The following is a 57,671-nucleotide window of genomic DNA, read 5'->3' as shown; positions in this document are numbered from 1 at the left end:
CAGTCGATCGTAGCGCTTCCGGCTTCTTCTGAACTACTTAACTCATTGAATTTCAAGGAGTTTGTCGTTCCGATGTCGCTGGAAGTGGGGCGCATTATAAGGGGATTCGAAAGGCCGTCAACCGTTAATTTCAAGAAAGTGAAATATAAGGGCAAAAGACCGCATCAGGGCCACCAGGTGCTCGTCAGAAGAGCAAAGGCAGGCACCTTCCACAGCCAACACCATCTCAAGACAGGCCCATAGCCGGCCTGACGCATCCAACAACCAAAAGCCAAAAACAAAACCCCAAAAACAAAGCGGGGAGGCCTACCGGCCTCCCCGCTTCTGCTTCATCCCTTACAAGCTAGGGAAGGCAAACTGCGAAGCCTCATGGCTGGCCCGCTGCGGCCAACGCTGGGTGATCGCCTTGCGACGGGTATAGAAGCGCACCCCATCCGGGCCATAGGCATGCAGGTCACCGAACAGCGAGCGCTTCCAGCCACCAAAGCTGTGGTAGGCCACCGGCACCGGCAGCGGTACGTTCACACCGACCATGCCCACTTCGATCTCGTCGCAGAACAGGCGCGCCGCTTCACCGTCACGGGTGAAGATGCAGGTGCCGTTGCCATACTCGTGATCGTTGATCAGTTGCATGGCTTGCTCCAGGCTGTTCACACGCACTACACACAGCACCGGGCCGAAGATCTCTTCCTTATAGATACGCATCTCCGGGGTCACCTTGTCGAACAGAGTACCACCCACGAAGTAGCCATCCTCGTTACCAGCCACACGGAAGCCACGGCCATCCACCACCAGCCTGGCGCCAGCAGCAACACCGTCATCGATGTAACCCACTACCTTGTCTCGGGCAGCCGCAGTCACCAATGGGCCCATGTCCAGGCCACACGAGGTGCCGGCCCCAATCTTCAGTGCCTTGATCTGCGGTTCCAACTTGGCAATCAGGGCATCGGCCACCTGATCCCCCACGCACACTGCCACCGAAATGGCCATGCAACGCTCGCCGCACGAACCATAGGCCGCGCCCATCAGTGCGCTGACGGCGTTGTCCAGGTCGGCATCCGGCATCAGCACCGCGTGGTTCTTCGCCCCCCCCAGGGCCTGTACGCGCTTGCCGCGCTTGGTGCCTTCAGCGTAGATGTACTCGGCGATCGGCGTCGAACCGACGAAGCTCAGGGCCTTCACTTCCGGTGCTTCGATCAACGCATCCACCGCTTCCTTGTCGCCGTGCACGACGTTGAGGATGCCCTTCGGCAGACCGGCTTCCAGCAGCAGCTGGGCGATGAACAGGGTCGAGCTCGGGTCGCGCTCGGAAGGCTTGAGGATGAAGGCGTTACCGCAGGCGATGGCCAGTGGGTACATCCACAGTGGCACCATGGCCGGGAAGTTGAACGGGGTGATACCGGCAACCACGCCCAGCGGCTGGAAGTCGGACCAGGCATCGATGTTCGGGCCGACATTGCGGCTGTACTCGCCCTTCAGCACTTCTGGCGCGGCGCAGGCGAACTCGACGTTCTCGATGCCACGCTTCAGCTCGCCGGCGGCATCTTCCAGGGTCTTGCCGTGCTCTTCGCTGATCATCTGCGAGATACGCGCTTCATTCTGCTCCAGCAGTTGCTTGAAGCGGAACATCACCTGGGCGCGCTTGGCCGGTGGGGTGTTGCGCCAGGCCGGGAAGGCTGCCTTGGCCGAGTCGATCGCTTCCTGCACGGTCGCGCGGCTGGCCAGCTCGACCTTGCGCACGGCCTGGCCGGTGGACGGGTTGAAAACATCGGCGGTGCGCTCACCCTTGGTAACCAGTTCGCCGTGGATCAGGTGCTGAACAATGCTCATGCAAAACTCCAGATAAAGAAGGTAGAGGCAGACGCGCGATGGGTTCACGCGCCTGGCATCAGAATCAGAACGATCAGTCGATCAGGTTCAGGGTTTCGCCCACAGCGTCGAACAGGCGGTCCAGTTCCTGCGGCGTGGTGTTGAAGGTTGGGCCGAACTGCAAGGTGTCGCCACCGAAGCGGACATAGAAGCCAGCCTTCCACAGTTTCATCGCCGCTTCGTATGGACGCACGATGGCATCACCATCGCGGGCAGCGATCTGGATCGCGCCGGCCAGGCCGTAGTTGCGGATGTCGACGATGTTCTTGGTGCCCTTCACGCCATGCAGCAGCTTCTCGAAGTGCGGCGCCAGCTCGGCGGCGGCCTGCACCAGGTTTTCCTTCTGCAGCAGGTCCAGCGCGGCGATACCGGCGGCACAGGCTACCGGGTGGGCCGAATAGGTGTAGCCGTGCGGGAATTCCACGGCGTACTCCGGGGTCGGCTGGTTCATGAAGGTCTGGTAGATCTCGCTGCTGGCGATCACCGCACCCATCGGGATGGCGCCGTTGGTCACCTGCTTGGCGATGCACATCAGGTCCGGGGTCACGCCGAAGGCTTCGGAGCCAGTCATCGCGCCCATACGGCCGAAGCCGGTGATTACTTCGTCGAAGATCAGCAGGATGTTGTGCTGGGTGCAGATTTCACGCAGGCGCTTCAGGTAACCCTTCGGCGGCGGCAGTACACCAGCCGAGCCCGCCAGCGGCTCAACGATCACGGCAGCGATGTTGGAGGCGTCGTGCAGCTCGATCAGCTTGAGCATTTCGTCGGCCAGGGCGATACCGCCCTCTTCCGGCATGCCCTTGGAGAAGGCATTCACCGGCAGCACGGTGTGAGGCAGGTGGTCGACATCCAGCAGTTGACCGAACAGCTTGCGGTTACCGTTGACGCCCCCCAGGCTGGTGCCGGCGATGTTCACACCGTGGTAGCCACGGGCACGGCCGATGATCTTGGTCTTGGTCGCCTGGCCTTTCAGGCGCCAGTACGCACGCACCATCTTCAGCGCGGTGTCGGCACACTCGGAACCGGAGTTGGTATAGAACACATGGTTCAGGTCGCCGGGGGTCAGCTCGGTGATTTTCTCGGCCAACTGGAACGACAGCGGGTGGCCGAACTGGAAGGCCGGAGAGTAGTCCAGGGTGCCGATCTGGCGGCTCACCGCCTCGGTGATTTCCTTGCGGGTGTGCCCGGCGCCGCAGGTCCACAAGCCGGACAGGGCATCGAAGATCTTGCGCCCCTGGTCGTCGAACAGGTAGCTGCCTTCGGCCGCCACGATCAAGCGTGGGTCGCGCTGGAAGTTGCGGTTGGCGGTGTAGGGCATCCAGTGGGCATCCAGCTTGAGCTGGCTGGCGATACCGGTGGAGGCGGTTTCGGGCATGTTCATCGGCGGTTCCTCGGAAGACGATTAGGCAACGATGGATGTTGTTGCAGCTAAATTGGCACGGCGATAAAGTCTGAAAAAGCCAACATTTCTAATCTTCAGACAGGCCCTGACTAAACTAATGAGCCGACGCCCCGATCCCCTCGCCCAAGTCAGCGATTTCGACATCCGCCTGCTGAAGATCTACCGCAGCGTAGTCGAGTGCGGCGGCTTCTCGGCCGCCGAAAACGTGCTGGGCATTGGCCGCTCGGCCATCAGCCAGCAGATGAACGACCTCGAGCAACGCCTCGGTCTGCGCCTGTGCCAACGCGGCCGCGCCGGGTTCTCACTGACAGAAGAAGGCCGTGAGGTCTACCACTCGGCCCTGCAACTGCTCAGTGCCCTGGAAAGCTTCCGCACCGAGGTCAACGGCCTGCACCAGCATTTGCGTGGCGAGCTGAACATTGGCTTGACCGACAACCTGGTGACCCTGCCGCACATGCGCATTACCCATGCCCTGGCCGAACTCAAGGACCGCGGCCCCGACGTGCGCATCCAGATCCGCATGATCTCACCCAGCCAGGTCGAGCATGGCGTGCTCGACGGCAGCCTGCACGTCGGTGTGGTGCCGCAGACAAGCCCGCTGTCGGGCCTCGAGTACCAGCCGCTGTACAGCGAGCGCTCACTGCTGTACTGCGCGGTCGGCCACCCGCTGTTCTATGCCGACGACCAGCAGATCGATGACCACCGCCTCAACAGCCAGGAAGCCATCACCCCCACCTTCCGCCTGCCGGCGGAAATCCAGGCGCATTACCAGGCGCTGAACTGCACTGCCAGTGCTTCGGACCGTGAAGGCATGGCGTTTCTCATCCTTACCGGGCGCTACATCGGCTACCTGCCAGACCACTACGCCACGTTCTGGGTGCAGCAAGGCCGCTTGCGTGCCCTCAAGCCCCGGCAACGCTTCTATGACCTGAGCCTCAGCTGGGTAACGCGCAAGGGCCGGCGGCCGAACCTGGTGCTGGAAAGCTTCCTCGAAAGCCTGGCTGCGACACGCTGATGCCAGTCTGTGCCGCAAACGCTTGTCACTTCGGCACAGGCAGGTAATCTTGTCCGACAGCCGCAGCCACTGACCCGTACGGAATCGTCCATGACCCTAGAAGTCCCTGCGCATCGCCTCTCCGCCTCGGGCAAGCCCGCGGGCCGCATCCGCCAAAAGAACGAACAGGCCATTATCCAGGCCGCCGAAGACGAGTTTGCCCGCCATGGTTTCAAGGGCACCAGCATGAACACCATCGCCCTCAAGGCAGGGTTGCCCAAAGCCAACCTGCATTACTACTTCACCAACAAGCTGGGCCTGTACATTGCCGTGCTCAGCAACATCATCGAGCTGTGGGACAGCACCTTCAACGCCTTGAGCGTCGAGGACGACCCGGGCGAAGCCCTGAGCCAGTACATTCGCACCAAGATGGAGTTCTCCCGGCGCAACCCGCAAGCCTCGCGGATTTTCGCCATGGAAGTGATCAGCGGCGGCACCTGCCTGACCGAATACTTCAGTGCCGACTACCGCGAATGGTTCCGGGGCCGGGCCGCGGTGTTCCAGGCCTGGATCGAAGCCGGCAAGATGGACCCGGTCGACCCGGTGCACCTGATCTTCCTGCTGTGGGGCAGCACCCAGCACTACGCCGACTTCGCCACCCAGATCTGCCAGGTCACCGGCCGCAGCCGCCTGACCAAGCAGGACATGGAAGACGCGAGCAACAACCTTATCCACATCATCCTGAAAGGCTGCGGCATCAAGCCGGCTGCCTGACCGTCATTTATGCCTTCTACCCTGCTCGACCTCTGCGAATATCGCGAGGAAATCCGCAAAAGCCGCTTCATCACCCTCGCCGGGCCAATCAGCAGTGCCGCCGAAGCGATGAGTTTCATCGAACGCCATAGCGACCTGGCCGCTACCCATAACTGCTGGGCCTGGAAGCTCGGTGCCCAGTACCGCAGCAGCGATGACGGCGAACCTGGCGGTACCGCGGGGCGGCCGATCCTGGCGGCCATCGAAGCGCAGGACTGCGACCAGGTGGTGGTGCTGGTGATTCGCTGGTACGGCGGCATCCAGCTGGGCACCGGTGGCCTGGCCAGGGCCTATGGCGGCGGCGCCAACAAGTGCCTGCAACAGGCACCCAAACGGCTGCTGGTACAGCGCAGCGAATTCTCCTGCAGTTGCAGTTTCAGCGAACTGGCGCTGGTGAAGTTGCGCCTGGCGGAGGCTGACGGCCTGGTCCTGGATGAGCAGTTCACCGCCAATGGCGTGGACCTGCTGATTGCACTCGGTGACGCCCACCTGGCGCCACTGCAGCAGCAGTTGGCCGACTTGAGCCGTGGGCGCATTCTGCTCGAAGCGCGCTGAACATTGCCCACAACAACTGTGGGCCGGCCTGTGGATAAGCTTGGGGCACTCGCTTGCAGGCTACTGTTTTCAAGGCCCGCAAGGCTTTGATCATATTTTGATCACTGTTTGATGACAGCCGCAAACTGCTGAATGCTCAGGAGTTATCCCCAGCACGAGGCCACAAGCGCCAGACTGCTGCCCCTCAGCTTGCACACAATAACTGTGGAACAGCCTGTGGATAACCCGTGCGCCAACAGGCCAGGCGCCAGGCCGCGCAAGGCCCTGGCGCGGCTGATCATTTTTTATCCAACCGCTTGGCAAGGCGGTCAGCGCCACTGTGCATTATCCTCAATACCTTTCTTTGCAAACCGATCACGGAGCGCGTCCTCATGGCTAACGCAAAAACCGCACTTATCATCGGCGCCTCGCGCGGGCTGGGCCTGGGCCTGGTGCACCGCCTGCACGAAGACGGCTGGAGCATCACCGCCACCGTGCGCAACCCGCAGCAGCCCGGCGCCCTGGCGGATGTGCCCGGCGTGCGCATCGAGCAGCTGGAAATGAACGACACGGCCCAACTCGATGGCCTGAAGCAACGCTTGCAAGCCCAAGTGTTCGACCTGGTGTTCATCAACGCCGGCGTCATGGGCCCCCTGCCGCAAGACCTGGAGACGGTGCAAAACAAGGACATCGGCGACCTGTTCATGACCAACGCCGTGGCACCCATCCGCGTGGCTCGCCGCCTGGTCGGCCAAGTACGCGAAGGCAGCGGCGTGCTGGCCTTCATGAGCTCGATCCTGGGCAGCGTGAGCATCCCCGATGGCGGCGAAATCTGCCTGTACAAGGCCAGCAAGGCGGCCCTGAACTCGATGATCAACAGCTTCGTCGTCGAGCAACAACGTCCCGACTTGTGCGTGCTGGCCATGCACCCGGGCTGGGTGAAAACCGACATGGGCGGCGAAAACGCCGAGATCGACGTGCTGACCAGCACCCGCGGCATGCTCGAACAGATCAAGGCGCAAAGCACCAACGGCGGCCTGCGCTTCATCAACTACAAGGGCGAACCCTTGGTCTGGTGATTCACCTGGTCGCAGCCTGGCCGGGCGCATTGCCCGGCCAGCCTCTGTAGAATGGCGGCAACCGTACCTGATCGAGATGACCCACTATGTATGACTGGTTGAACGCCCTGCCCAAGGCCGAGCTGCACCTGCATCTGGAAGGCTCGCTGGAACCCGAGCTGCTGTTCGCCCTGGCCGAGCGCAACAGGATCGCCCTGCCCTGGGCCGATGTGGAGACCTTGCGCGGGGCCTATGCCTTCAACAACCTGCAGGAGTTTCTCGACCTGTATTACCAGGGCGCCGACGTGTTGCGCACCGAGCAGGACTTCTACGACCTGACCTGGGCCTACCTGCAACGCTGCAAGGCGCAGAACGTGATCCACAGCGAACCGTTCTTCGACCCACAGACCCACACCGACCGCGGTATCCCCTTCGAAGTGGTGCTCAATGGCATCAACCAGGCGCTCAAGGACGGTCGCGAGCAACTGGGCATCAGCAGTGGCCTGATCCTCAGCTTCCTGCGCCACCTCAGCGAAGATGAAGCACAGAAAACCCTCGACCAGGCCCTGCCGTTCCGCGATGCGTTCATCGCCGTTGGCCTGGACAGCTCGGAAATGGGCCACCCACCGAGCAAGTTCCAGCGTGTGTTCGACCGCGCCCGCAGCGAAGGCTTGGTCGCCGTTGCCCATGCCGGCGAGGAAGGCCCGCCCGAGTACATCTGGGAAGCCCTGGACCTGCTGAAGGTCAAGCGTATCGACCACGGTGTGCGCGCCATCGAGGACGAGCGCCTGATGCAGCGCCTCATCGACGAGCAGATCCCGCTCACGGTGTGCCCGCTGTCCAATACCAAGCTCTGCGTGTTCGACCACATGAGCCAGCACAACATCCTCGACATGCTCGAGCGTGGCGTGAAGGTCACGGTCAATTCGGACGATCCGGCCTACTTCGGTGGCTACGTCACCGAGAACTTCCACGCCCTGTACACCCACCTGGGCATGACCGAAGACCAGGCCCGTCGCCTGGCCCAGAACAGCCTGGATGCCCGGCTGGTCTGAATGACATGACGGCGACATGACGGTGTCGCGGTCAACCGACCTGCCACGTGGGCACGCGGGCAATGCGATTGATCTGCTGGATACCCAGCGCAGAGATATGCAATGCCCGCGAGTCCTCGGCCTCGCGCATCCAGCCAGACTGCAGGAACAGCCGGAACAAGGCCTGACCCAACACGCCGCCCAGGTGCGGCGCCTGATCGTTCCACTCGGTGCAGCGGCAGATCACACAGCCACGTTGCTGATGCGGCGCCAAGGCATCGATGTAGACCCCGACCAAAGCCAACTGCGCCCGCCCCTCCTCGCTCACCATCAACTGTCGACCACTACCCTCCAGCCAGCCGGCCACCACCAGACGGTGATACAGCTCACCGGCCAGTTCCCCGCCCAGGTGATCGCCACAGCGACGCGCCCGGCGTATCGACATGGGCAGCGGTGATACCGGGGCCTTGGTCCGCGCCTCCCTGGCGCTCCCCAGCTGGACACTGGCCAGGGCCTCTACCGCCGCCCCGACTTGCGGGGTGGCCAGGCGGAAATAGCGCTTGCGGCCCCGCGCTTCGTGCCGGAGCAAACCGGCCGACGACAACAACGAAAGGTGAGCGCAGGCCGACGACGCGGTCAGGCCGGTCATTACCGCGAGCTCGTTGGCCAGCCGCGGCGTGCCATCGATCAATGCCCACAACATGGCACTGCGCTTGGGGTCGGCCATCAGGCTGGCAATCTGGCTGATACTGCTGGCTGCGTTCATGTCCCTGTAACTCCCTGCAAGTTCACTGTGTGGATGCGATGGCCACCCCTGGCAGGGAAGCGCCTCTCGCTGGCACTGGCCTGGCTCGCCAGTATAAGCCGCAAAAAACGCCATTCAGGCAGCCCCGCGCAGTGGCACCGCAGGCAAAAAACCACTGGGTATGCCTACCCATGGCAAGCAGTGAAACAGTGCGTGAAACCTGCCCGGACCGCATGGGCAAGCAGCCGGGCACACCCTGGCAGGAGCACGGGAACGACAGGCGGAAAAAACACCGAATGCAACTTCGGACGCGGCCGACAACTAATGTCTACAAATAGCGCAAGCCAAAGCGAAGGTTCCATGTGCTTGCGAGCATTGCGGCCAAGCAGGAAAAAACGCGTAGAACATGCTCCCGCCGACCGTCAGTCAGGACACAGATGCAGGTCATGGCAGGCAGAAGGGGCAGCGCTACACTTCATCCGCTCCCCCTTCAGAGGTATGCCGCGATGAAAATTGTCGTCAGTGCGTCGAGCCGAAACCCCGCCTGCCCCTGGCAGGTTCAGCTCGATCAACACGTGGTCAGTTTCCGCAGTGAGGCCGAGGCGCGTGCCTTCGTCGCCACCCTGGAAACCCGCCTGCAGGCGCCTCACCCGCTTATGCGGCAACCTTCGCCGGCAGGCGTCGGGTCAGCAGCGCGACACTGACCACCAGTGCCCCGCACAGGCTGATCACCAGCGCCATCGGCACCGCACTGCCATCATGCAGCAGCCCGACCAGCGCCGCTGCGCCGGCGGCGACGCTGAACTGCAGGCAGCCCATCAGCGCCGAGGCACTGCCAGCCCGCGTACCCTGCCCGCTCATGGCACAGGCAGAGGCGTTGGGGATGATGCAGCCGAGGCTGGAGATGCAGACAAACAGCGGTACCAGCAATGGCCACAGTTGTGTTGGCCGCAGTGCCGCCATGCCCAGCAACGCCAGGCCCGCAGCCAGGTACAGCCACACCGCACGCGCCAGCAGGAACGCCGGCCCACGCCTGGCCAGCAGGCGCGCATTCACCTGTGCCACCAGGATAAAGCCGGCAGCATTGGTGCCGAACAACCAGCCGTAATGCTCGGCCGGCACGCCGTAGAGCTTGATGAACACGAAAGGTGAACCGGCGATGTAGGCAAACATGCCGGCAATGGCGATACCGCCAGTCAAGGCATGGCCGACGAACACCCGGTCAGCGAGCAGGCGCAAGTACTGGCGCAAGGCGCCAGACAGCGGTTGCCGCGGTATGTGCTCGGGCAGGCTTTCCGGCAGGCCCAGGCTGACCGCCAGCAGACAACCGGCACTGAACAGGCTCAGGGCGAGGAAGATCGATTGCCAGCCGGCCAGGTTCACCAGCACCCCGCCCAGCATCGGCGCCAGGATCGGCGCCAGGCCCATGACCAGCATCAGTTGCGAGAACACCTTGGCCGATGCCACCGGGTCGCACTTGTCACTGACAATGGCCCGCGACAGCACCATCCCGGCGCAACCGCCCAGCGCCTGAACGAAACGCGCCAGCACCAAGGTGTCGAGGTTGGGGGCATAGGCACAGGCCAGTGACGCCAGGGTGAACAGGGTCACCCCGAACATCAGCGGCTTGCGTCGGCCAAAGCGGTCAGCCACCGGCCCGTAGGCCAGTTGCCCGATGGACAGGCCAAGGAAGTAGGCGGCCAAGGTGGCCTGGACGTGTTTTTCATCGGTGGCGAACGCCTGCGCCATGGCCGGGAAGGCGGGCAGGTAGAAGTCGATCGCCAAGGGCCCGAACGCACTGAGTGCGCCCAGGATGAGCACCATTCGCAGGTTCATCAGGAATCCATAGCAGGCTAAGCAAATGCTTGATTCTACCTGCTACGGCCCCCTTCAGTACGAAAACATTTGCAACAAACTGCCCCCTGTGGGAGCGGCCTTGTGTCGCGAAAGGGGTGCGAAGCGCCCCCAGGATTTGTGCATCACAGCTGATATTGCTGGGGCCGCTTTGCGGCCCATCGCGACACAAGGCCGCTCCCACAGAGGTTAAGCACAGGCCCAGGTGTTCAGGCAAATTCGGCTTGATAACCTTCATCGCGAATGGCCGTGAGGATCTGCTCCTGCGCCAGCTCACTCTGCACCCGTACCTGCCGAGCCGCCAGGTCGACCTCCACCTTGGCCGCGGCGTCCTGCTCCTGCACCGCCCGGGTCACGGCTTTTACGCAATGGCCACAGGTCATACCTTGTACATTGAACACTTGCATGGGGTTACCTCCTTCAGCTTTTCCACGAGTCTCAAGCTTGCCATCGGGGCAAGGTCAAGACCTGCCAGCAACAGCCGGGGTGGAAATCCGCGCGCGCGTCGGCCAAGCTGCGCCTTTGATGATCAGGCAAGCAGGAGATTTTTCATGTTCAGGGCAGCATTGGCCGTCGTCGGGCTATTGAGCACGCTGGCTGCAGTGCCACCGGCCAGCGCCGAGGGCAACTCGGACTACAGCGTGCTGATCATTTCCCGGGAGCGCCTGGAAGTGGCCACCAATTGCGAAATCGGCATCTACCTCAACGACCAGCTCTCCGGGCGCGTGTTCCAGGAGCAGTCCACCTCGTTCAACCTGCCGCCTGGCCCGGTAGACGTGCGCCTGCGCCTGCTGCCCGGGCAAATGCCGGGCTGCGCCGCGGGTGTCGAGGACCAGCGCAGCACACGATTGAACCTGCAGGCGGGCCAGATCAACAAATACCGCATCGCCATGGGGCACTATGGGCTGGAGTTGAAGCGCGCCGGCCTGGGCTATTGACCTTACCTGTGTGGCAAGGTTGATGCTGGAGGCCTGTCCAAGGAGGAGAGCCATGCCCGCATCCACCACGTACGACCTGCCGATCTCCGGCATGACCTGTGCCAGCTGTGCTGGCCGGGTCGAGCGCGCCCTGCGCAAGGTCACCGGCGCTGAACAGGTCAGCGTCAACCTCGCCACTGAACAGGCCCGGGTCCAGGCCCCGGCCAACAGCCTGCCCGCCCTGGTCGACGCCGTACGCGAAGCCGGCTACGGCGTGCCCACCCGTACCGTCGAACTGCAGATTGGCGGCATGACCTGCGCCAGTTGCGTCGGCCGCGTAGAGCGCGCCCTCGGCAAGCTGCCGGGGATTGAGCAGGTCAGCGTCAACCTGGCCAGCGAACGCGCGCACCTCGAAGTGCTCGCGGCCATCGACGACAACCTGCTGATCGACGCCGTGCAAAAGGCCGGCTACAGCGCCAGCCTGCCGCAAGCCGCCAAGGACGACCAGCCTGCGGCCCAACGCCGCCTGCGCAACGAACGCCTGGCGGTCGGTGCCGCGTTGCTGCTCGCCCTACCGCTGGTGGTGCCAATGGTAGTGCAACCGTTCGGCCTGCACTGGATGTTGCCAGCGTGGGCGCAGTTCCTGCTGGCCACGCCGGTGCAGTTCATTCTCGGCGCGCGTTTCTACGTGGCCGCCTGGAAAGCCGTGCGCGCCGGTGCCGGCAACATGGACCTGCTGGTGGCCCTGGGCACCAGCGCCGGCTACGGCTTGAGCCTCTACCAGTGGGCGCAGGCGCCCTCCGGCATGGCCCCGCACCTGTACTTCGAAGCCTCGGCGGTGGTGATTGCCCTGGTACTGCTGGGCAAGTACCTGGAAAGCCGCGCCAAGCGCCAGACCGCCAGCGCCATCCGTGCCCTCGAAGCCCTGCGCCCGGAACGTGCCGTGCGCCTGGTCGATGGCCAGGAAGAAGACGTGGCCATTGCCCACCTGCGCCTCGGCGACCTGGTACTGGTCAAACCCGGTGAGCGCTTCCCGGTCGATGGCGTGGTCGAAGACGGTAGCAGCCATGCCGATGAAGCCCTGATCAGCGGCGAGAGCCTGCCGGTGCCCAAGCAACCCGGGGACAGCGTCACCGGTGGCGCCATCAATGGCGAAGGCCGGCTGCTGGTACGTACCCGGGCACTGGGTAGCGAAACCGTGCTGGCACGCATCATCCGCCTGGTGGAAGACGCCCAGGCGGCCAAGGCGCCGATCCAGAAGCTGGTCGACCGGGTCAGCCAGGTATTTGTCCCGGCCGTGCTGGTACTGGCGCTAATCACCCTGCTCGGCTGGTGGTTGGCCGGCGCACCGCTGGAAACCGCGCTGATCAACGCCGTCGCCGTGCTGGTCATCGCCTGCCCCTGCGCCCTCGGCCTGGCCACACCCACAGCGATCATGGCCGGCACCGGGGTGGCCGCCCGCCATGGCATCCTGATCAAGGACGCCGAAGCCCTGGAGCGAGCCCATGCGGTCAACCGCGTGGTGTTCGACAAGACCGGCACCCTCACCTCCGGCAGCCCACGCGTTGTCCACAGCCAGACACAGGTAGGCAGCAGCGCCGACCTGCACCGCCTGGCCGGTGCCCTGCAGCGCGGCAGCGAACACCCGCTGGCCAAGGCGGTACTGGCTGCCTGTGCCGAACAGGGCCTGGACGTGCCTGGCGTTGCCGACAGCCAGTCGCTGACCGGGCGTGGTATCGCCGGGCGCGTGGAAGGCCGCGAACTGGCCTTGGGCAACCGCCGCCTGCTCGACGAAAGCGCCCTGCCACCCGGTGACCTGGCCGCCAAGGCCCAGGCCTGGGAAGCCGAGGGGCGCACCCTGTCATGGCTGATCGAACGCGGCGCGCAGCCGCGCGTGCTGGGCCTGTTCGCCTTTGGTGACAGCCTCAAGCCCGGCGCCGCGCAGGCGATCGATGCCCTGCACGCGCAACATATCAGCAGCCACCTGCTGACCGGTGACAACCGCGGCAGCGCCAAAGTGGTGGCCGACGCCCTGGGCATCGACGACGTGCATGCCGAAGTGCTACCGGCCGACAAGGCCGCGACCGTGGCCGCACTCAAGCAGGATGGCGTAGTCGCCATGGTCGGTGATGGCATCAACGATGCTCCGGCGCTGGCCGCCGCCGATATCGGCATTGCCATGGGTGGCGGTACCGATGTGGCCATGCAGGCCGCCGGCATCACCCTGATGCGCGGCGACCCACGCCTGGTACCGGCCGCCCTGGAGATCAGCCGCAAGACCTATGCAAAGATCCGCCAAAACCTGTTCTGGGCGTTCATCTACAACCTGATCGGCATCCCGTTGGCCGCGCTGGGTTACCTCAACCCGGTACTGGCCGGCGCCGCCATGGCCCTATCCAGCGTCAGCGTGGTGAGCAACGCGCTGTGGCTCAAGGCCTGGAAACCCACCAGCAGCACCCAGGAGGCCCCATGAACATCGGCCAGGCCGCCCGCCGCAGCGGGCTCAGCACCAAGATGATCCGTTACTACGAATCGATCGGCCTGCTCAAGCCCGCCACGCGCAGCGATAGCGGCTACCGCCTGTACCGGGCGGAAGACTTGCACAGCCTGGCCTTCATCAAGCGCTCCCGCGACCTGGGTTTTTCCCTCGAGGAGGTCGGCAAGCTGCTGACCTTGTGGCAGGACCGTCAACGCGCCAGCGCTGATGTAAAAGCGCTGGCCATGCAGCACATCGATGAACTGAACCGGCGTATCGAAGAGCTGGTGAGCCTGCGCGACACCCTCGGCGAACTGGTCTCGCACTGCCAGGGGGACGAGCGCCCGGACTGCCCGATCCTCAAGGACCTGGCCAATGGCGCTGCAGGCGGCTGCTGTCACTGAGTCGCCCCGCACCCTTTGGTATGCCATATACGTCCAAACACGACCGAATAGTCACCAACTACGACCTTATCCAATAAATACGGGAGTTTTCCTACATTAAACCCGGACGCTGCCGATGCAATTGTTACCTGCCTCGTGTATCGAAAATAAAAAATCCGGGAGCGTCGATGAGCATCAAACAGAAACTGACCTGGGCATTCGCAGTCATCGCCGGCTTGCCCATCGTCCTTGTGGCCACCCTGGTGGTCCTCAACCTGCGTGGCGAAGCCCGCGACGGATTCCTCGATGGCAGCAGCCGGGAAATCCGCCAGGTCAGCAACGCCATGAACATCTTCTTCCAAGGCATCAACCAGAACGTCGAGTACCTGGCTGCGCAGCCGATGGTCGCCGCCACGGGCAGCGAACTGAACAAATACATGAGCGCAGCCCCGTCCTACGAACTGGGCGACCAGGCCAGCAAACTGCTGGAGTTCATGACCCGCCTGGCCACCACGCATCCCAGCTATGCGTACCTGTCCTACGGGGTGAATGACGGTGGTTACGTCGGCTGGCCGGCCGGGCAGAAGTTTGTCAATTACGACCCGCGCAGCCGCCCCTGGTACCAATTGGCCATGGCCAACCCTGGCAAGACCTTGCGTACCGGCGCCTACTACTGGGCTGCCGACGACGCCGTGCTGGTCAGCACCGTGCGCACCGTCGCCAACCAGCTGGGCAACCCTGGTGGCGTGGTCAACGTCGACGTGTCGCTCAAAGGCCTCACCGAGATCGTCCAGCAGATCAAGCTGGGCGAAAGCGGCTACCTGCTGCTGGTGGAAGACAACGGTAACGTCCTGGTCGACCCCCGTGACGCCAAGCATAACTTCAAGCAACTGGCGAGCTTTGGCGACGGGTACGCCGAGCTGGCCAGGCACGGCAAGGGGCTGGCCGAAGTGGAACTCGATGGCGTGCGCTACATGGCCAACATCTACCCGGATGAACAGCTGGGCTGGACCTTGATCGGCCTGATCGAGCAAAGCGAAGTGATGCAGACTACCACCCGCCTGACCTGGCTGATCGGCATCGTGGCCGTGGTGTTGGCTGCGCTGTTCGCCGTGGTCGGTGCCACCTTCGCCAAGCTGATCGTGCGGCCGATCAACAGCGTCACCAGCGGCCTGGAAGATATCGCCCAGGGCGAGGGCGACCTGACCCGTAACCTGGAAATCCGTGGCCGCGACGAAACCGCGCAACTGGCCAACTGGTTCAACCAGTTCCTCGGCGCCATTCGCAGCCTTATCCAGCACATCGGTACTGCCGCCAGCAAGATCCTCAGTACCTCCAGCAGCTCGACCCGGGTTTCCAGCGACATGGCCGAAGCCGCAGGCCGCCAGCGCGAAGCGGTGGACATGGTTTCCACCGCCTTCCACGAAATGGTCGCCACCGCCAACGAAGTGGCACGTTCCTGCAGCCAGGCGGCGCAGTCGGCCGACAGCGGCCAGCAACAGGCGCGCGAAGGCCAGCAGCAGATCGATGCCGCGGTACATAGCGTCGACCGCCTGAGCCAGGAGATCGAGCAGTCGGCGCAGTCGATCCAGCAACTGGAGCGTGACAGCAACGCCATCCAGTCGATCCTCGGCACCATCCGCTCGATTGCCGAACAGACCAACCTGCTGGCGCTCAACGCCGCCATCGAAGCGGCCCGTGCCGGCGAGCAGGGCCGTGGCTTTGCCGTGGTCGCCGACGAAGTGCGGGCGCTGGCCAAGCGTACAGCCGACTCCACCGCCGAAATCGATGGCCTGCTCGGCAACCTGGCCAGCCGCACCGCCGAAGTGGCCGCACAGATGCACGCCAGCCTGGAGGTTTCGCAGCAGTCGGTGAGCCGCATCGGCCTGGCCCGTGACAGCTTCGGGCAGATCCGCGAGTCGGTGGATGTGATCCGTGACATGAACACCCAGATCGCCACGGCGGCCGAGGAACAGCACCAGGTGGCCGAGGATATCAACCGGCACATCAGCCAGATTCACGGCGATGCGCAACTGGTGGCCGAACTGGCCCAGGCGGCGCGGGTGGATTCGGAGAGCCTGGCCGGGTTGTCCAATGAACTGGATGCGCTGGTGCGCAGGTTCCGTACCTGATTGATACATTGCCTGTACCGGCCCTATCGCCGGCAAGCCAGCGCCCAGAGGATCCCACTGCACTCGGGGCCTGTGCAGTACCTGTGGGAGCTGGCTTGCCGGCGATAGGGCCGGTACAGACAGACAATGCCTGATGCCTAAAGCTTCAATTCTCCCGGCGTCGCGCCGAACAATTGCTTGAACGCCGCAATGTAAGCCGAGGTGGAGTCATACCCACACCCCTACGCCGCCTCGGTCACATTCGCCCCCGCCTCCAGCAACGCCAGCGATGACAACAGCCGCATACGCTGCCGCCAGTTGCGAAAACTCAAACCCGTCTCCCGCTGGAACAGCCGCATCAGTGTTTTCTCCGAACACCCCAACTCCCGCGCCCACTGCTGCAGGGTCTGCGGCTGGTCCGGTGCAGCGATCAAACCATTGCACAGCGCCAGCAACCCCGGGTGCCGAGGCAGTGGCAGCGAAAAACCGACCTCGGGCAGCGTGCGCAACTGGTCGAGCAGCACCGCCACCAGCCGCGCCTCGGCGCTGTCACCCTCCGGGTAGTCTGCCGGAAACAGGCAGAACTGCTTGATCAGTTCGCGCGCCAGCGGGGTCACTTCCAGCACCCGGCACTGCTCCGGTGCCCACGGACAGGCATCACGGCGCACGTACAGGCTGCGCATTTCGGCCTGCATCGAGGTGACCACTTCGTGTTCGGCATCGGCTGGAATCCACACGCCCCACTGGGGCGGGGCAAAGTAACTGCCTTCGTGGGTATACACCCCAAGCACACCGCTGATGGCGTAGGAGAACTGTACCCAGTCGTGCTGGTGGCGGGTAGTCCAGGAGCCGGCGCCAAGGCTTTCGGCACGGGCATAGAGCGGCCTGGGCAGGTGGTCCAGCGCCGGGATGGCGCGGGGGTGTCCGATGATCGGCATGGCGGCTTCTTGTAGTTCTGACCAGACAAGCCTAACAGGTGGGGTATGGCCGTGACATCTGTGTGGCCTTCTTCGCGGGTTTACCCGCGAAAGCACCGCGATATGCCGAAAAATTACCGTTCGACGATGACCGTCACTCCCTGCCCACCCGCCGCGCAGATCGAAATCAGCCCCCGCCCCTTCCCCGCCCTCGTCAGCAACTTGGCCAGGTTGGCCAATATCCGCCCCCCGGTCGCGGCAAACGGGTGCCCGGCCGCCAGCGAACTGCCCTTGACGTTGAGTTTGTTGCGGTCGATCGCCCCGAGCGGCGCATCCAGCCCCAACCGCTCACGGCAATAATCGGCATCTTCCCAGGCCTTGAGCGTGCACAGCACCTGGGCAGCAAAGGCTTCGTGAATCTCGTAATAGTCAAAGTCCTGCAGCGTCAGGCCATTGCGCGCCAGCAGCCGCGGCACCGCATACACCGGCGCCATCAACAGCCCTTCGCGACCCGTAACAAAGTCCACTGCAGCGGTTTCGCCATCGACCAGATAAGCCAGCACCGACAGCCCCTGCTGCTCGGCCCATTCCTCGCTGCCCAGCAACACCAGCGAAGCACCATCGGTCAGCGGTGTGGAATTGCCCGCCGTCAGCGTGCCCTGCCCGCTGCGATCGAAGGCTGGCTTGAGCCTGGCCAGTTGCTCCAGGGTCAGGTCAGGGCGCAGGTTGTTATCACGGGTCAACGACAGAAACGGTGTCAGCAGGTCATCCTGCCAACCTTCGGCGTACGCGGCAGCCAGCGCCTGGTGGCTGAGCAGCGCCAGTTCGTCCTGTTCGGCGCGGCCAATGCGCCAGGCCTGGGCCATGCGTTCACAATGCTCGCCCATCGACAACCCGGTGCGCGGTTCACCGTTGCGCGGCAATTCGGGTTTCAGGTGGTGAGGGCGCAGCTTGAGGAATGGCTTGAGCCGCTCACCCAGGCTGTTGCCACGGTTGGCCTGCAGCAGGATGTGGCGCAGGCCTTCGCTGACCGCAATCGGCACATCGGAGGTGGTGTCCACGCCGCCGGCAATGCCGCAGTCGATCTGCCCCAGGGCAATCTTGTTGGCCACCAGCAACGCCGCCTCCAGCCCGGTGCCGCAGGCTTGCTGGATGTCATAAGCCGGCGTCTGCGGCGACAGGCGCGAGCCCAGCACGCATTCACGGGTCAGGTTCATGTCACGCGAGTGCTTGAGCACCGTACCGGCCACCACTTCCCCCAAGCGCAACCCGTGCAAGCGGTAGCGTTCGATCAGCCCTTCGAGGGCGACAGTGAGCATCGCCTGGCTGCTGGCCGTGGCGTAGGCACCATTGGAGCGGGCGAAGGGAATTCGGTTGCCACCCAGGATCGCGACCCGGCGAAGTGAACGCATGCGCTTGTTCCTCCTGAAACAATTTGATCCGTACAGCCTAGGTGTTTTTACCGCATTCGAACGACCCTGCCACAAAGTTGGTCCACACTTTCAAGCTTGCCTTCCGGGAGACCTACTCATGAGCGATCGCTACCTCGGCTTTGCCAACTCCAACCTCGGCCGCCGTCTTGTGGATGCCCTTGGCTTGCCACGCCCGGCGCCGCTGGAGCGCTGGCAGGCCGGCCGCCTGCGCCCGGTCAAAGGCCCCCTGGTACTGGGTGGCGGGCCACTGGCGAGCCGGGTCGAAGCCATCGCCCCGCGCCTGACCGACACGCTTTACAGCTTCAATACCGACAACCTCCAGGCCGAGCCGTGGGTGGCTGGTCTGGGGCCGCAGATCAAGGCCGTGGTATTCGATGCCAGTCACCTGTCCGACAGCGACGCGTTGCAGCAGTTGCGCGAATTTTTCCAGCCACTGCTGCGCAGCCTGGCGCCGTGCGCCCATGTGCTGGTGCTGGGCCGCGCGCCAGAGAGCCTCGACAACCCGTTGGCCAGCATTGCCCAACGGGCCCTGGAAGGCTTCAGCCGCTCGCTGGCCAAGGAACTGCGCAACGGTGCGACCGCCCAGTTGCTGTATGTCGGCCCCGGCGCGGAAGACCAGCTGGAAGGCGCCCTGCGCTTCTTCCTGTCGCCCAAAAGCGCCTTCATCTCCGGCCAGGTGCTGCGCCTGCAAGCCTGCGCCAGCCAGGTCGAGGACTGGACCCGGCCGCTGGCTGGCCGCCGCGCCCTGGTAACAGGCGCCGCGCGCGGCATCGGTGCCGCCATTGCCGAAACCCTGGCGCGGGACGGTGCCGACGTACTGCTGCTCGATGTGCCGCAGGCCAGCCAGGACCTCGATGCCCTGGCCGCGCGCCTGGGTGGCAAGGCGCTACCCCTGGACATCTGCGCCGGCGACGCGGCAACGCAACTGCTCGCGGCCCTGCCCGACGGCGTCGATATCGTGGTGCACAACGCCGGTATCACCCGCGACAAGACCCTGGCCAACATGACCCCGGAATACTGGGACGCGGTGCTGGCGGTCAACCTCAAGGCGCCGCAGATGCTGACCCAGGCGCTGTACGACAACGGCGCCCTGGGTGAAAACGCGCGCATTACTCTGCTGGCCTCGGTCAGCGGCATCGCCGGCAACCGCGGGCAGGCCAACTATGCCGCGAGCAAGGCCGGGCTGATCGGCCTGGCCCAGGCATGGGCGCCCCGGCTCGCCGAGCGCGGCGGCAGCATCAATGCCGTGGCACCCGGCTTCATCGAAACCCACATGACCGCCGCCATGCCCATGGGCCTGCGTGAGGCCGGCCGGCGCTTGAGCTCGCTGGGCCAGGGCGGCCGCCCGCAAGACGTCGCCGAGGCCATCGCCTGGCTCAGCCAGCCCGGTTCCGGGGCGGTCAACGGCCAGGTGCTGCGGGTATGCGGCCAGGCCTTGATGGGGGCCTGAACATGAGCCGACACTGGCACGACCTGTACCGCCCGGCTTCGCGCGCCAACCTGTACTTGCGCGCGGTCAGCAAGCGCACCATCAGCGGCGACCAACTGCCGGATGACGGCTTGCGCTGTTTCATCCGCGTCCAGCCGGGCAACCTGGCCGCCTATCGACGGCTGTGCCACTTCACCAACGATGGCCACCTGCCGGGTACTTATCCACATGTCATGGCGTTCACGCTGCAGTTGCAGTTGATGACCGCCCCAGACTTCCCCTTCCCGCTGCTCGGCCTGGTGCACCTGCACAACCGTATCGAAGTGCTGCGCCCGCTGGGCGGTATCGAAGGGCTGCGCTTTGCGGTGTATGCAGACAATCTGCAAGCGCATGCCAAGGGCGGCACCTTCGACCTGGTCACCGAGGCCGAAGACGGCATCGGCCTGCTCTGGCGCGAAACCAGCCGTATGCTGGTGCGCGGGCTGAAGCTGGAAAGCGAGGCAGGTGAGCCTGCCGAGGACGAACCGCAAGCGTTGCCAGAGGCTACCCGCTGGTACGCCGACAGGGATATTGGTCGGCGTTATGCCAAGGTCTGCGGGGACTACAACCCGATCCACCTCAGCGCCGCCAGTGCGCGGCTGTTCGGCTTCCCCACGGCCATTGCCCATGGCATGTGGAGCAAGGCCATGGCCCTGGCGGCACTGCGCGGGCATCTGCCGCACAGTGGCTATGCCTTCGAGGTGGATTTCCGCAAACCGGTGCGGTTGCCGTCGGAGGTGGTGCTAGGTGCCAGTCAGGCGGGGGCTGCGGGAGAGCTGCGGCTGGATGGGCATGGAGGGATGCTGCATATGGTCGGGCGCTGGGCTCGGCTTTAGGCCCTCAACGCCGGCAAGCCAGCGCCCACAGGGACCGCGCAGGCTTGCGCCGATGGTAATCCTGTGGGAGCTGGCCCAGCCCTTTGGGCTGCGCTGTCGCATAGAGAACTGAATTCGCAAGCGGTCCGTGCATCCTGTGGGAGCGGCTTTANGCGCCGGTGTTCGCGGCTAAAGCCGCTCCCACAGGGGCCCTGCTAATTCAACGAGTTATGTGCAGTTCTATGAGAGCTGGCTTGCCGGCGATGGGCCGTAAAGCGGCCCCCTTGCTTTGCATCGGGCCTGCGCCGAAGCTATGCAGCATTAGGAGACCCCCGATGAACCTGCAAGAACTCACCCAACGCCTGCACCAGATCCGCGACAACAACGACTGGCGCGGCTTCCACAGCCCGAAGAACCTGGCCATGGCCGCCAGCGTCGAAATGGCCGAGCTGGTGGAAATCTTCCAGTGGCTGAGCGAAGACCAATCGCGCCAGCTGCCTGCCGACAAGCTGGCCCATGCCGGCCAGGAAATCGGCGATGTGGTGCTTTACCTGTTGCTGCTGTGCAGCGAGCTGGGCCTGGACATGGACCAGGTGGTGCGGGCCAAGCTGGCCGACAGCGAGAGGCGCTTCGCCCGATGAACGACCGTCACTTCGATGAGCTGGCCACCCGCTTTGCCGAGAAGATCTACGGCGGCGCCAAGGGTGCGATCCGCCTGGCCGTACTGCAGGCCGACCTGGCCGAAGCCCTGCCCGACCGCCCGCTGCGCATCCTCGACATCGGTGCCGGGTTGGGCCACATGGCCTTGTGGCTGGCCCAGCGCGGCCACCAGCTGACCCTGGCCGAACCCGCCGCACCGATGCTCGACGGCGCACGGGCGCGCTTTGCCGAAGCCGGCCAACCGGCCACCTTCATCCAGGCCCCCTGGCAAGACCTGCTCGGCCAGCTGACCGAACCCTACGACCTGGTGCTCTGCCACGCCGTACTCGAATGGCTGGCCGAGCCTGAAAGCATCCTGCCGGTGCTGCACCAGCTCACCGCCCCCTCCGGGTGGCTGTCACTGGCCTTCTACAACCGCGACGCACTGGTCTACCGCAACCTGCTCAAGGGCCATTTCCGCAAGTTGCGCAGTAACCGGCTGGAAGGAGAAAAGCAGAGCCTGACCCCACAGAAACCGCTTGATCCACGCGAACTCAGGGCGCAACTTGAGCCTATGTGGCAGGTTGAAAGCGAAAGTGGCGTACGGGTGTTCCACGACTACATGCCCAAGGAATTCCAGGGCAAGGCCGAGCTGCTCGACCTGCTGGAAATGGAACTGGCCTACCGTCGCCACCCCAGCTTCGCCGGGCTCGGCCGCTACCTGCACTGGGTCTGCCGCCCCCGCTGACCCGCCGGGAGGAATACATGCCGTATCGTCTGTTGTGCCTGGCCCTGCTGCCGCTTGCCCTGGCTGGCTGCCAGGGCAGCAACCCGTATGTGGCCAGCAGCCGCCCGTTACCACCGGCGCCTGCCCAGGCGGCCAGCACCTTCGATGCCAGTGCCTACCCGACACCCGCCCGTGATTACGGGCACTACCGCAGCTGGAGCTGGCGCAACGGCCAGCCGCCCAGCGGCTCGGTCGATACCGACCCGGCGCAACTGGCCGATGCCGTCAGCGGCGCGCTCGACCAGCATGGCCTGCGCCCCGCCCGTGGCGGCCCCGGCGACTTGCTGGTCAGCGCCGACATACGCCTGGAAAAGCGCTTGCGCCAGGTACGTGACTACGATGCCTACGACCCTTATTACAGCCCGTACCCCTACGGTGGTATCGGCTATGGCGGCTACCGCCATGGCTATGCTGGCTATGCCAGCGTGCCCATCGTGCGCACCTACGAGGTTCAGGTGATGGTGGTGCGTATCGACCTGTACGACGCCCGCAACGGCCAGCCGGTATGGAGTGCCAGCGCCGAAAGCGGCAGCGACAAGGACTCGCCGCGTGAACGCGAAAGTGCCTTGCGCGATTCCGTGCACAAGGCACTCAGCGGCTATCCTCCCAGTTGATATCTAACGGAGAACCATCATGTTGCGCCGTCTCGTTCTACTGTCATTCGCGTTATTGCTCGCCGCCTGCTCCAGCAGTAACGTCCAGCAGGATTTCGATGCCAGCCGTGACTTTGCCGCTTACCGCAGTTGGGCATGGCAGGAGCCGGGCCTGCAGTACCGCCCGGACGACCCGCGAATCAAGAGCGACCTGACCGAGCAGCGCATTCGCCAGGCGGTCGCCGACCAACTCGACCAGCGCGGCCTGCGCCCGGTACAAGGTGGTGCGCGGCCGGACCTGACAGTGCGCACGTACCTGATCGTCGAGCAGCGCCAGCAACAGATCACCACCAACTATGGCGGTGGCTGGGGGGGCTACTGGGGCGGCTACTGGGGTGGCCCGATGTACAACGAAACCCGCAGCGTCGACTACAAGGTCGCCACCATCCAGATCGACCTGTTCGATGGGCGTGACGGCAAGCTGGTGTGGCGCGGCAGTGCCGAGCAGATCATGAACAACTACCCGCCAAGCCCGGAAGAGCGCAACAGCGCTATCCACAACACCGTGACCAAGGTGTTGGCCAACTACCCGCCGGGGAGCAAGAAGTAACCCCTGTGGGAGCGGGTTTACCCGCGAAGAAAAAGACGCGGTTCATGGCACCGGCCTTGCCGCTGTTCGCGGGTGAACCCGCGCCCACAAGGGTCGCCTGCGAGGCCTGTTTCAACAGCGACAAAATCCATCCCGGCCACGCCTTTTTCCCTCTCCCGCTCCACTCCCCCGCAGGTTCCCGTCTATCTTCACTTAAGCAAACCTGACTGACCGGGTAGATGTGTTCAACATTTGGGAAGGGCGACCTGCCAATGCAAAGCATTGTTCTCCTGCTGTGGCTTGCCTTGTGCTCCGAACAGGATGTGCGTCAACGTCAGATATCCAACATGCTCACCCTTGGCGTGGCTGGCTGCGCCCTGGCCTGGCTGTTCGCCACCGGCCACAGCTGGATCGGCGCCGATGCCAGCGATGCCGGCTGGGCGCTGGCCATCGTCATGTTGCTGACCCTGCCCGGCTACATGCTCGGCCGTTTCGGCGCCGATGACGTCAAGCTGATGGGCGCCCTGGCCCTGGCCACCAGCCCGCAATACGTGCTTGGCACCTTTATCGGCGCCGGTGTCAGCGTGCTGCTGTGGCTGCTCACCCGCCGGCGCCTGTGGACCTTGCTCAACCCCAAGGTGAAAAAGCGTTTGCAGGCCCTGACCGAGGAAATGGGCGACAAGCAAGCGTTCGTCCCCTATGTGCTCACCGGTTTTCTTCTGACTGCTGTATGGATCCAATGAGCAATCCCTTGGTCTGATACCTGTACGTACCTTGTACAAACCCGCTACCCACGGCTATTTTTAGTGTGCCAGCGTGCCTGGCTCGGGAGCAGGACCGCATGCGAACAGGGAGTTGATCGTGTCCAGAGCGTTCAGTGAAGTGAAGATCTTGGTGGTCGATGACCAACCAGAAATCGTCGAACAACTCTGTGAGTTTCTCGAAACCCAGGGTTATCACTGCCTGCCGGCCCATTCCACTGACGAAGCCATCGAGCGCTACCTGGCAGACGAGGCCATTGGCCTGGCAATCTGTGACCTGCACATGCCTGGGCGTGATGGTATCGAGCTGGTCCACGCCTTGAAGGCGCTCGGCGGGCAGCGCATGTTCGAGGCCATCATGCTGACCGGCCGCGCGGAGAAACAGGATGTGATCCGCGCGCTGCGTGAAGGCTTTGCCGATTACTACCAGAAGCCCATGGACCTCGATGAGCTGCTGGAAGGCGTGCGCCGCCAGGAACAGGCCGTGCTGGAGCACCAGCGTAGCTTCCGCGACCTGGGTGGGTTGAGCCAGCGCTTGCAAGAGCTGGCCGACTCTGTGGACGAGCTGTACCAGGACCTGGAAAAAGCCCGGGGCCAGGGTACCCACCGGCGTGCCAGTGATGTGGAAGAAAGTGAAAGCGAGCTGCCTGCGGCGTTCGAGAAGCTGTCGCCACGCCAGCTGGAAGTGACGCGCCTGGTGGGCAAGGGCAAGACCAACTACCAGATTGCCTGTGAGCTAGGCATTACCGAAAATACCGTGAAGCTGTATGTGTCGCAGGTGCTGCGCCTGACCCACATGCACAACCGCACCCAGCTGGCATTGGCACTGGCGCCCAGTTCGTCGCCGGTGCACCAGCGCTTTACCACCCATTGAGTGCCCACAGCGCCCCTTACAACTGAACAGCAACAGTCAAAGTCAGCCGAGGCCCACGGTCCAGACTGTCCAATGCCACATCCGCCAAAGGCTTGGCCAGTTCCAGCGCCACATTGAACAAGCGCCCATCGCCCAACCGCACACCAAGCGCTGCCGAAGCCAGGTGGGCATCTTCCACCGGCCCCCGGTTATGCCAGGCCTGTGCCGTATCCAATACTACATAGGGCTGCACCAGCGCCAGCCAGTTACCCCGCATGCTGTAATTCAACTCGTAAGCCACACCCCAGCCCTTGTCCCCGTCCGCCTGGTCACGCGGGTAGCCACGGCCGAAATGCTGCCCGCCAAAGCCCGCACGCTCGCTGTCGGGCAAGCGCTCATCACTCCAGTACAACGCCCCGGACATCACCCCCTGCCAGTTATCGAGCAACGCATCACTCTGCAACCCCGAAAGCCGCAACCGCAGAAAATCCAGATCGTAGTCGGCATCGCTGCGTGCCCCCAGGTAATCCAGCCCCTGATAGACCCCGACGCTGACGATACGCAAACGGCCCTCGTCGATCTTGCGCCAGTCGCCCTCGAATGACAGCGCACGCACGTAAGTGTCGTAGGCACCTGCCGATGACATTCCATCTACCCGGTCTTCGAAGTGCTCACTGAGCGAATACATCTGCCCTTGCACCACCATCCATTCATCCGGCCTGACGATCACCGGCTGGCGTAGGCCGATCGCATAGCGATCGCTGTCACGCTTGCGGGTGATGTCTCGGCCATCGTCCAGACGAATACGCGTGTCGGGTTCGCTGCGGTAGCGCGAAGCCGACAGCAGCAGCTGGCTGCCGCCCGCATCCAGGTACTGGCTGTAGGCCAGGCGCTGATAATGCACCTGGTCATCCCCCGCTGGCAGCAACAGGCTGGCCTCGATCTGTTCGGCAAAGCGGGTCTGAGCGTGGCTGGTTGCCGTCAGCAGCGCCTGCGCATCGTCGCGGTTGCCATCGGCCATGGTAACAGCAGCGCTGAACGGCTTACGCCGCGCATGCACGGTCAATCGGGCGGCGCCATCAGCGGTTTGCGCCACGGCCAGCTGCGGCTCTATCGTCACCCCCGGCAGGCGCTCGGCCAGGCCCAGGTAGCGCTCCAGCGTTTCCCGGGTCAGCGGCCGTTCGGCAGCAAGCCGTTCCAGCAGTTGCTGCAGATAGGCGCTGGCCGGGCCGATATCGCCGTCCACGCGGTAATCACGGATATAGCCTTCGACCAGCACCACATTGACCCGGCCATCGGCCACTTCCTGCGGCGGCAGGTAGGCGTACGACAACAGGTAGCCTTCTTGCCGATAGCGCTGGGTCAGGCTCGCGGTGTACTGCTGCAGTTCGCCCAACGTGATCTGACGGCCGATCAGCGGCTGGTAGTGTTCGCGCAGCTCGCTCAAGGGGAACACCGTGCCGCCTTCGAAGCGCACTTTATGCAGCACCAGCCGGGTATTCGCAGGTGCCCCGGCGGGCCTGTCGCCAGCCGCCCCGGCCAGCTGCAGCCGAGTGCTGACCGGGCGGTAGGCGTCTATTGGAAGGTTGGCGCCGGGCAGGCGGCGTTCGTATTCATGGCTGTCGAGAACACCCGGCAACGGTTCGGCATGGGCGGCAAGCGCCCAAGGCAGCAACAACAGGGGCACGGCCAGAGGACGCATAGGGCGCTCCATGTTCCCTGGGGCTGCATTGCAGCCCTGCGCGGGCACGCCCGCTCTCATAGAACTGCACATAACTCGTTGAATTAGCGGGGCCCCTGTGGGAGCGGCTTTAGCCGCGAACACCGGCGCAGCCGGTGCCATGCACCGCGTTGGATTCTTCGCGGCTNCAGGATGCACGGACCGCTTGCGAATTCAGTTCTCTATGCGACAGCGCAGACCAAAGGGCTGGGCCATCTCCCACAGGGATCGCGCACCTTCCGAACTCAGCGCCAAGCCTGTAGGAGCGGGCGTGCCCGCGAAGGGCCGCAAAGCGGCCCCACATTGCTTAACTGACAGGCATCAGGGGCGCCAGCCGGTCACACCCGTTACCTGCAAGCGTAGGTGCTGCCTCGGCCCTCGTCGAACGGCTACTCACTCACCTGGAACGCCACACGCGCCGTCTCGCCGCTTTCGTCCAGCGCGCTGATTTCGGCCTGCCCAACCTGTGGCAAGCGCACCAGCAGGCTGTCCTGGCCCTGGGTTTCGCCCAATGGCTGGCCATTGAGGAACCACCAGCGCCGGCCGCCGCCGCCCAGCGCTGACACATGCAGTTGCAACGGCTCGCTGCTGGTGGCCGGGCGGCGCAGGTTGTCACCCGGGCGCACGCCCACGATCGACAGCGGCGGCGCACTGGCCGGCAGCTGCGGCGGGCAGGCCGGGTCGCTGGCCGGCAGGCGCGCTGCACGCCGCTCTATGCGTGGCAGCCAAGGCTCCAGCGGAGCCGGCCAGAGGGCGATGTCGCGGGCCTTGGCGCCCGGGCAGTGGCCATCGACGCGCAGCCCCTGATCGTTGACCCACACGCTTTCGCGCAGGCCCAGGCCGAGTGGCTGGTCGGCGGCCTGCAGGGTTGGCGGCGTGGTACCGTCCAGGGTCCAGGCGAAACGCTGACGCCGGCAGTTGGGGTCCTGTTTGTTCATCGGCTGGCCCAGCGGCCAACAGATCGCCGCCACGCCGACATTCGCCGGCACCCGCTGCACCGGCACGCTGATGCCACGCTGGCTGTCACGGTTGCTCAGCAGGTCGTGCACCTGCAGCATCAGCGGCGCTGCCGAAGCCAGCCCGAATTGCCCGGGCACCGGCGTACCGTCGGGGCGGCCGATCCATACGCCGATCAGGTAGCGCGGGCCCACGCCGATCGACCAGGCGTCGCGAAAGCCATAGCTGGTGCCGGTTTTCCAGGCCAGCTGCGGGCGTTGCACCAGCTCGGCATGCGGATCGCGGTCGGGGCGCGCCTGGCCGCTGAGGATGCGCCGGATGATCCACGCCGCCCCCGGTGACAGCAGGCGCCGTTCCAGCAACGGATCCTGCGGTTGCAGGCGCACTCGCGCACTGTTGCCACCCCGCGCCAGCGCAGCGTAGCCACCCACCAGGTCCTCCAGGCGGCTGCCCGCGCCCCCCAGGATCAACGACAGGTTGGGCTCGGCCAGGGGCGGCAGTATCAGCGGCATGCCCGCCATGCGCAGTTGCGCGGCAAAGCGTTTCGGGCCGTAGGCCTCCAGCAGCTGCACCGCTGGCAGGTTGAGCGACAGGGCCAGCGCCGAACTGGCCGATACCGGCCCGCTGAAACCCATGGAGAAGTTGCCGGGGCGGTAGTCGCCATAGCGTCGCGGCACATCCTGCAGCAGCGATTCGGAATGGATCAGGCCATCGTCCAGCGCCATGCCGTAGAGGAACGGCTTGAGGGTGGAGCCTGGCGAGCGCAACGAACGCACCATATCGACATGCCCGAAGCGGCGCTCGTCGGCCAGATCGATCGAGCCCAGGTAGGCACGCACCGCCATGGTTTGCGCATCGACCACCAGGATGGCGGCGGAGGTGCGCTCCGGCAGCCGTGCGCGCCAGCCCAGCAGCAGGTCTTCGAGGCGCCGCTGCAATGCGGCGTCGAGCGTAGTGCGGATCAGCGGCGGGCTGTCGGTGCTGTTCAGGCGCCGGGCCAGCAGCGGCGCCAGGGCCGGTTCCTGACGTGGCGCCAGCACCAGCGGCTCGTCGGCTGCCTCACGGATTTGCTGTGCCGGCCACACCTGGTATTCGGCCAGGCGTTGCAACACTTTGTCCCGGGCGCGCTGGGCACGTTCGGGGTGGCGGTCCGGGCGCAGGCGGCTGGGCGCCTGGGGCAGCACAGCCAGCAGCGCCGCTTCGGCCGGGGTCAGGTGCATGGGCGACTTGCCCAGGTAGGCCCAGCTGGCGGCCGCAACGCCCTGCAGGGTGCCGCCGAAGGGCGCGCGGTCCAGGTAGATTTGCAGGATTTCGCGCTTGGACAAATGCCATTCCAGCTGCGCCGTACGCCACAACTGGCGCAGTTTGCCGGCCAGGGAGCGCTCATGCGGGTCGAGCAGACGCGCTACCTGCATCGACAGCGTGCTGCCGCCCGACACTACACGCCCGCCACGCAGGTTCAGCCAGGCAGCGCGGGCCAGGGCCAGCGGATTGACCCCGGGGTGGCTGTAGAACCAGCGGTCCTCGTAGGTCAGCAGCGCCTGCAGATACAGCGGTGAAACCTCGTCTGGGCTGACCGGGTAGCGCCACACACCATCGGCATCGGCAAAGCGCCACAACGGCGTGCCGTCTTCGGCCAGCACCACCCGGGCCAAGTCGTCGCCGGGCATCGGCAGCGGCCAGAGACGGTCGGCCAGCCACAACAGGCCGAACAGCACCAGCATGCCGATCACCGTGGCGCGTAACAGCCTGCCCGCACGAGTGCGCGGCCGCGTTAAGCTTGGCATCGGGAACCGACCCGGCCAGGTGATGGCCAAAGGCTTGGGAACGGCAACCTCGCCGATTCGTTCATCAGGAAGCAACTATGCATGTAGAAGGTTTTTTCGAGTGGCTGGGCCAGGCGCTGGGGTCGTTGATCCGCTTCATCGTCGACGCATTGAGCGGGCTGTTCAACCTGCTGGCCAGTGCCGGTGGCAATTTCATCGATGGCCTGGCGCGCACCTTGGGCATGGAGACCTCGCTGCTCAGCATCCTCGCCCTGATCATCGGCCTGGTGCTGCTGTACTCGGCAATCCGCGCGTTCATGCGCGCCTCGATCATCCTCGGGATCATCTGGCTGCTGCTGGGGTTGTGGGTGATGAGCTGGGTGATTCACTGACATTGAACTGCCCGGCGCGGACCTGTGGGAGCGGCCTTGTGTCGCGAAAGGGCTGCGCAGCAGCCCCACTATTTCAGCTCCGCCGCTTTGAATGCCGGGGCCGCTGTGCGGCCCTTTTGCGACACAAGGCCGCTCCCACATAGTCCGCGCAAGACAGGTGCTTAACGGGCTTTTACGGTCATCTCCCCTTGCCCATCCCCCACGGCCTGCAGGTTCGGTCGGTACATCGATTCGACCTGCGGCGGCGGCACGCGGTAAGTGCCCGGGGTCACCGCCCGCGCCAGGTACAGCAGGTGGGTGGTGCCGTAGCTGTCCAGCTTGAGTGCGGCGACGTAACGGTCATCGCGGTACTCCTGGTGCACCACGCTGGCATTCTGCATCGACTCGCGCCATTCCTTCACCGCACTGCTGGCGTTGTCCAGGCTGGCGGCACTCTGCGCCAGGTTCTGGTTTTCCAGCTCCAGGCCGGCCGGTAGCAAGTCCACCACCAGCGCATCCGGCACCCGGTCTTCAGCCTTGAGCGCCAGGTGCACCAGCACCAGGTCGCCACTGCGCAGGTTGTGCAGGTCCAACGGCTGGCCATTCATGCCCAGGTACTCACGGCGGATCTGCATGCCATTGCCACCGGCCGCAGGCGCCTGACGTGGGTAACCCGACAGGGTCAGTTGCTGGTACAGCGTCTCGCTGCCCTGGTTATGCACACTCAGCGGCGAGGCCAGCAACGGGCCTTCGAGCTTCATGCCGGACTCGGCATTGTTGAATTCGCGCACTTCGCCTGCGCTGTCCAGGCGCGCCTGCCACTGGCCTTCCGGCTTGCCCAGCAGGCCACGGCCGGCCAGGAACAGCGCATTGCGCTCCTGGGTCGACAGCCAGCGGTTGGCCGCCAGCTCATCCGACAGGGCGAACAGACGCTGGTCGACCTGGCCGCTGGCCAGGCTGCTTTCCTGCAGCAGCGCCAGGATCAGTGCCTGGTCGCGCAGGGCGCTACCATAGTCGGCCATCCAGCCTCTACCGCGGCTGATGCCCAGGCCCGCCTGCAGGGCCTGCTCGGCACGCGGCTTGTCGCCCATCTTGTCCAGCGCCACCGCCAGTTGCACCAGCGGCAGGCCAGAGCGAGCGTCGGCGCGGCGTTCGAACAGGCTACGCAGGGCTCCCAGCGGCGCCTGCTGGCTGCGCGACAGCACCAATGCCGCATAGGCCTGTACGGCGAAGCGGGTGTGTTCGGCGTTCTCGCTGTAATCGACTTCGATCAGGTTGCGCTCCTGCAGGTAGCGCAGCAGGCGCTCGCTGGCCTTCTTCAGCGCTTCGGCCGGCACGCCATAGCCCTGGTCACGGGCACGCAGCAGGAAGTCGGTGACATAGGCGGTCAGCCAGTACTCTTCTTCGCTGTCCGAGTTCCACAGGCCGAAGCTGCCGTTGTAGCGCTGCATGCCCAGCAGGTGCTCGATCCCCATCTCGATCTTGCGCTTGCGCACATCGGCTGGCTCGCCCTTGATACCCAGGCGCTTGAGGCTGTCGGCATCGGCGTACAGCGACGGGTAGAGACCGCTGGTGGTCTGCTCCAGGCAACCGTAGGGGTAGGCTTCGAGGGCTCGGATCTGCTCGGCCAGGTTCAGCGGCGGCCGGCTCGACAAGGCCAGGCTGGCTTCCAGCCCGGCGGGTTCGAAGGCGGCCAGGTCTGCTTCAGGCAGGGTCCATGGCTGGTCCTTCAAGGCCACGCGGTAGTGCTTGAGCATCGCCGGGTAGGCCGGGCGCACACCCAGCGTCCACTCACGCTCGAACGCGCTGGTCGGCTCGTTCGGCAACTGCATGCCAGTTACCCGCACCTGCACCGTGCCCTGCCCCAGGCCACCCTGGGCCTGTACCGGGATCATCAGCGTCGAGCGCTGGCCTTCAGCCAGGGCAACGTTCTGCACGGCGTTGGCCGCCAGGCTCAGCTGCCCTTCAGTGCTGATTGCAACGTTCAGCTGCTGGGCACGGCCCGACAGGTTGGCCAGGTCCAGCGCCAGGCTGGTGCGGTCGCCACCGGCCAGGAAGCGCGGCGCCGAGAGTTCGGCAATCAGCGGCGCGGCGACCACGGTCTTGCCTTCGGCCATGCCGAAGTGCTCCTCGGTCCAGGCCTGGGCCATCAGCCGCAGTTCGCCGTTGAAGTCGGGGATATCGACCGTGACCTGGCCCTCGCCCTTGTCGTCCAGGGTCACCGGCAGGCTCTGCCGGGCAACGATGGTCACCGTGGTGTTGGGGCGCTTGCCGCCCTTGGCCATCGCCGCGTCACCGCCGAACGCCAGGCTGGCCAGGCGGCCCTGCCCGGCTTCGATCAACTGGCCGTAGATATCCAGCTGGTCAGCACCGTAGGCCTTGCGCCCGAACAGGCTGGCGAACGGGTCAGGGGTCTTGAAGTCGGTGATGTTGAGGATGCCCACGTCCACCGCCGACAACAGCACATGCACCTGTTTGGGCACACTGCCATCGGCATTGGCGGCCTTGACCTTCACGGTCAGCGGTTGTTTCGGGCGCATTTTCTCCGGCGCCTGCAGGCTCACCGCCAGCTTGCGCTCGGCGCGGTCCAGCGGCAGGTGCAGCACGCCCACCGCGCGTTTCGGCGTGGCGTTGGCCTTGCGCTCACCCGGGCGGATCACCAGCGCGCTGATGTACAGATCGTGGCGTGCCCACTGCTTGTCCAGCTGCACGTCGAACGTCTTGCCCTCGGCGGGCACGTCGATCTCCTGCCACCACAGCGGGCCATCGCTGGACTCGACCATCAGGTAGCCGCTGCCGGCTGCAGGCGGGGTGACGGTGACCTTGGCGGTAGCGCCGTCGGCATAGGATGGCTTGTCCAGCGCCAGCTTGACCTGGTCCGGCCGCACCGCACCGCCTTCGGCGTTGTCCTGGGCGCGGTAGCCGGCCCAGAAGCGCGCGCTGGACACCAGGCCGGTCTGCGGGTCTTCCACCTCGACGCGGTACGGGCCCCACTCCACCTGGAAGCTCAGCTTGGCGGTGGAGCCGGCCTTGACGCTGACGGTCTCCTCGCTCTGGGTGAGGAATTTCTCGTTGTAGGCGTAGCTCCAGCCATCGCTCTGCGAGTAGTTCCAGTAGTAGTCGCGGCGCTCGCGAACCAGGCGCACCTTGAGATCGTTGGCCGCCAGCTTGTGGCCATCGCGGTCGGCCACCAGGAACTCGAACTCCACCGGCCCGTCACTGTCGGTTTCCTCACCGTCAAACAGGCCACGCAGGCCTGGCAGGCGCTCGGCCGGCCAGATGGGTTGTTCCAGGCGCCGGGTGATCGGTCGGCCACCGGACTCCTGCAGGCTGGCCTGCACGGTCAGTTGCAGCGGCGAGCGGGCTTCGGCCCAGCGGCTTTCGATATCGACCACGGCCTTGCCGGCCTGGTCGAGGGTGACTTCGTCCAGCTCCAGGTCCTGGTTCAGCTCGGTTTCGGTGACCGAGCCGAACTGGTAGCCAGGCAGCGCCGGTACCGCCTCACGCAGCGGGCGAACATAGGCCTGGCCGCTCAAGCGGTTGCCGGCAGCCGGGGCGCCGTAGAGGTAACGGCCATTGACCTGGATGCGCGCATCCTGATCCGGCGACAACGGTGTGCTGCTGCCCTTGAGTTCCAGCGCCAGGCGCTCGGGCAGGAAGTCTTCGACGAGGAACTCATACACCTGCTTGCGCCCGCCGCCGAGGTCGAGCAGCAGTTGCCAGCGTCCGGTCGGGGCCTCGCTGGCCAGCTGCAACTGGTACTGGTACAGGCCATTGCCGTCGGCTTCCCAAACGAACTTGCGGCTGACCTGCTCATCCGGGCGACGCACTTCCACGCTCACCGGCTGGGCCTTGACCGGCTTGCCGTCCTGGTCGCGCAACAGGCCGTTGAGCAACACCGTTTCGCCTGGGCGATACAGGTCACGCGGGCCGAAGATGAAGAACTGCAGCGGGTTGGCCTGAGGGCCGGTAATGTCGAACTCGGCCAGGTCCAGCGCCGCGCTGCCCAGGCGCAGCAGGGTGGTGTGCACGCCCTGGGTGGCGATCAGGGTATCGGCCTTGGGCGTGATCGGCAGCTGGGCGTGGCCATCGCCATCGGTGCTGGCCTGGGCCAGCAGCTTGCCCTTGTCGTCATGGATTTCCAGGTTAACGCCGTTCATCGCCTTGCCGCCTTCCAGGGCCTGGGCGAACACATCGAGGCGGTCGCGGTAGCGATGCGCGGACACACCGATGTCGCTGAGAGTGAACAGGGTCGCTGGTTGCGAGTAGTCGTAGGTGCCCGAGGCACGCATCACCGCCAGGTACACGCCCGGCTCCTGCAGCGGCTTGATGCCGGCGATCGGCAGCAGCACGGTTTCGCGGGTATTGCGCGCAGGGTTGAGGTCGAAGCGGCCGCTGTAGACCAGCTCGGCCATGTCCAGGGTTTCCTTGGACTGGTAGTAGTACAGGCTGCTGTTGCGCCCCCAGTTGACCAGGAAGGTCGAGAGCATGTCCGGCTTCACGCGGAAGAACTCGACATCGACCTTGTCGACGTTGAGGGCAATCACCGGCAGGCCCTCGGCCAGGCGCGTGGGCAGCAGCGAACCACGGCTGGCGAAGCCGATGGTCGGCTGCATGTCGCGGGTTTCCAGGCGGGTGATCGACTCCTCTTCCAATCGCTTGCCGTTGACGGCCAGCAGGCCTTTGTCGACGGTCAGCACCAACTTGCGCTGCGGTTCCAGGTGACGCAGGCGCAGCTCCATCTGGTTGTCGGAGAGTTCCCAGGCGCCGTCGAGCTTGCCTTTGACGGTGTCGACCAGGTGTACCTTGGTGGCGAGGTCCTGCCTGGCATCCAGCGGTGCGGAGAAGCTGATCGACAGCGTCGCGGCGCCATCGAGCTGCACTTCGGAAACATCCAGCACCGTGAGCTCGCGGCCCTCGTAGCGCTTGGCGAGTACGGCCGGGTCTTCGCGCTGGGGTGCCGGGGTGGCGGCGGGCGCAGTGGCCACCGGCTTTTCGGCTGGCGCCGGTCTGTCCGGCGTCGAAGAGTCACAGGCACTGAGCAGAGCCAGCGCGCAGGCCAGCAACAATCCTTTGTTGAACATGGAGTAGGAACTCTTTGGCAGCGTGTACGTGAGGGCAGCAACTATAGCGCAATGACGGGTGCAGTACCCGGCGTTGCGCGCCAGGTGTGACCATGGTCGCGCGAATTGGCTGCCTGGCCGGTACACTGCTGGCTATTTAGAAAAGCGGGGGCGCTTTGCGCCCCTTTCGCGACGCAAGGCCGCTCCCACAAGTACTGCACAGGCTTCCGGTTTACACGATCCCTGTGGGAGCGGCCTTGCGTCGCGAAAGGGCTGCGCAGCAGCCCCAAGACTCCCCTGGGACACCCGATGACCTCACTGACCACCGACTGGCGTCACCGCCCCACCCACCACAAGGTCTGGGCCCTGGCCGCGCCGATGATCCTGTCCAACATCTCCGTGCCGCTGGTGGCCCTGGTCGACAGCACCGTCATCGGCCACCTCCCCCATGCCCACCAACTGGGTGCCGTGGCCGTGGGCGCCACGCTGTTCACCTTCATGGTCGGCCTGATGGGTTTCCTGCGCATGGGTTCCACCGGCTTCGCCGCCCAGGCCGCCGGCCGTGGCGACGGTGCGGCGTTGCGCCAGGTGCTGGTGCAAGGGCTGCTGCTGGCGGTCGGTTTCGCCCTGCTGATCGGCCTGCTGGCCCTGCCCTTCAGCCAGCTGGCGCTGCATGCCATGCAGCCCAGTGCGGCCCTGCAGCAGGCCACTGAAGACTTCTTTCACACCCGCCTGCTCGGCCTGCCTGCGGCACTGGCCAGCTACGCCCTGGTCGGCTGGTTCCTCGGCACCCAGAACGCCAGGGCACCGCTGGCCATCCTGCTGACCACCAACCTGCTGAACATCGCCTTGAACCTGTGGTTCGTGCTGGGCCTGAACTGGGGTGTGCTGGGTTCGGCGCGGGCCTCGGTGATTGCCGAATGGAGCGCTGCCCTGCTCGGCCTAGCCCTGACCCGCCCGGCCTTGCGCGCCTATCCGGGGCAGATCGTGTGGGCGGCGCTAAGGCGCTGGCAGGCCTGGCGGCCACTGCTGGCGGTGAACCGCGACATCTTCCTGCGCAGTCTGGCCCTGCAACTGGTGTTCCTGCTGATCACCGTGCAGGGCGCACGCCTGGGCGAAGCTACAGTGGCGGCCAACGCGTTGCTGCTCAACGGGCTGCTACTCACAGCCTATGCCCTGGATGGCCTGGCACATGCCGTGGAAGCACTCTGTGGGCATGCCATCGGTGCACGCGATCGCGACCACCTGCGCCGGTCATTGGTGGTGGCCTGCGGCTGGTCGTTGATCACCAGCCTAGGGTTTGCCGGGCTGTTTCTGCTGGGTGGGCACCTGTTCATCGACGTGCAGACAGACATCGAGAGTGTGCGGGCAGCGGCTTATCCGTACCTGCCGTACCTGGCATTGCTGCCGTTGATTGCGGTGTGGAGTTATTTGCTGGACGGGTTGTTCATAGGCGCGACCCGCGCGCGCGAGATGCGTAATGCGATGCTGGTGTCGGTGGTGATTGCGCTGCCCTTGGGAGTGCTCATGGGAGGGCTTGGCAACCATGGATTGTGGTTGGCCTTCCTCGGCTTCATGGCGTTGCGGGCGGTGACGTTGGGGTGGGTGGGGTGGCGGTTGCAGGAAAAAGGGCTTTGGGCTCAGTGACGCCGGGGCCGCTTTGCGGCCCATCGCGACGCAAGGCCGCTCCCACAAAAGACCTGCGTACGCCGATCAATGTGGGAGCGGCCTTGTGTCGCGAAATGAGGGCGAAGCCCTCACCTGCTGACTCACAGCCACACACAATCCCAATGTGGATAATCACCAGCCCGACACACCAGACCAGCCCGAATGGGATTGGCGATGATGTAGCGCGCAACTGTCCTCACATCCTCCTCGCGGCGCAAAGCCCGGTCATGAAAGCTGGTCTGCCAGACATGCCGCCTGTCAGCCCCGACCTTGTACAGCGCACAACTGCTTCTGGACTTGAACTCGCACATCAGCCTACCCAGGCTCGACGGCCCAAGCTCAACAAGCCAGTGAAGATGATCCGGCATCAAGACCCACGCCAGAGATCGACAAGCCTTGCGCTCTTCGCTGAGCCGCAATTGCCGGATAACTGTTCTGGCGAACAAGAAGTCTTTGAACAACGGTATTCGGTTGCGAGTGGTCGTGGTGAGCAGGTAAAGGCGCCCGGGCTCGGACACCCGACCGTTGCGTAAACGATGGGAGCGCGGACCTTCCATGTCGTCCTCCTTTGAACATTGCATTCAAAGGTAGCGGCGCTGGTGTGACGGGCACGGACAGGATTTTTACCGGGTGTGACGCCAGTGAGGGTTTCGCCCTCATATCGCGACGCAAGGCCGCTCCCACAAAAAACAAGCCATGCAGCTTTTGCGGGAGCGGCCCGGGGGTTACGACGACAGGTACGAAGACCGGGTCAACCCAAGGCGCAAGGCATCCAGGTACTGGGTGCGTTCACGCGCAGTGATCTTGGCGCTGGCCACCTTGTCACGGTAGTGGGTCATCAACTCCTCCGGCGACAGGTGCACGTAGCGCAGCATGTCCTCGATGGTGTCGTGGGTTTCGATCCCGGCGTGATACACGCTACCGTCGGCGTTCTGGTAGATGTTCACCGAGTCGGTGTCACCGAACAGGTTGTGCATGTCACCGAGGATCTCCTGGTAGGCACCGACCAGGAACACGCCCAGCAGGTAGTCCTCGCCTTCCTTCACCGCATGCACTGGCATGCTGGTCTCGATGCTCTGCTCGTCGACGTACTGGTTGATCTTGCCGTCGGAGTCGCAGGTCAGGTCCTGCAGCACGGCACGACGCATCGGCTCTTCGTCCAGGCGGTGCAGCGGAATGATCGGCAGTACCTGGCCGATGGCCCAGGTATCCGGCAGGCTCTGGAACACCGAGAAGTTGCAGATGTACTTGTCGGCCAGCTTGTCGTTCAGCTCGTCCAGCACCTGACGGTGCGAACGCTGGCGGGCTTTCAGCGAGTTGTGCAGGCGGCGGCATACGGCGAAGTAGCACTGTTCGGCCAGGGCCTTCTCGGCCAGGCTGATCTTGCCATCGGCATACTGCGCAGCCACGTCACCCAGGTAGTGGGTAGCGCGCCAGTAGGTCTCGGTGACCATCTCGATGTCGGTCGGGCCGAGCAGGTCGACCAGCCACTGCACGGTCTCGGGCAGGGCTTCCTTGTTCTCGATGGTCGGCACCTCGTCGTTGTGCTTCTCGACGTCGGTCACCTGGATCACCAGCATGGCGTGGTGCGCGGTCAGCGAACGGCCGCTCTCGGAGAAGATGTGCGGGTGCGGCAGGCCCTGCGCGTCGCAGAATTCCTTGAGCATGCCCACCACCACGCCGGCGTAGTCGTCCATGTCGTAGTTGATCGAGCTGGCATTGCGCGAGTGGGTACCGTCGTAGTCCACGCCCAGGCCACCGCCAACGTCGATGTGGTCGACCGGCAGGCCCAGCGCACGCAGCTCACCGTAGTAACGGATGGCTTCCTTGAAGCCGTGCTGGTAGTCGGCCAGGTTGGCAATCTGCGAGCCCATGTGGAAGTGCAGCAGGCGAATGCCCTGGTCCAGGCCGGCATCGCGGAAGCGTTGCACCACCGAGATCAGCTGGGCGGCGGACAAGCCGAACTTGGACTTCTCGCCACCGGTGTCGGCCCACTTGCTCGAGGCCAGCGACGACAGGCGCACGCGCAGGCCGACCTGCGGCTTGACCTTGAGCTCGGCGGCTTCGTCGATCACCAGGGCCACTTCCGACTCTTTCTCGATGACGATGAACACGTTGTGGCCGAGCTTCTGGCCCATCAGTGCCAGGCGGATGAACTCACGGTCCTTGTAGCCGTTGCAGACGATGGTGCCGCCTTTCGGCGCCAGCGCCAGCACTGCCAGCAGCTCAGGCTTGGAACCGGCTTCCAGGCCAATGGAGACGTTCTGCGTGGCGATGATGTTTTCCACCACCGCTTCCTGCTGGTTGACCTTGATCGGGTACAGCGCGGTGTACTTGCTCTGGTATTCCAGGCGCGCGATGTTGGCGTCGAAGGCGCCAGTCAGTTGACGCACGCGGTCCTGCAGAATGTCGGGGAAGCGCACCAGCAATGGCAGCGACAGGCCGCTCTGGCGCAGTTCGTCGACCTGTTCGAACAGGTCGATCGGTGCGCTTTTCGGGCCGTTGGGGCGCACTTCGACGCGCCCGGCTTCATTGATGGCGAAATAACCAGCGCCCCAATGGCGGATACCATAAACACTGCGGCTGTCGGCCACGGTCCATTGGCTACCATCGTCTTTGCGTGTGCGTCGTACGGACATTCAAGTCCCCTATAGATAAGTCGAAGACACTGCCCCGCAAGGAGGCGGGCGCAGTGTAAAAGCCAAAGATGACGATTCGTCCGTGCCTGGAGTAGACCCTGGTCACGGCAACGAGTTTAGAAAGCACTGGGCAAAAAATCGCGTGCCCGCATCAGCCGCCGGATTTTTTCGCCTTGAAGCCCTGCCTGGTCAGCTCACCGATCAGCAGTTCGACATGGTCGCCCTGGATTTCGATGACCCCATCCTTCAGGGCGCCACCAGTACCGCAGCGGCGCTTGAGGGTAGTGGCCAGCGCCTTGAGCTGGTCGAGCGGCAGCGGCACGCCAGTGACGGTGGTCACGGTCTTGCCACCGCGCCCCTTGCTTTCGCGGCGCACACGGGCAATGCCATCGCCTTCGGGAATGGTTTGCTGCTTGCAGGTACAGGCATCCACCGGCTGGCCACAGTCGGGGCAGTGCCGACCAGTGTCGGTGGAGTAAACGAGACCGCCAAGGGCGGCGAAGGAAGAAGCTTTCTTGGCCACTTTTGTTCCTCTGTGCTGAGGACAAAAACTGGTCGGCGGGAGCCGACCGCGAAGCCCCACTCTGGCAGGGGCGGCGCTACTGCCGCAAGACCTGCGGCAGCCCGAAAAGGGCGCGCAGTTTAACGATAAATCCGGCTGTTGCTAAGTACTGGATTGCGGCATTTTGCGAAAGTTTTGCGACCCCTTCGCGGGTAAACCCGCTCCCACAGGTACTGCGCAGGTTTCACGGCCAGTGAAATCCCTGTGGGAGCGGGTTTACCCGCGAAGGGGCCGGCATGGCCCACGCATCTATTTGAGGCTGGCTTTATAGCGCTGCAACGCCGCCAACGAGTCCGGGCAATACGGCTTCGTCAGGCTTTCTTGCTCAGCCTGCTCCAGGCCAATGAAGCGCGCCTCGATCACCTCCTCCGGCTGTAACTGCAACGGCGCATCGGAAACCGCCGAATACACCGCACACCACAACCGGTTGTCGGGCTGGTCAAAGTAGAACCGCTCGTGAAAGCGCAACTCGACGTCATCGATCCCCAGCTCCTCGGCCAGCTCACGCGCTGCCGAGTCGGCATACGCCTCCCCGGCCGCCACCATGCCACCCGCCGCCACATCCCAGTACCCCGGATACAGCGCCTTGCTCAGGGTACGCCGGTGCACGCACAGCTCACCGGCACTGTTGAACAGCAAAATGAACGTGCAACGCCCGATCAGGCCGCGCTCGCGCAGTTCGGCGCGGGGCAAGGCCCCCAGCACCTGGTCGGCTTCGTCCACCCAGGTGACCAGCTCGCGGTCGGAAGCCGCCCGGTGGGCGGCCTCGTTTGGGCTGATAGCCATCATCAACCTTGCGACAGCAACTGGCGCAGGTCGATTACTGCGGCGTTGGCCCGGGAAATGTAGTTGGCCATGACCAGCGAGTGGTTGGCCCACATGCCAAAGCCACTGCCGTTGAGCACCATCGGGCTCCACAGGGCTTCTTGCGAGGCTTCCAGCTCACGGATGATCTGGCGCACGCTGACCGTGGCGTTCTTCTTCGCCAACACATCGGCAAAGTCCACCTCGATGGCGCGCAGCAGGTGCGACAGTGCCCAGGCCTGACCACGGGCTTCGTAGAACACGTTGTCAATCTGCAGCCATGGGGTTTCCACCAGCTCCTCATCCACCTGCGGCGCCTGGCCGGCGACCACCGACTCGGTCTTCAGCGTAGTGTTGAGCTTGACCCGGCCAACGCTGGCCGACAGGCGCTGCGACAGCGAGCCCAGGCGGGTGGCCACGTCACCCAGCCAGTTGTTCAGGTTGTCGGCACGGGTGTAGAAGATCGCGCCCTTGTCGCCGGCAGCCAGACGGGTCTGGTAGCGGGTCAGCGACTTGATGCCCTCTTCGAACTCCGACTCGCTCGATGGCAGGATCCAGCTCTTGTTGTCGAAGTTGAAGCGCGGCTCGGCCTTGGCCAGGTCGGCGTCTTCGGTAGACTGCGACTGCGAACGGGCGAAGTCCTTGCGCAGGGCACGGGACAGGTCGCGCACCTGAACCAGCACGCCATATTCCCAGCTCGGCATGTTGTCCATCCACAGCCCTGGCGGGAAACGGTCGTTGGAAATGTAGCCACCCGGCTTGTTCAGCAAGGTACCAGCCACAGTCTTGAGGGTTTCGATGGTGGTGTAGCCCACCACCATCTGCTGGCCTGTGCGCTCGGCGGCGGCCTGGGCGTTCTGCTGCACCGGGAACAGCTCCGGCTCCTGGCTCCAGTACCAGCCCAGGCCGATACACACCAGCAGGTACAACCCGATCAGGGTCCCCAGGGCACGGCTCCAGAGGCCGCCAAGGTAGCTACGGGCGGCCGCGCCACGGCCGTCGACACGCTCGCGGGGCTCGGCTTTGGCCTCGCGGTTTTTCCAGTCCAGCATGGCTTTGTCCTTAATCAGTCACGACGGTTCAGGGGCTTGGACCACAGGCCTGCGCCAGGGTGCCACGGCAAGCCCACGTGACAGCACTATAAAGCAGACACCGCCTTACGCATAAGCGACCAATCGGTCGGCAACTGAATATTCGTTCCAGCCGCTTTGTTGATGCACGGCACTCACGCAGGTGAAAAGAGCTGCTAGCATAGAGCCATCATTGCCCCTGCACATCCCAACCTACAAGTAGCCAGGACATGAGCCAAGCAGTCGAGCCGAGCCCGCAGTGCCCCGTCCAACAGCTGACGCGTAGCGGCCTGCGCAAGGACGATCCGCTCGACCAGGTGCTGCTGCCGCCCCTGCGCAAGCCGGTGTACATCCTGCTGCAGGACCACGAGCGTGCCCAGCGCCTGGCCCAGCAACTGGAGTTCTTTGGCCTGGAGGTGCAGGCGCTGGCCAACGCCGCGGCGTTTCACGCCTCGATCGACGAATACCCGCCTTCGGCGATTATCATGGATGTCGACTTCAGCGGCGCCGGCCAGGGCCTGCGGCTGGCTGCCCAGGTGCAGCAGGGGCTGGCCCGACATATACCGCTACTGTTCTTCAGCCACCACGAAACCGACACCCCGACGCGCCTGGCCGCCGTGCGCGCCGGCGGCCAGGACTTTCTCACCGGCACCCTGGAAGCCTCCAGCCTGCTGGAAAAGGTCGAACTGCTGACCAATGCCACCCAGCACGACCCGTTGCGCGTGCTGATCATCGACGACTCGCGCACCCAGGCCCTGTACACCGAGCGCGTGCTAGCCAGCGCCGGCATGCTCACCCGCAGCCTGACCGACCCGATCCGCACCATGGCCGAGCTGGCAGACTTCCAGCCCGACCTGATCATCCTCGACCTGTACATGCCGGCCTGCACCGGCCCGGAGCTGGCCAAGGTGATCCGCCACAGCGACCGTTATGTGAGCGTGCCGATCATCTACCTGTCCGCCGAGGACGACCTGGACAAGCAACTGGATGCCATGAGCGAAGGCGGTGATGACTTCCTGACCAAACCGTTTCGCTCACGCCACCTGATCACTACCGTGCGCAACCGCGCCGCCCGTGCCCGGCACCTGAAGGCGCGCATGGTGCGCGACAGCCTGACCGGGTTGTACAACCACACCCACATCCTGCAACTGCTGGAAGACTGCAGCTTCCGCGCCCGTCGTGAACAGCAGCCGTTGAGCTTTGCCATGCTCGACATCGACCACTTCAAGAAGATCAACGACCGCCACGGCCACCCCATGGGCGACCGAGTGATCAAGAGCCTGGCGCTGTTTCTCAAGCAGCGCTTGCGCAAGACCGACTTCATTGGCCGTTATGGTGGTGAAGAGTTCGCCATTGTCATGCCCAATACCGCGCTGGACGCGGCGCACAAGGTGCTGGACGACATCCGCCAGCGCTTTGCCGAGATTATCTACCCGGCGCAGCCTCGGGACTTGCAGTGCACCTTCAGTGCCGGGGTGGTGCAGCTGGATGAGGGGCTGGATGCACTGACCATGGCCAGTGCGGCGGACGAGGCGCTGTACCGGGCCAAGCATGCCGGGCGTAATTGCGTGGTGCGTGTGGAGCCCTGAGTCAGGTTTTGCCTGTGCCGGCCTCTTCGCGGCTAAAGCCGCTCCCACAGGTACTCCACCGGACTGCAGGATTGTGCCGTCCCTGTGGGAGCGGCTTTAGCCGCGAAGAGGCCGGCACATCTCCAAATAGAGGCACTGTGCCACTTTTTTATGACGCCAACCCCCGGTCGTCATCACCCCGTCACAAAATCGCAATAACTTCAGCCACCGACCTCTCCCCTCCTCCCCAGGAAGCTCGTGGCTATGCGCCTGAAGTGGCTGACCAATTTCAACACCCTGTTGCTGGTAACCGTGTGTATCGCCCTGGGCGCCACCTTGTGGTGGTCGCAGCGGGCCCTGGAACGCCCCTACCAGTTGATGGAGCGCTACCTGGGCCTGTCCCAGCAGTTCCAGAACCAGGCGGCACGCAACATCCAGGCCTATCTGGGCAGCGGCGATGCCCTGCGCCACGCCGCGGCCATGGAGGCCAATCAGAAACTGCAGGCCGCGCTGGCCGAGTGGCCCAGCGAACTGGCCGACAAACTGCGCCCCAGCCTGGACAGCCTGCAGGCTTTTACCGCCGAGGAACTGCTGGCCGCCGGCAAGCTGGCCGGCGACCCGCAAGCCCTGCTGCTGCAAGCCGAGCGGGAACTGGGGGCCAACCTCGAACAACTGACCGGCTACGCCCGCGACAGCGCCAGCGCCGACGCCAGCCGCTACCTGGTGCCTTTGCTCGACGCCACCGTGCACCTCGGTCGCCTGTCGCTGGCCCGGGACAAGCTGGTCAGCAGTGGCCGCCCGGAGCTGGCCGACGAAGTAGAGCGCGAGCTGCAACTGATCCGCGCCCAGGCTCAGGCGATCGACGCCTTGCCCTTGCTGGGCGTAACCCGCGCCGCCGAGTCCGGTGCCGACGACTTCGCCGCAATGATGGGCCTGGAAACCCAGGCCAGCGCCCAGCAGGAAGACATTGCCGTTGGCCTCAAGCGTGAACTGCAGAGCCTGCTCAGCCGTTACCCGGGCGAACTGCAGCGCACCCGCGAACAAATCGAGCGCCGCGTCGCCCTGGCGGCCAGCACCGGCCAGCGTCTGGAGGCCGTGCAGCAGGCCATCGCGGCGCTGGAGCCCGAGGTACGTGGCCAGCACGCGCAAATTGCCGCCGAAGTGCGCATCATCCAGGGCCTGATGATCGGCCTTATCCTGCTTATCGCCCTGCTGATCGACACCTTGCAACGGCGCCTGGCGCGCACCTTGACCGGCCTGGCCCCGGCCCTGTCGCGCTGGGCCGAGGGAGACTTCGCCGCGGCCATCGCCCTGGGCAGGACCAACCGCGAACTGCGCGACATCCAGGAATCGCTCAACCGCCTGCGCCAGTACCTGGTGGAGCTGGTGGGTACTATCCGCCACAACGCCGAGCAGGTGGCTGGCAGCAGCCACGCCCTGGCCGGCATGAGTGCCGCCCTGCATGACGGCGCCGAACGCCAGGCCGGCGACACCGGGCAGATCCGCGATGCCCTGGGTGAACTGGAAGCGACCATCCAGCAAGTGGCCGGCGACGCCAGCGCCGCCGCCGACGCCAGCCGCGATGCCGGGCGTGCAGTAGAGCACGGCCAGACGGTGATCGGCCAAAGCCTGTCGGGCTTGCGTGAGCTGGTTGACGAGGTGCAGGGCAACGCCCGCATGATCGAGCAACTGGCAGAGGAGTCGGCCACCATCGGCGGAGTGCTGACGGTGATCCGTTCGATTGCCGAGCAGACCAACCTGCTGGCGCTGAATGCCGCGATCGAAGCGGCCCGTGCCGGTGAGATGGGCCGTGGTTTTGCCGTGGTGGCCGATGAAGTGCGTTCACTGGCACAGCGCACCACCGGGGCCACCGGCGAGATTCAGGCACTGATCGACCGCTTGCAGCAGGCCGCCAGAAGTTCAGTGGCCGGGATGCGTGCGCAGCTTGAGCATGCCGAGGCCACGGCCAACCAGGCCCAGGCGGCGGACGGGGCGCTGGACGAGATTGTCTGTGCAATTCGCACCATTTCGGAAACGGCGGTGCGGATTGCCGATGTCACGGCGCAGCAGAGTGGTGCGGTGAGTGAGATTCGCGACCACAGCGGGCGGATTCATGAGTTGGGTGAGGACAACCTGCAGCGCATTGGCGAGGGGCGTGAGCAAGGCGAGCAGCTGCTTAGCCTGGGGGGTGAACTGAACCGGGCGGTGCGGGCCTTCAGAGTCTAGGTTGGCCTGTGCCGGCCTCTTCGCGGGTAAACCCGCTCCCACAGGGTTAGCGCATGGCTTGAGGTCTATGCGGTCGAGGTGGGAGCGGGTTTACCCGCGAAGAGGCCGGCACAGGCGGCACATGAGCCAGCGGCCATGTGTCGCCCCCAACGCCAGCATGGCCCAAACCCGCACCAACTCCGCTATCATGCCCAGCACGTTCCACCTCGCGAGTCCGCCATGCGCCGCCTGTTTTTCCTGCTGTTCCTGCTGCTGGCCAGCCCTGCCTTCGCCACGGGCCTGCTCGACAACCGCCCCAGTGCCACCCTTGGCGCAGCCTCGCTGGCCAACAACGCCGACTTCCTGCCAGTACACGAGGCCTTCAAGCTCAACCTGGTCCAGGCCGATGCGCAAACCATCAAGCTGCGCTTCGTCGCCACCGCTGGCTACTATCTCTACCGCCACCGCTTCCAGTTCCGCACCGAACCGGCCGATATCGCCCTGGGCACACCAAACATCCCCAAGGGCGAGGCCAAGCACGATGAGTTCTTCGGCGACGTCGAGGTGTACCACGGCGTGCTCGATATCGAGTTGCCGCGCAACGACCCGCGCGCCTTCACCCTGCTGGTGGGCTACCAGGGTTGCGCCGACAAAGGCCTGTGCTACCCACCGGAAACCGCACGCCTGAGCATCGACGGCGAAGGCGGCGCAAGCACCCCGGCCAGCGGTGAACACGCCTGGACCTGGAAGGCGCTGCTGTTGTTCTTCCTCGCCGGGGTCGGCCTGACCTTCACCCCCTGCGTGCTGCCGATGCTGCCGATCCTCTCCGGCGTGGTGCTGCGTGGCCAGGCCGGCGGCCTGCGCGGGCTGGCGCTGTCGCTGGCCTACGTGCTGCCGATGGCGGCCAGCTTCGCGGTACTCGGCGCCCTGATGGGGCTGTTCGGCGCCGGCCTGAACCTGCAGGCGCGCCTGCAGTCGGCCTGGGTGCTGGTGCCCTTCGCGCTGTTCTTCGTGGTGTTCGCCATGGCCATGTTCGGCCTGTTCGAACTGAAGCTGCCGCAAGCCCTGAGCAACCGCCTGAACAACGTCGCCAGCCACACCCGGGGCGGCTCGCTGCTAGGCGCGGCAATCCTGGGCGTACTCTCCAGCCTGCTGGTTTCGCCGTGTGTGTCGGCGCCCCTGGCCGGTGCGTTGCTGTACATCAGCGCCAGTGGCGATGCCCTGGGCGGCGCACTCAAGCTGTTCGCCCTGGGCCTGGGCATGGGCGCACCATTGCTACTGGTGGCTACCGGTGGCGCGGCCTGGTTGCCGAAAAGCGGCCCTTGGCTGAACACGGTGAAGAACACCATCGGCGTCCTGCTGCTGGGCTTGGCCATCGGCTTGCTCAGCCGTGTGCTGCCAGGCCCGCTGACCTTGCTGCTGGTCGGTTTCCTCGCCGCTGGCGTGGCGTTGTTCCTCGGCGCCCTGGAGTTTGTCGTCAAGACCGCGCGTCAGCGCCTGGCCCAACTGCTTGGCCTGGCCCTGCTGGTGTACGCCCTGGCCTGCTGGTACGGCGCCCTCAGCGGCCAGGGCGACCCGCTGCGCCCGCTGCCGCCGGCAACCCTTGTGGCCGCAGGCAACGGCCCGGCGCTGCAGGCGGATAGCTGGCAGACCATCACCACCCCCGCCGCACTGGACGCCGCCTTGGCCCAGGCCAAGGCGGCCGGCCAACCGGTACTGCTGGACTGGTACGCCGACTGGTGCATCAGCTGCAAGGTGATCGAGCGCGAGGTGCTCACCGCGCCGCAGGTGCAAGCGCAACTGGCCGGCTTCAAGCTGCTGCGTTTCGACATCACCGAGAGCAATGCCGAACAACGCAGCCTGCTCGACCGCTACCAGCTGTTCGGCCCTCCCGCCCTGTTGTTCTTTGCCGCGAACGGTAGCGAAATAACCGCTGATCGGGTCATTGGCGAGATAAATGCCGGTGAATTTGCGCAAATTTTGACACGCGTGCGCGACAAAGTCGGTCTATAACTTCCCGCGAGCTGTGAAAAATCCTGAAATCAGTGACCAAATTTAATTATTTGGTCACATACTTCGCGCGAACCTCGGACATCGTGCTGGCTATTGCCGGGAACTGGACACTTGCCGTCGCTTTACGGCACACTCGCCGCGCTGTGTCGAATTGCCCTACAAATCCAAGGAATCCGCAGATGGCAACGCTACTGGTGCTCCACGGCCCCAACCTCAACCTGCTCGGTACCCGCGAGCCTGGCCATTACGGCGCCGTGACCCTGGCCCAGATCAACCAGGACCTGGAGCAACGTGCCCGCGCCGCGGGCCACCATCTGCAGTTCCTGCAGAGCAACGCCGAATACGAACTGATCGACCGCATTCATGCCGCACGCAACGAGGGTGTGGACTTCATCCTGATCAATCCGGCTGCTTTCACCCACACAAGCGTCGCATTACGTGACGCATTGCTTGCGGTGAGCATCCCATTCATCGAAGTGCACCTGTCCAACGTGCACAAACGCGAACCGTTCCGCCACCACTCCTACTTTTCCGATGTTGCCGTAGGGGTGATCTGCGGCCTGGGCGCCAGCGGTTATCGCCTGGCCCTGGAGTCCGCGCTGGAACAACTGGCTGCCAACGCACAGCCCAAATGATGAAAACCCTGGCCTCGATGGGCCAGGGTTCGAGAGAAACGTTTCAGATACGTTTTTTTGTATTTCGCCCCCTGACCGAACCTTTGGGAGTTGATGATTAATGGATATCCGTAAAGTCAAGAAACTGATCGAGCTGCTGGAAGAGTCTGGCATCGACGAACTGGAGATCAAGGAAGGCGAAGAGTCGGTCCGTATCAGCCGTCACAGCAAGACCCCAGCTGCCCAGCAGTTCTACGCACCTGCGCCGATGGCTGCCGCCCCTGCTGCTGCCCCGGTTGCCGCTGCTGCCCCAGCCGCCGAAGCCGCTGCTGCCGCCCCGGCCCTGAAAGGCACCGTGATCCGCTCGCCAATGGTAGGTACCTTCTACCGCAAGCCTTCGCCGACCTCGCCGAACTTCGCTGAAGTGGGCCAGACCGTGAAGAAAGGCGACACCCTGTGCATCGTCGAAGCCATGAAGATGATGAACCACATCGAAGCCGATGTTGGCGGTGTCATCGACGCCATCCTGGTAGAAGACGGCCAGCCGGTTGAGTTCGACCAGCCGCTGTTCACCGTCGTTTGAATCGCGGAGAACCAACGATGTCTGGGAAGCTCGAAAAAGTCCTGATCGCCAACCGCGGGGAAATTGCCCTGCGGATCCTGCGTGCCTGCAAAGAGCTGGGTATCAAGACCGTCGCCGTGCACTCCACCGCCGACCGTGAACTGATGCACCTGGGCCTGGCAGACGAGTCGGTCTGCATCGGCCCTGCATCGTCCAAGGATTCCTACCTGCATATCCCGGCGATCATCGCTGCCGCCGAAGTGACCGGCGCCACCGCGATCCACCCGGGCTACGGCTTCCTGGCGGAAAACGCCGACTTCGCCGAGCAGGTGGAAAAATCCGGTTTCGCCTTCATCGGCCCGAAAGCCGACACCATTCGCCTGATGGGTGACAAGGTTTCGGCCAAGGACGCGATGATCAAGTCGGGCGTACCGACCGTGCCTGGCTCCGATGGCCCGCTGCCGGAAGATGAAGAAGTCGCCCTGGCGATTGCCCGTGACGTCGGCTACCCGGTAATCATCAAGGCCGCCGGTGGCGGTGGTGGTCGCGGCATGCGCGTGGTGCACAAGGAAGAGGACCTGATTGCCTCGGCCAAGCTCACCCGTACCGAAGCCGGTGCAGCCTTCGGCAACCCGATGGTCTACCTGGAGAAGTTCCTGACCAACCCACGCCACGTGGAAGTACAGGTACTGTCCGACGGCCAGGGCAACGCCATCCACCTGGGCGACCGTGACTGCTCGCTGCAGCGCCGTCACCAGAAGGTGCTGGAAGAAGCGCCAGCCCCGGGTATCGACGAGAAAGCCCGTCAGGAAGTGTTCAAGCGCTGCGTCGATGCGTGCATCGAGATCGGCTACCGTGGTGCCGGTACTTTCGAGTTCCTGTACGAAAACGGCCGTTTCTACTTCATCGAGATGAACACCCGCGTGCAGGTTGAACACCCGGTGTCGGAGATGGTCACCGGTATCGACATCGTCAAGGAGATGCTGAGCATCGCCGCAGGCAACAAGTTGTCGTTCCGCCAGGAAGACGTGGTCATCCGTGGCCACTCGCTGGAGTGCCGTATCAACGCCGAAGACCCGAAGAAGTTCATCCCGAGCCCAGGCAAGGTCAAGCACTTCCACGCCCCGGGCGGCAACGGCGTGCGTGTGGATTCGCACCTGTACAGCGGTTACTCGGTTCCGCCGAACTACGATTCGCTGATCGGCAAGCTGATCACCTACGGCAAGGACCGCGACGAAGCCATGGCGCGCATGCGCAATGCCCTGGACGAGATCGTCGTCGACGGCATCAAGACCAACATCCCGCTGCACCGCGACCTGGTGCGTGATGAAGGTTTCTGCAAAGGCGGCGTCAACATTCACTACCTCGAGCACAAACTGGCTAACGAAAAGTGATCGAGTAGTGTGATGTACCGAAACCCCGGACTTGTGCCGGGGTTTTTTATTGCCTGTCAGGGCCTCCTCGCCGGCAAGCCAGCTCCGACAGGGATTGCACACGGCTTGAGGTCTATGCGGTCGAGGTGGGAGCTGGCTTGCCGGCGATTGGGCTGCAAAACAGCCCCAGGCCCTACCCCTTCATCCGCGGCATCTCGATGTGGTGCTCATGCACCCGCCGGTACAAGGTCGCCCGCGATATTCCCAGAGCCCGCGCCGCATCGGCCGGCTTCCAGCGATGGCGGATCAGTGCATCCAGCAACAACTGCCGCGCCGGGCACGACACCCCACTTTCAGCCGAGCCAACCGCTTCACCCCGCATCTCCTGCGGCAGGTCCTGCACCCGCACCTGCCCGCCCTCACTCACCGCACAGGCATAGCGCAACACCTGCCGCAGCTGGCGCAAATTCCCCGGCCAGCGGTAAACCAGCAGCGCCTGCAGCGCATCATCCGTCAACACCACCTCAACTCCACAGGCCTCGGCCTCCTCGCCCAGCAACTGGTGAATCAGCCCCAAGCGGTCCTCACGCTCGCGCAGCGGCGGTAGCTCGAAGCGGGCATTGGCCAGGCGGAAGTACAAATCCTCACGAAATCGCCCCTCCGCCACCATCGCCGCCAAATCGCGATGGGTCGCGCAAATCACCTGGATATCCACCCGCTGCCGCCGCGCCGCGCCCAGCGGCGCCACTTCCCCCTCGGCCAGCACACGCAGCAACCGGGTTTGCAGGTTCAGCGGCATGTCACCGATTTCGTCAAGGAACAGCGTGCCGCCATCGGCCTGCTGCAACAGCCCCTGCATACCTTTGCTGGAAGCCCCGGTGAAGGCCCCGGCCACGTAGCCGAACAGCTCGCTCTCGATCAGGCTTTCCGGAATGGCCGCGCAGTTCAGGGTGACAAACGGACCATCGCGACGCAGGCTTTGCTGGTGCAACTGGCGGGCGAACACCTCTTTGCCGGCCCCGGTCTCGCCTTGCACCAGCACCGCCAGGTTGCAGTCCTTGACCCGTGTGGCCAGCCGCAGGTGCTGCTCGATGCGGGCGTCCTGGGCCTGACGCAACGGCTGTACAGGCTGGCGCTGCCGCGGGGCGCTGACCCGGCCGTACAACCCACCCAAGCCCGGCAGGCGTTGCGCGGACGATGCGTTCACGCGGCGCAGCTGGTCCATGTCGAACAGCTCGCCAATGTGCTCGGGCAAACGCCCCAGGTGTTCCACCAGTTGCTGACGCGCCAGGCTGTTGATCGCCTGCAGGCGGCCATCGGCATCCCAGGCCAGCAGGTAGTCGGGCTGGCTTTCCACATAACCCGGCGTGCCATGGGCGCGCATCACCCAATGGCCCTGGGCGCTGTACATGAAGAAGGCATTTTCGATCTCGCGGGCGGTCTGCTCGACCAGTTGGCGGATCAGGTGCTGGCTGCGGCGGTCGTCCGGCGACTGCAAGGCCGAGACATCCACCACGCCCAGCAACTCGCCCAGCGGGTCGAACACCGGTGCCGCCGTACAGGTCAGGCCAATGAACGCAGCGCGGAAGTGGTCGCGCTTGTGCACCGTGACCGGGGCCTTGCTGGTCAACACCGCTGCCACGCCGCAGGTGCCCTCCTCGCCTTCCGACCAGCAGGTACCCAGGTACAGCCCGGCCTTGCGGCAGTCGTTGCGGATGGCCGACTCGACCCGGTAATCGATGGTGCGCCCCAGAGCGTCGGTGAGCAGCACGCAGTAGTCGGCACCGCGTACCCGCTCATGCAGGCGGGCCACGGCATCGCTGGCGATGCGCAGGAACAGTTCGGCGCGTTCGCGGCATTCGTTGAGCAGGCTTTGCGAGAGGATGCGCGGCCCCTGCTGGGATGCAGGGTCGAGGCGGTACAGCTCCATGGAACGGCGCCATGAATCGAGGATCAGCGGTGGCACCGGCACCTGCGGCAGGCGGTCGGCATTCTTCAGCACCCTGCTGACGCAGTCGACATGGGCTCGGGAGTTCGCGGCAAGCATTCAGGCCCTCCGGTTCTCGTTGCTGTTTTTATCGTTGTTCGGCCATTAAGCGCTTCCGGGCATGCCCCGACAAGCACTGTGTGATTACTGGCTGGCTTGAGACGCAGCGTCTCAGCGTCTCGGCAACGTATGCCCCGCGCTGGCACCGGGCGTCTCGCCAGCCAAACCATCTGCACCTGCCGGAGCGCAAGCAAACCGTTCTATTGCAACCACTTCAGCCAATTCAGAAGAAACTGGCACCGCGCTTGCTCCTGCCCTGGCAAACAAAAAACGAGGTGCGCCATGCCGCTACCCGCCCCGACCGTCGGGATCATTGCCAACCCAGCCTCTGGCCGCGACCTGCGCCGCCTGACCGCCAACGCCGGGCTCTATTCGAGCACCGACAAGGCCTCGGCGATCCAGCGCCTGCTCGCTGCCTTCGGTGCCACCGGGATCGGCCAGGTGCTGCTGCCCAGCGACATGACCGGCATCGCCGCCGCCGTGCTCAAGGCCAGCCAGGGCCCGGTCGCCCGTGACCAGCACTGGCCGGCCATCGAAATACTCGACCTGCCGCTGACCCAGACCGTTGCCGATACCCGCCTGGCTACCCGGCGCATGGTCGCACGCGGTGTGGCGATGATCGCCGTGCTCGGCGGCGATGGCACCCACAAGGCGGTTGCCGCCGAGGCTGGTGACGTACCGCTGCTGACCCTGTCTACCGGCACCAACAATGCCTTTCCCGAGCTGCGCGAAGCCACCAGTGCCGGCCTGGCTGGCGGCCTGCTCGCCAGCGCCCGGGTACCGGCCAGCATCGGCCTGCGCCGCAACAAGCGCCTGCTGGTGAAGGTGCCAGAGCAACAGCTTGCCGAATGGGCCCTGGTGGAGGTGGCGGTGTCGCCCCAGCGCTTCATCGGAGCTCGGGCACTCAGCCGCAGCGAGGACCTCTGCGAAGTCTTCGCCTGTTTCGCCGAACCCCATGCCATCGGCCTGTCGGCCCTGTGCGGCCTGTGGTGCCCGGTTTCGCGCCAGGAGCCGCACGGCGCCTGGGTACGCCTGAACCCCGGCGCCGAACAAGCGCTGCTCGCGCCGCTGGCGCCCGGCCTGCTGCAAGGCTGCGGCATCACCGCCAGCGGCCCGCTGACACCCGGCGTTTCCCATCGCCTGAGCCTGGCCAGCGGCACCCTGGCGCTGGACGGTGAACGCGAAATCGAATTTGCCGAGCACGACACCCCCACCATCACCCTCGATCACCAAGGCCCGTTGAGCGTGGACGTCGAGGCCGTGCTGGCGCATGCCGCCCGTCATCACCTGCTGGCCGTACCGCGCAGCCACCGGTTGCACCCTGCAAACCCGTGTTGAGACAACCCTGGAGAACAACAAGATGTCCAATCAACTCAGTACCGAACAATTGCTGCATGCCTATGAAGTGATGCGCACCATCCGCGCCTTCGAAGAACGCCTGCACGTGGAGTTCGCCACCGGCGAGATCCCCGGCTTCGTCCACCTGTATGCCGGCGAAGAGGCTTCCGCCGCCGGCGTCATGGCCCACCTGCGCGACAGCGACTGCATCGCCTCGACCCACCGTGGCCATGGCCACTGCATCGCCAAGGGTGTGGATGTATACGGCATGATGGCCGAGATCTACGGCAAGAAGACCGGCGTGTGCGGCGGCAAGGGTGGCTCCATGCACATCGCCGACCTGGAAAAGGGCATGCTCGGCGCCAACGGCATCGTCGGCGCCGGTGCTCCGCTGGTGGCCGGTGCGGCGCTGGCAGCCAAGCTCAAGGGCCGTGACGATGTGTCGGTGGCCTTCTTCGGCGACGGTGCCTCCAACGAAGGCGCCGTGTTCGAGGCCATGAACATGGCATCGATCATGAACCTGCCGTGCATCTTCGTCGCCGAGAACAACGGCTACGCCGAGGCCACCGCCTCCAACTGGTCGGTGGCCTGCGACCACATTGCCGACCGCGCCGCCGGTTTCGGCATGCCAGGCGTCACCATCGACGGTTTCGACTTCTTTGCCGTGTACGAGGCCGCCGGTGCCGCCATCGAGCGTGCCCGCTCCGGGCAAGGTCCCTCGCTGATCGAGGTCAAGCTCAGCCGCTATTACGGCCATTTCGAAGGCGATGCACAAACCTACCGCGCCCCCGATGAAGTGAAGAACCTGCGCGAATCCCGCGACTGCCTCATGCAGTTCCGCAACAAGACCACCCGCACCGGCCTGCTCACGACCGAGCAACTGGACGCCATCGACGCCCGCGTCGAGGACCTGATCGAAGACGCCGTGCGCCGCGCCAAGTCCGATCCCAAGCCACAGCCCGCCGACCTGCTCACCGACGTCTACGTCGCCTACCCCTGAGCCGCGGATTACAAGAACAACAGGAGAATCACCATGGCAAGAAAGATCAGCTACCAGCAGGCCATCAACGAAGCCCTGGCCCAGGAAATGCGCCGCGACAACACGGTGTTCATCATTGGCGAAGACGTCGCCGGCGGCGCCGGTGCCCCCGGCGAGGATGACGCCTGGGGTGGCGTGCTGGGCGTGACCAAGGGCCTGTACCACCAGTTCCCGGGGCGCGTGCTCGACGCGCCGCTGTCGGAAATCGGTTACGTCGGCGCCGCCGTCGGTGCCGCCACCCAGGGCCTGCGCCCGGTGTGCGAGCTGATGTTCGTCGACTTCGCCGGCTGCTGCCTGGACCAGATCCTCAACCAGGCCGCCAAGTTCCGCTACATGTTCGGCGGCAAGGCGGTCACCCCGCTGGTGATGCGCACCATGTACGGTGCCGGCCTGCGTGCGGCGGCCCAACACTCGCAGATGCTCACCTCGCTGTGGACACACATTCCCGGCCTGAAGGTGGTCTGCCCGTCCTCGCCGTACGATGCCAAGGGCCTGCTGATCCAGGCGATCCGCGACAACGACCCGGTGATCTTCTGCGAGCACAAGCTGCTGTACAGCATGCAAGGCGAGGTGCCGGAAGAGGTCTACACCGTGCCGTTCGGCGAAGCCAACTTCCTGCGCGATGGCGACGACGTGACCCTGGTCACCTATGGCCGCATGGTGCATGTGGCGCTGGAAGCCGCCAACAACCTGGCCCGCCAGGGTATCGACTGCGAGGTGCTGGACCTGCGCACCACCAGCCCGCTGGACGAAGACAGCATTCTGGAAAGCGTGGAAAAGACCGGCCGCCTGGTGGTGATCGACGAAGCCAACCCGCGTTGCTCCATGGCCACCGATATCAGCGCGCTGGTGGCACAGAAGGCCTTCGGTGCGCTCAGGGGCCCGATCGAAATGGTCACCGCCCCGCATACTCCTGTGCCGTTCTCCGATGCCCTGGAAGACCTGTACATCCCTGACGCGGCGAAGATCGAGGCTGCGGTACGTAAAGTGATCGAAGCTGCAAGGAGTGCCGCATGAGCCAGATCCATACCCTGACCATGCCCAAGTGGGGCCTGTCGATGACCGAGGGCCGGGTGGACACCTGGCTCAAGCAGGAAGGTGACGAAATCAACAAGGGCGACGAGGTGCTGGACGTCGAGACCGACAAGATCAGCAGCAGCGTCGAGGCGCCGTTCAGCGGTGTGCTGCGCCGTCTGGTAGCCCAGCCCGATGAGACCCTGCCGGTTGGCGCGCTGCTGGCGGTAGTGGTTGAAGGCGAAGCCGATGAGTCTGAGATCGATGCCGTGGTCCAGCGCTTCCAGGCCGAGTTCGTCGCCGAAGGTGGCACCGACCAGGCCCAGGGCCCAGCGCCGCAGAAGGCGCAAGTGGGCGGTCGCCTGCTGCGCTGGTTCGAGTTGGGCGAAGGCGGCACGCCGCTGGTGCTGGTGCACGGCTTTGGTGGTGACCTGAACAACTGGCTGTTCAACCACCCGGCGTTGGCAGCCGAGCGGCGGGTGATCGCCCTCGACCTGCCGGGGCATGGCGAGTCGGGCAAAGCCCTGCAACGCGGCGACCTGGATGAACTGAGCGAAACCGTGCTGGCCCTGCTCGACCACCTGGACATCGCCAAGGCCCACCTGGCCGGCCACTCCATGGGCGGCGCGGTCAGCCTGAACGTGGCGCGCCTGGCACCGCAGCGGGTGGCCAGCCTGAGCCTGGTGGCCAGCGCCGGGCTGGGCGAGGCGATCAACGGGCAGTACCTGCAAGGTTTTGTCACTGCCGCCAACCGCAATGCCCTCAAGCCGCAGATGGTGCAGCTGTTTGCCGACCCGGCCCTGGTCACCCGGCAGATGCTGGAGGACATGCTCAAGTTCAAGCGCCTGGAAGGGGTGGACGAAGCGTTGCGCCTGCTGGCATTGGCCATCGCCGAAGGCGACCGCCAGCGCCATGACCTGCGCGGGGTGCTGGGGCAGCATCCGGCATTGGTGGTGTGGGGCGGCAAGGACGCGATCATCCCCGCCAGTCATGCCGAAGGGCTGGAGGCTGAAGTGCTGGTACTGCCTGAGGCCGGCCACATGGTGCAGATGGAAGCGGCCGAACAGGTCAACCAGCAACTGCTCGCGTTCCTGCGCAAGCACTAAGCCTTTTCCGTGAGCCTGGAGAACAACAATGAACGACCTGAGCCACACCCACATGCGCGCCGCCGTCTGGCATGGCCGCAATGACATTCGCGTCGAACAGGTGCCCCTACCGGCCGATCCTGCGCCCGGATGGGTGCAGATCAAGGTGGACTGGTGCGGCATCTGCGGCTCCGACCTGCACGAATACGTCGCCGGCCCGGTATTCATCCCGGTGGAGGCACCGCACCCGCTGACCGGCATTCAGGGCCAGTGCATTCTCGGCCATGAGTTCTGCGGCCAGATTGCCAAGCTGGGTGAAGGCGTGGAAGGTTTTGCCGTCGGTGACCCGGTGGCTGCGGACGCCTGCCAACATTGCGGCACCTGCTACTACTGCACCCACGGCATGTACAACATCTGCGAGCGCCTGGCCTTCACCGGCCTGATGAACAACGGCGCCTTCGCCGAGTTGGTCAACGTGCCTGCCAACCTGCTGTATCGGCTACCGCAGGGCTTTCCGCCGGAGGCCGGGGCGCTGATCGAGCCGCTGGCGGTGGGCATGCATGCGGTGAAAAAGGCCGGTAGCCTGCTAGGCCAGACCGTGGTGGTGGTCGGCGCCGGCACCATCGGCCTGTGCACCATCATGTGTGCCAAGGCAGCGGGGGCGGCGCAGGTGATTGCCCTGGAAATGTCCTCGGCGCGCAAGGCCAAGGCTAAAGAAGTTGGCGCCAGCGTGGTGCTGGACCCCAGCCAGTGCGATGCCCTGGCAGAGATCCACAAGCTGACTGCCGGGCTGGGGGCGGATGTGAGTTTCGAATGCATCGGCAACAAGCACACGGCCAAGCTGGCCATCGACACTATCCGCAAGGCGGGCAAGTGCGTGCTGGTGGGGATATTCGAAGAACCCAGCGAGTTCAACTTCTTCGAACTGGTGTCCACCGAGAAACAGGTGCTGGGGGCGTTGGCCTACAACGGCGAGTTTGCCGATGTGATTGCCTTCATTGCCGATGGGCGTCTGGACATTCGCCCGCTGGTGACCGGGCGGATCGGGCTGGAGCAGATTGTCGAGCTGGGCTTTGAGGAGTTGGTGAACAATAAGGAGCAGAACGTGAAGATCATCGTTTCGCCGAGCATGCGCTGATTGCGTTCGC

At 64.7% G+C, this 57,671-nt stretch carries 46 protein-coding genes and 2 pseudogenes; 32 read left to right on the top strand and 16 right to left on the bottom strand.

The window, feature by feature from the left end; genetic code table 11:
• Positions 1 to 336: 336 nt before the first annotated feature.
• Complete coding sequence (locus FQ664_RS03520) at positions 337 to 1,830, bottom strand: CoA-acylating methylmalonate-semialdehyde dehydrogenase (RefSeq protein WP_144170423.1); 1,494 nt, start codon at positions 1,828 to 1,830, stop codon at positions 337 to 339.
• A gap of 73 nt (positions 1,831 to 1,903) precedes the next feature.
• Positions 1,904 to 3,250, bottom strand: a complete 1,347-nt coding sequence (aptA, locus tag FQ664_RS03515) for an omega-aminotransferase AptA (RefSeq protein ID WP_144170422.1) — start codon at positions 3,248 to 3,250, stop codon at positions 1,904 to 1,906.
• 118 nt (positions 3,251 to 3,368) lie between these two features.
• On the opposite strand from aptA, the gene FQ664_RS03510 reads away from it, so the two are divergent.
• The 5 genes from FQ664_RS03510 to FQ664_RS03490 all read left to right on the top strand — a co-directional run bounded on the left by FQ664_RS03510 (position 3,369) and on the right by FQ664_RS03490 (position 7,725).
• Positions 3,369 to 4,286 carry a LysR family transcriptional regulator gene (locus FQ664_RS03510; RefSeq protein WP_144170421.1) on the top strand — a complete coding sequence of 306 codons (918 nt, stop codon included), beginning with the start codon at positions 3,369 to 3,371 and terminating at the stop codon, positions 4,284 to 4,286.
• Between the two features lie 90 nt (positions 4,287 to 4,376).
• Positions 4,377 to 5,039: a TetR/AcrR family transcriptional regulator gene (locus FQ664_RS03505; RefSeq protein ID WP_012270360.1), complete on the top strand. Its 663-nt coding sequence runs from the start codon at positions 4,377 to 4,379 to the stop codon at positions 5,037 to 5,039.
• Between the two features lie 9 nt (positions 5,040 to 5,048).
• A complete protein-coding gene (locus tag FQ664_RS03500) occupies positions 5,049 to 5,633 on the top strand; it encodes an IMPACT family protein (RefSeq protein WP_144170420.1) in 585 nt (194 codons plus the stop codon).
• Positions 5,634 to 6,004: 371 nt separating this feature from the next.
• A complete protein-coding gene (locus FQ664_RS03495; RefSeq protein ID WP_144170419.1) occupies positions 6,005 to 6,691 on the top strand; it encodes an SDR family oxidoreductase in 687 nt (228 codons plus the stop codon).
• An 86-nt stretch (positions 6,692 to 6,777) separates the two neighbouring features.
• A complete protein-coding gene (locus tag FQ664_RS03490) occupies positions 6,778 to 7,725 on the top strand; it encodes an adenosine deaminase (protein WP_144170418.1) in 948 nt (315 codons plus the stop codon).
• A 31-nt stretch (positions 7,726 to 7,756) separates the two neighbouring features.
• Here the strand turns inward: FQ664_RS03490 and FQ664_RS03485 are convergent, their stop codons facing one another.
• A complete protein-coding gene (locus tag FQ664_RS03485) occupies positions 7,757 to 8,470 on the bottom strand; it encodes an ArsR/SmtB family transcription factor (RefSeq protein WP_144170417.1) in 714 nt (237 codons plus the stop codon).
• Positions 8,471 to 8,955: 485 nt separating this feature from the next.
• Between FQ664_RS03485 and FQ664_RS27715 the strand changes: the two genes are divergently transcribed.
• Positions 8,956 to 9,153 carry a hypothetical protein gene (locus FQ664_RS27715; protein WP_144170416.1) on the top strand — a complete coding sequence of 66 codons (198 nt, stop codon included), beginning with the start codon at positions 8,956 to 8,958 and terminating at the stop codon, positions 9,151 to 9,153.
• Here the strand turns inward: FQ664_RS27715 and FQ664_RS03475 are convergent.
• Both FQ664_RS03475 and FQ664_RS03470 read right to left on the bottom strand, forming a co-directional pair.
• Positions 9,104 to 10,285 (bottom strand): multidrug effflux MFS transporter, encoded by a 1,182-nt coding sequence (locus tag FQ664_RS03475; protein WP_144170415.1) that lies wholly within the window; start codon positions 10,283 to 10,285, stop codon positions 9,104 to 9,106. The two genes, FQ664_RS27715 and FQ664_RS03475, sit on opposite strands and share 50 nt — an antisense overlap.
• Positions 10,286 to 10,512: 227 nt before the next feature.
• On the bottom strand, positions 10,513 to 10,710 hold the full coding sequence (locus FQ664_RS03470; RefSeq protein ID WP_144170414.1) for a heavy-metal-associated domain-containing protein: 198 nt from the start codon (positions 10,708 to 10,710) through the stop codon (positions 10,513 to 10,515).
• A gap of 144 nt (positions 10,711 to 10,854) precedes the next feature.
• Here FQ664_RS03470 and FQ664_RS03465 point away from each other — a divergent pair, with 144 nt between their 5' ends.
• From FQ664_RS03465 to FQ664_RS28170, 5 genes and pseudogenes are all read left to right on the top strand, one after another.
• Positions 10,855 to 11,241 (top strand): hypothetical protein, encoded by a 387-nt coding sequence (locus FQ664_RS03465; protein ID WP_144170413.1) that lies wholly within the window; start codon positions 10,855 to 10,857, stop codon positions 11,239 to 11,241.
• Positions 11,242 to 11,293: 52 nt separating this feature from the next.
• Entirely contained in the window at positions 11,294 to 13,693 is a 2,400-nt protein-coding gene (locus FQ664_RS03460; RefSeq protein WP_144170412.1) for a heavy metal translocating P-type ATPase, read from the top strand.
• Positions 13,690 to 14,100 (top strand): Cu(I)-responsive transcriptional regulator, encoded by a 411-nt coding sequence (gene cueR, locus FQ664_RS03455; protein WP_144170411.1) that lies wholly within the window; start codon positions 13,690 to 13,692, stop codon positions 14,098 to 14,100. Before FQ664_RS03460 ends, cueR begins: the two co-directional genes overlap by 4 nt.
• Positions 14,101 to 14,267: 167 nt before the next feature.
• Positions 14,268 to 15,353: pseudogene (locus tag FQ664_RS28175) on the top strand (cache domain-containing sensor histidine kinase); the annotation flags it as partial.
• Between the two features lie 90 nt (positions 15,354 to 15,443).
• A complete protein-coding gene (locus FQ664_RS28170; protein WP_372239043.1) occupies positions 15,444 to 16,211 on the top strand; it encodes a methyl-accepting chemotaxis protein in 768 nt (255 codons plus the stop codon).
• 137 nt (positions 16,212 to 16,348) lie between these two features.
• Here the strand turns inward: FQ664_RS28170 and FQ664_RS03445 are convergent.
• Positions 16,349 to 17,128, bottom strand: a pseudogene (locus tag FQ664_RS03445) (AraC family transcriptional regulator).
• 113 nt (positions 17,129 to 17,241) lie between these two features.
• A complete protein-coding gene (locus FQ664_RS03440; RefSeq protein WP_144170409.1) occupies positions 17,242 to 18,519 on the bottom strand; it encodes an acetyl-CoA C-acetyltransferase in 1,278 nt (425 codons plus the stop codon).
• Between the two features lie 118 nt (positions 18,520 to 18,637).
• Here FQ664_RS03440 and FQ664_RS03435 point away from each other — a divergent pair, with 118 nt between their 5' ends.
• The 8 genes from FQ664_RS03435 to FQ664_RS03395 all read left to right on the top strand — a co-directional run bounded on the left by FQ664_RS03435 (position 18,638) and on the right by FQ664_RS03395 (position 25,066).
• Positions 18,638 to 19,990 carry a 3-oxoacyl-ACP reductase gene (locus tag FQ664_RS03435; RefSeq protein WP_144170408.1) on the top strand — a complete coding sequence of 451 codons (1,353 nt, stop codon included), beginning with the start codon at positions 18,638 to 18,640 and terminating at the stop codon, positions 19,988 to 19,990.
• A gap of 2 nt (positions 19,991 to 19,992) precedes the next feature.
• Complete coding sequence (locus FQ664_RS03430) at positions 19,993 to 20,844, top strand: MaoC family dehydratase (protein WP_144170407.1); 852 nt, start codon at positions 19,993 to 19,995, stop codon at positions 20,842 to 20,844.
• Positions 20,845 to 21,158: 314 nt separating this feature from the next.
• A complete protein-coding gene (locus tag FQ664_RS03425; RefSeq protein ID WP_013970728.1) occupies positions 21,159 to 21,464 on the top strand; it encodes a MazG-like family protein in 306 nt (101 codons plus the stop codon).
• Positions 21,461 to 22,210 (top strand): methyltransferase domain-containing protein, encoded by a 750-nt coding sequence (locus tag FQ664_RS03420; protein ID WP_100413275.1) that lies wholly within the window; start codon positions 21,461 to 21,463, stop codon positions 22,208 to 22,210. Before FQ664_RS03425 ends, FQ664_RS03420 begins: the two co-directional genes overlap by 4 nt.
• A gap of 17 nt (positions 22,211 to 22,227) precedes the next feature.
• Complete coding sequence (locus FQ664_RS03415) at positions 22,228 to 22,863, top strand: DUF4136 domain-containing protein (protein WP_144170406.1); 636 nt, start codon at positions 22,228 to 22,230, stop codon at positions 22,861 to 22,863.
• A 19-nt stretch (positions 22,864 to 22,882) separates the two neighbouring features.
• Positions 22,883 to 23,452 (top strand): DUF4136 domain-containing protein, encoded by a 570-nt coding sequence (locus FQ664_RS03410; protein ID WP_144170405.1) that lies wholly within the window; start codon positions 22,883 to 22,885, stop codon positions 23,450 to 23,452.
• 251 nt (positions 23,453 to 23,703) lie between these two features.
• A complete protein-coding gene (locus FQ664_RS03400; RefSeq protein ID WP_144170403.1) occupies positions 23,704 to 24,174 on the top strand; it encodes an A24 family peptidase in 471 nt (156 codons plus the stop codon).
• 118 nt (positions 24,175 to 24,292) lie between these two features.
• Entirely contained in the window at positions 24,293 to 25,066 is a 774-nt protein-coding gene (locus FQ664_RS03395; RefSeq protein WP_144170402.1) for a response regulator transcription factor, read from the top strand.
• Between the two features lie 16 nt (positions 25,067 to 25,082).
• Here the strand turns inward: FQ664_RS03395 and FQ664_RS03390 are convergent, their stop codons facing one another.
• Together FQ664_RS03390 and pbpC are read right to left on the bottom strand one after the other, a co-directional pair.
• Positions 25,083 to 26,747: a ShlB/FhaC/HecB family hemolysin secretion/activation protein gene (locus FQ664_RS03390; RefSeq protein ID WP_144170401.1), complete on the bottom strand. Its 1,665-nt coding sequence runs from the start codon at positions 26,745 to 26,747 to the stop codon at positions 25,083 to 25,085.
• A 407-nt stretch (positions 26,748 to 27,154) separates the two neighbouring features.
• Entirely contained in the window at positions 27,155 to 29,509 is a 2,355-nt protein-coding gene (gene pbpC / locus FQ664_RS03380) for a peptidoglycan glycosyltransferase PbpC (RefSeq protein ID WP_144170399.1), read from the bottom strand.
• Positions 29,510 to 29,586: 77 nt separating this feature from the next.
• On the opposite strand from pbpC, the gene FQ664_RS03375 reads away from it, so the two are divergent.
• Entirely contained in the window at positions 29,587 to 29,880 is a 294-nt protein-coding gene (locus tag FQ664_RS03375; RefSeq protein ID WP_025337571.1) for a hypothetical protein, read from the top strand.
• 161 nt (positions 29,881 to 30,041) lie between these two features.
• Here FQ664_RS03375 and FQ664_RS03370 read toward each other — a convergent pair whose 3' ends face one another.
• Positions 30,042 to 34,943 (bottom strand): alpha-2-macroglobulin family protein, encoded by a 4,902-nt coding sequence (locus FQ664_RS03370; RefSeq protein WP_144170398.1) that lies wholly within the window; start codon positions 34,941 to 34,943, stop codon positions 30,042 to 30,044.
• Positions 34,944 to 35,231: 288 nt separating this feature from the next.
• On the opposite strand from FQ664_RS03370, the gene FQ664_RS03365 reads away from it, so the two are divergent.
• Positions 35,232 to 36,569, top strand: coding sequence for an MATE family efflux transporter (locus tag FQ664_RS03365; RefSeq protein ID WP_144170397.1), 1,338 nt, complete (start codon positions 35,232 to 35,234; stop codon positions 36,567 to 36,569).
• 122 nt (positions 36,570 to 36,691) lie between these two features.
• On the opposite strand, the gene FQ664_RS03360 is transcribed toward FQ664_RS03365, so the two are convergent.
• The 5 genes from FQ664_RS03360 to FQ664_RS03340 form a co-directional block, all read right to left on the bottom strand.
• Entirely contained in the window at positions 36,692 to 37,147 is a 456-nt protein-coding gene (locus tag FQ664_RS03360; RefSeq protein WP_144170396.1) for an REP-associated tyrosine transposase, read from the bottom strand.
• Positions 37,148 to 37,315: 168 nt separating this feature from the next.
• Positions 37,316 to 39,229, bottom strand: coding sequence for an arginine decarboxylase (speA, locus tag FQ664_RS03355; RefSeq protein WP_144170395.1), 1,914 nt, complete (start codon positions 39,227 to 39,229; stop codon positions 37,316 to 37,318).
• 151 nt (positions 39,230 to 39,380) lie between these two features.
• Positions 39,381 to 39,752 (bottom strand): translation initiation factor Sui1, encoded by a 372-nt coding sequence (locus FQ664_RS03350; protein ID WP_144170394.1) that lies wholly within the window; start codon positions 39,750 to 39,752, stop codon positions 39,381 to 39,383.
• Between the two features lie 288 nt (positions 39,753 to 40,040).
• The gene (locus FQ664_RS03345) at positions 40,041 to 40,577 is read right to left on the bottom strand and encodes an NUDIX hydrolase (protein WP_144170393.1); all 537 of its coding nucleotides are present in this window, start codon (positions 40,575 to 40,577) and stop codon (positions 40,041 to 40,043) included.
• A gap of 2 nt (positions 40,578 to 40,579) precedes the next feature.
• The gene (locus tag FQ664_RS03340) at positions 40,580 to 41,647 is read right to left on the bottom strand and encodes a DUF2333 family protein (protein ID WP_046615996.1); all 1,068 of its coding nucleotides are present in this window, start codon (positions 41,645 to 41,647) and stop codon (positions 40,580 to 40,582) included.
• A 248-nt stretch (positions 41,648 to 41,895) separates the two neighbouring features.
• Here FQ664_RS03340 and FQ664_RS03335 point away from each other — a divergent pair, with 248 nt between their 5' ends.
• From FQ664_RS03335 to accC, 6 genes are all read left to right on the top strand, one after another.
• Entirely contained in the window at positions 41,896 to 43,254 is a 1,359-nt protein-coding gene (locus FQ664_RS03335; RefSeq protein ID WP_144170392.1) for a diguanylate cyclase, read from the top strand.
• Positions 43,255 to 43,497: 243 nt separating this feature from the next.
• Complete coding sequence (locus FQ664_RS03325) at positions 43,498 to 45,459, top strand: methyl-accepting chemotaxis protein (protein WP_144170391.1); 1,962 nt, start codon at positions 43,498 to 43,500, stop codon at positions 45,457 to 45,459.
• A gap of 219 nt (positions 45,460 to 45,678) precedes the next feature.
• The gene (locus tag FQ664_RS03320) at positions 45,679 to 47,451 is read left to right on the top strand and encodes a protein-disulfide reductase DsbD (RefSeq protein WP_144170390.1); all 1,773 of its coding nucleotides are present in this window, start codon (positions 45,679 to 45,681) and stop codon (positions 47,449 to 47,451) included.
• A gap of 179 nt (positions 47,452 to 47,630) precedes the next feature.
• On the top strand, positions 47,631 to 48,086 hold the full coding sequence (aroQ, locus tag FQ664_RS03315) for a type II 3-dehydroquinate dehydratase (RefSeq protein WP_144170389.1): 456 nt from the start codon (positions 47,631 to 47,633) through the stop codon (positions 48,084 to 48,086).
• A gap of 100 nt (positions 48,087 to 48,186) precedes the next feature.
• A complete protein-coding gene (gene accB, locus FQ664_RS03310) occupies positions 48,187 to 48,648 on the top strand; it encodes an acetyl-CoA carboxylase biotin carboxyl carrier protein (protein ID WP_112254132.1) in 462 nt (153 codons plus the stop codon).
• Between the two features lie 17 nt (positions 48,649 to 48,665).
• On the top strand, positions 48,666 to 50,021 hold the full coding sequence (gene accC / locus FQ664_RS03305) for an acetyl-CoA carboxylase biotin carboxylase subunit (RefSeq protein WP_144170388.1): 1,356 nt from the start codon (positions 48,666 to 48,668) through the stop codon (positions 50,019 to 50,021).
• Positions 50,022 to 50,193: 172 nt separating this feature from the next.
• Here accC and FQ664_RS03300 read toward each other — a convergent pair whose 3' ends face one another.
• The gene (locus tag FQ664_RS03300) at positions 50,194 to 52,047 is read right to left on the bottom strand and encodes a sigma-54-dependent Fis family transcriptional regulator (RefSeq protein WP_144170387.1); all 1,854 of its coding nucleotides are present in this window, start codon (positions 52,045 to 52,047) and stop codon (positions 50,194 to 50,196) included.
• A 282-nt stretch (positions 52,048 to 52,329) separates the two neighbouring features.
• Between FQ664_RS03300 and FQ664_RS03295 the strand changes: the two genes are divergently transcribed.
• From FQ664_RS03295 to FQ664_RS03275, 5 genes are read left to right on the top strand one after another with little or no spacing between them, the layout of a single operon-like run.
• Positions 52,330 to 53,385 carry an ATP-NAD kinase family protein gene (locus tag FQ664_RS03295; protein ID WP_144170386.1) on the top strand — a complete coding sequence of 352 codons (1,056 nt, stop codon included), beginning with the start codon at positions 52,330 to 52,332 and terminating at the stop codon, positions 53,383 to 53,385.
• A gap of 22 nt (positions 53,386 to 53,407) precedes the next feature.
• Positions 53,408 to 54,385, top strand: a complete 978-nt coding sequence (locus FQ664_RS03290; protein WP_144170385.1) for a thiamine pyrophosphate-dependent dehydrogenase E1 component subunit alpha — start codon at positions 53,408 to 53,410, stop codon at positions 54,383 to 54,385.
• A gap of 33 nt (positions 54,386 to 54,418) precedes the next feature.
• A complete protein-coding gene (locus tag FQ664_RS03285) occupies positions 54,419 to 55,441 on the top strand; it encodes an alpha-ketoacid dehydrogenase subunit beta (RefSeq protein ID WP_085693246.1) in 1,023 nt (340 codons plus the stop codon).
• On the top strand, positions 55,438 to 56,544 hold the full coding sequence (locus FQ664_RS03280) for an acetoin dehydrogenase dihydrolipoyllysine-residue acetyltransferase subunit (RefSeq protein WP_144170384.1): 1,107 nt from the start codon (positions 55,438 to 55,440) through the stop codon (positions 56,542 to 56,544). The genes FQ664_RS03285 and FQ664_RS03280 overlap by 4 nt, the downstream gene beginning before the upstream one ends.
• A 52-nt stretch (positions 56,545 to 56,596) precedes the next feature.
• Positions 56,597 to 57,661 (top strand): 2,3-butanediol dehydrogenase, encoded by a 1,065-nt coding sequence (locus tag FQ664_RS03275; protein WP_256675819.1) that lies wholly within the window; start codon positions 56,597 to 56,599, stop codon positions 57,659 to 57,661.
• The last annotated feature ends 10 nt before the right edge of the window (positions 57,662 to 57,671 follow it).

The organism is Pseudomonas persica, from assembly GCF_900291015.1.
Classification (GTDB): Bacteria; Pseudomonadota; Gammaproteobacteria; order Pseudomonadales; family Pseudomonadaceae; genus Aquipseudomonas.
This window is presented reverse-complemented; position numbering and strand designations above follow the sequence as displayed.

Coding starts and splice junctions, on each gene's coding strand:
- FQ664_RS03520 (WP_144170423.1), bottom strand. CDS start 1,830: ATGAGCATTGTTCAGCACCTGATCCACGGCGAACTGGTTACCAAGGGT.
- aptA (WP_144170422.1), bottom strand. CDS start 3,250: ATGAACATGCCCGAAACCGCCTCCACCGGTATCGCCAGCCAGCTCAAG.
- FQ664_RS03510 (WP_144170421.1), top strand. CDS start 3,369: ATGAGCCGACGCCCCGATCCCCTCGCCCAAGTCAGCGATTTCGACATC.
- FQ664_RS03505 (WP_012270360.1), top strand. CDS start 4,377: ATGACCCTAGAAGTCCCTGCGCATCGCCTCTCCGCCTCGGGCAAGCCC.
- FQ664_RS03500 (WP_144170420.1), top strand. CDS start 5,049: ATGCCTTCTACCCTGCTCGACCTCTGCGAATATCGCGAGGAAATCCGC.
- FQ664_RS03495 (WP_144170419.1), top strand. CDS start 6,005: ATGGCTAACGCAAAAACCGCACTTATCATCGGCGCCTCGCGCGGGCTG.
- FQ664_RS03490 (WP_144170418.1), top strand. CDS start 6,778: ATGTATGACTGGTTGAACGCCCTGCCCAAGGCCGAGCTGCACCTGCAT.
- FQ664_RS03485 (WP_144170417.1), bottom strand. CDS start 8,470: ATGAACGCAGCCAGCAGTATCAGCCAGATTGCCAGCCTGATGGCCGAC.
- FQ664_RS27715 (WP_144170416.1), top strand. CDS start 8,956: ATGAAAATTGTCGTCAGTGCGTCGAGCCGAAACCCCGCCTGCCCCTGG.
- FQ664_RS03475 (WP_144170415.1), bottom strand. CDS start 10,285: ATGAACCTGCGAATGGTGCTCATCCTGGGCGCACTCAGTGCGTTCGGG.
- FQ664_RS03470 (WP_144170414.1), bottom strand. CDS start 10,710: ATGCAAGTGTTCAATGTACAAGGTATGACCTGTGGCCATTGCGTAAAA.
- FQ664_RS03465 (WP_144170413.1), top strand. CDS start 10,855: ATGTTCAGGGCAGCATTGGCCGTCGTCGGGCTATTGAGCACGCTGGCT.
- FQ664_RS03460 (WP_144170412.1), top strand. CDS start 11,294: ATGCCCGCATCCACCACGTACGACCTGCCGATCTCCGGCATGACCTGT.
- cueR (WP_144170411.1), top strand. CDS start 13,690: ATGAACATCGGCCAGGCCGCCCGCCGCAGCGGGCTCAGCACCAAGATG.
- FQ664_RS28170 (WP_372239043.1), top strand. CDS start 15,444: ATGGCCGAAGCCGCAGGCCGCCAGCGCGAAGCGGTGGACATGGTTTCC.
- FQ664_RS03440 (WP_144170409.1), bottom strand. CDS start 18,519: ATGCGTTCACTTCGCCGGGTCGCGATCCTGGGTGGCAACCGAATTCCC.
- FQ664_RS03435 (WP_144170408.1), top strand. CDS start 18,638: ATGAGCGATCGCTACCTCGGCTTTGCCAACTCCAACCTCGGCCGCCGT.
- FQ664_RS03430 (WP_144170407.1), top strand. CDS start 19,993: ATGAGCCGACACTGGCACGACCTGTACCGCCCGGCTTCGCGCGCCAAC.
- FQ664_RS03425 (WP_013970728.1), top strand. CDS start 21,159: ATGAACCTGCAAGAACTCACCCAACGCCTGCACCAGATCCGCGACAAC.
- FQ664_RS03420 (WP_100413275.1), top strand. CDS start 21,461: ATGAACGACCGTCACTTCGATGAGCTGGCCACCCGCTTTGCCGAGAAG.
- FQ664_RS03415 (WP_144170406.1), top strand. CDS start 22,228: ATGCCGTATCGTCTGTTGTGCCTGGCCCTGCTGCCGCTTGCCCTGGCT.
- FQ664_RS03410 (WP_144170405.1), top strand. CDS start 22,883: ATGTTGCGCCGTCTCGTTCTACTGTCATTCGCGTTATTGCTCGCCGCC.
- FQ664_RS03400 (WP_144170403.1), top strand. CDS start 23,704: ATGCAAAGCATTGTTCTCCTGCTGTGGCTTGCCTTGTGCTCCGAACAG.
- FQ664_RS03390 (WP_144170401.1), bottom strand. CDS start 26,747: ATGCGTCCTCTGGCCGTGCCCCTGTTGTTGCTGCCTTGGGCGCTTGCC.
- pbpC (WP_144170399.1), bottom strand. CDS start 29,509: ATGCCAAGCTTAACGCGGCCGCGCACTCGTGCGGGCAGGCTGTTACGC.
- FQ664_RS03375 (WP_025337571.1), top strand. CDS start 29,587: ATGCATGTAGAAGGTTTTTTCGAGTGGCTGGGCCAGGCGCTGGGGTCG.
- FQ664_RS03370 (WP_144170398.1), bottom strand. CDS start 34,943: ATGTTCAACAAAGGATTGTTGCTGGCCTGCGCGCTGGCTCTGCTCAGT.
- FQ664_RS03365 (WP_144170397.1), top strand. CDS start 35,232: ATGACCTCACTGACCACCGACTGGCGTCACCGCCCCACCCACCACAAG.
- FQ664_RS03360 (WP_144170396.1), bottom strand. CDS start 37,147: ATGGAAGGTCCGCGCTCCCATCGTTTACGCAACGGTCGGGTGTCCGAG.
- speA (WP_144170395.1), bottom strand. CDS start 39,229: ATGTCCGTACGACGCACACGCAAAGACGATGGTAGCCAATGGACCGTG.
- FQ664_RS03345 (WP_144170393.1), bottom strand. CDS start 40,577: ATGGCTATCAGCCCAAACGAGGCCGCCCACCGGGCGGCTTCCGACCGC.
- FQ664_RS03340 (WP_046615996.1), bottom strand. CDS start 41,647: ATGCTGGACTGGAAAAACCGCGAGGCCAAAGCCGAGCCCCGCGAGCGT.
- FQ664_RS03335 (WP_144170392.1), top strand. CDS start 41,896: ATGAGCCAAGCAGTCGAGCCGAGCCCGCAGTGCCCCGTCCAACAGCTG.
- FQ664_RS03325 (WP_144170391.1), top strand. CDS start 43,498: ATGCGCCTGAAGTGGCTGACCAATTTCAACACCCTGTTGCTGGTAACC.
- FQ664_RS03320 (WP_144170390.1), top strand. CDS start 45,679: ATGCGCCGCCTGTTTTTCCTGCTGTTCCTGCTGCTGGCCAGCCCTGCC.
- aroQ (WP_144170389.1), top strand. CDS start 47,631: ATGGCAACGCTACTGGTGCTCCACGGCCCCAACCTCAACCTGCTCGGT.
- accB (WP_112254132.1), top strand. CDS start 48,187: ATGGATATCCGTAAAGTCAAGAAACTGATCGAGCTGCTGGAAGAGTCT.
- accC (WP_144170388.1), top strand. CDS start 48,666: ATGTCTGGGAAGCTCGAAAAAGTCCTGATCGCCAACCGCGGGGAAATT.
- FQ664_RS03300 (WP_144170387.1), bottom strand. CDS start 52,047: ATGCTTGCCGCGAACTCCCGAGCCCATGTCGACTGCGTCAGCAGGGTG.
- FQ664_RS03295 (WP_144170386.1), top strand. CDS start 52,330: ATGCCGCTACCCGCCCCGACCGTCGGGATCATTGCCAACCCAGCCTCT.
- FQ664_RS03290 (WP_144170385.1), top strand. CDS start 53,408: ATGTCCAATCAACTCAGTACCGAACAATTGCTGCATGCCTATGAAGTG.
- FQ664_RS03285 (WP_085693246.1), top strand. CDS start 54,419: ATGGCAAGAAAGATCAGCTACCAGCAGGCCATCAACGAAGCCCTGGCC.
- FQ664_RS03280 (WP_144170384.1), top strand. CDS start 55,438: ATGAGCCAGATCCATACCCTGACCATGCCCAAGTGGGGCCTGTCGATG.
- FQ664_RS03275 (WP_256675819.1), top strand. CDS start 56,597: ATGCGCGCCGCCGTCTGGCATGGCCGCAATGACATTCGCGTCGAACAG.